Source organism: Nonomuraea sp. NPDC050680, assembly GCF_040654555.1.
Classification (GTDB): Bacteria; Actinomycetota; Actinomycetes; order Streptosporangiales; family Streptosporangiaceae; genus Nonomuraea.
Window position 1 is genome coordinate 56,544 of the sequence record NZ_JBFAIF010000023.1, and the last position, 57,671, is coordinate 114,214.

The window sequence follows — 57,671 nt, forward strand, 5'->3', positions numbered from 1 at the left end:
TCGCTCATGACGGCACTCCTTCGGTTGACCGCCCAGCGGTCCTCTCCCACGACTGACGGCCTCCATGATGGCCCATCCGACGGACCACCGGCGCCCGCCGGGGGCGGTAAGTGGCATTCACCCGGTTATGTCCGGCGCTGTGAGGGCCCTCAGGGCTTCCATAAACCGACGCCCCCACCCAGGTGGGCGGAGGCGTCGTTCGTGCGTGTACGGGCCCGTGTGGGCCAGGCCGGGCTAACCCTTGGCCGTCGCCGCGCTCTTGGCGCCCTTGCCACCCTTGGTGCCGGTGGAGGCCAGTCGCCTGGCGATGGCCTGGTATTTCGGCTCCCGCTCCTTCAGCGTCACCAGCAGCGGCGTGGCCACGCACAGCGAGGAGTAGGTGCCGACGATCATGCCGACGAACAGTGCCAGCGACAGGTCCTTCAGCGTGCCCGCGCCGAGCAGCGTGGTGCCGATGAACAGGATCGCCGCCACCGGCAGGATCGCGACCAGCGAGGTGTTCAGCGACCTGATCAGCGTGTGGTTCAGCGCGTTGTTGGCCGCCATCGAGTACGTCTGCTTCGACGTGGTGCCCAGCTTGCCGGTGACTTCCTTGATCATGTCGAACACCACGACCGCGTCGTAGAGCGAATAACCGAGGATGGTCAGGAAGCCGAGCAGCGTCGCGGGCGTGACCTCGAAGCCCGACCAGGCATAGACGCCCGCCGTGATGACGAGGTCGTGGATGAGCGCGACGATCGCGGCCAACGCCATCTTCGGCTCGAACGCCATCGACAGGTACAGAATGATCGCCAGCATGAAGACGCCCAGGCCGATCCACGCCTTCTTGGACACCTCACCGCCCCAGGACGCGCCGATCGACTGGATGTCGACGTCCTTGACCGGGACGCCGAAGTCCTTCGAGACGGCGTTCTGGACCTTGGTCACCGCGCCCGGGTTGAGGCTCTCGGTGGTGACCCGCCAGCGATCGCCGGCCGTCTGCACGATCGGCTGGTGTACGCCCTCCTCCCGGAAGGAGTCGCGGACCTGCTGGATCGTGGCGGTCTGCGCCTTGAAGGCGAAGACCGACCCGCCCTTGAACTCCACGCCCAGGTTGAGCCCGTTGATCAGCAGCCCGGCGAGGGACACGATCAGCAGGAAGCCGGAAAGGCTGTACCAGAGCTTCCAGCGGCCGACGAAGTCAACGTCGATCTCGCCGCGGTAGAGGCGACGCCCCAGTCCCATCTCAGGCCTCCTGCGGGGTGGTCGTACGGCCGGTGGTGCCAAGATCCTGGCTCATACGCTCGGAGTCGAGGCCGGACAGCGGGTGCCCCTTGGCGAAGAACTTGAGCTTGGCCAGCACCGCGATGAGCGGCTTCGTGAACAGAAAGACCACCACGACGTCGATCAACGTGGTCAGGCCCATCGCGAACGCGAACCCGGCCACACCGCCCACCGCCAGCAGGTAGAGCACGATCGCGGCGATGAACATGACGGCGTCGGCGATCAGGATCGTGCGCCGCGCACGCACCCAGGCCACCTCGACGGCCGCGCGAAGCGTGCGCCGCCCTTCCTTCATCTCATCTCGTATGCGTTCGAAGTAGACGATGAAGGAGTCGGCGGTGATGCCGATCGAGACCACCAGACCGATGATGTGCGGCAGCGACAGCCGGAACCCGGCGTTGTGGCCGAGCACGACCACCGCCGTGTAGGTGATGACCGTGGCGATCCCGAGGCTGAGGACGGCGACGATGCCCAGGCCGCGGTAGTAGAACAGCGAGTAGAGCACCACGAGGCCGAGGCCGATGGCGCCGGAGATCAGGCCGCCCATGAGCTGGTCCTGGCCGAGCGTCGAGGACACGGTGTCGATCGAGCTGGGGTTGAACTTCAGCGGCAGCGCGCCGTACTTCAGCTGGTCGGCCAGATCGGTGGCGGTCTTCTGCGTGAAGCCGCCGGTGATCTCGGCGCGGCCGCCCGGGATCGGGCCGATGATGTTGGGCGCGGTGATCACGACGCCGTCGAGCACGACGGCGACCTTGTTGCGCGGCTCCTGCGAGTTGAACGCGGTCGAGGTGAGCTTGCTCCACTCACTCGCGCCGCTGCTCTTGAAGTCGAGCTGGACGAGCCACTGCGTGCTGCCCTGCTGGACGCCGGCGCTGGCCGAAGAGATGTCGGTGCCGACGACCTTGGCCACGTCGAGGACGTACTTGAGGCTGCCGTCGGACTCACACGCGGCGAACTGCTTGGCCGGGTCGTCCTGGACGCCCTTCCCGCGGTTCTTCGGATCGCTGCAGTCGAGCTTCTTGAACTGCGCGAGCACGGCCGGGTCGATGCCCTGGGTGTTGATCCCCGCGTTGGGGTCCTGGGCGGGCGGCTGGCCGCTCGACGTCGGAGTGGGCGCCGGCGTGGCCTTGGGGTCCTTCTGGCCCTTCTTGGTGTCCTGAGCCTTCGGCGTCTCCTGGGCCTTGGGCGCCCCGGTCGCCGGAGCGCTGGCCGACGGGGTGGCCGACGGCGCGACGAGCGCCGAGGACAGGGCCTTGCCCGTGGGCGACGCGCTGGGCTTGGGGGCCCTCGCCGACGATGACGGCTTGGCCGACGGCGCGGAGGATGCCGTGCTGGACGGGGCGGCGGACGGCGAGGTGCCCGGCTTGGGCGCCTCGGTGGCGAGCTCCTGCGGAGTCTGCGTGGCCGCCATGGCGAGCACCTGGCGGAAGCGGAGCTCCGCCGTGGTGCCGACCAGCTTGATGACCTCCTCCTGACCAGCGCCCGGAACGGAGATGATGATGTTGTCGCCTGACTTGGCGACCTCCGCGTCGGACAGGCCGGTGCCGTTGACCCGGTCGCGGATGATGTTCACCGCGCGGTCCAGGATCTCCTCAGGCGGGGCGGCGCCGTTCAGGGTCACGGGCGACAGAGTCACCGTCGTGCCGCCGGCGAGATCGAGTGCCAGCTTGGGCGTGAACGCCTTCTGCAGGAACATCGTCCCGCCCAGGGCGATGATGAGCGCCAGCAGCACCAGGAGCGTTCGCCCCGGTCGGCTGTGGCGGCTGGTCGGTCGGGCCACTGGTCGTCAGTCTTTCAGATAGGGGTTTGAGGCAGAGCCTAGTCAGGACTGCTTGGTGCTGGAGTCCTTGCCGCCGTTGCGCTCCACGGTCGTCTCGGTCTCCTCACGGGGAGTGTTGTCCTTGTCGTCACCCTTAACGTCATCGCCCTTAACGTTGTCGCCCTTGACGACCTCGTGGCCGGCCGTGTCGTCGGTGACGACGTCGTCCACCACGGGCTCGTCGGCGAGAGGCTCGTCAGCCGGAGCGTCGCCGGGGGTGACGACACGCCCGATGGCGGCCTTCACCCACCGAGTCTCGATCCCGGGCGCGACCTCGAGGATCACGTCCTCATTGTCCACCGCGACCACGGTTCCGAACAGGCCGGTGGTGGTCATGACACGGGCACCCGGACCCAATGAGTTCTGCATGGCGGTCGCTTCTTGCTGGCGCTTGCGCTGGGGACGGATCAGCAAGAAGTAGAACACCACCACCAGAAGGATCAGCGGCAGGATGCTTCCGAGTTGTCCCATGTTCATAAGGGGCGACCTTCCATTGTCGTACAAGAAGTTGACACCGGCCTCGCGCCGGAAATTCCGTGCGTAGCTTCGGGGCCGCGCCGCTCAGCCCGTCAGCCTACACAGCCAGCCAAGCCACGGAGTGTAGGCGCTTGTTGCGAAACGCGGCAACGAAGCAGCGTTTCGGCGCGCGGGGAAGTTCCCATATTGAAACGGTTGCAACCGTTCTGTGATCAGTCGAAAAGTGTCGCTCCGAATGCGTCGGGTGGCGGTGTCATCCCGAGGTGGTGCCACGCCGCGGCGGTGGCGACCCGGCCGCGCGGGGTCCTGGCCAGCAGTCCTTGGCGTACGAGGAAGGGTTCGGCCACCACTTCGACGGTCTCCGGCTCCTCGCCGACGGCCACGGCGAGCGTGGACAGGCCGACGGGGCCGCCGCCGAACTTGCGCAGCAGCACCCCGAGCACCGCACGGTCGAGCCGGTCGAGACCTTCGGGGTCGACTTCGTACAGGTTGAGCGCCGCGGAGGCGATGTCGCGGTCGATGACGCCTTCCGTGCGCACGTCGGCGAAGTCGCGGACCCGGCGCAGCAGGCGGTTGGCGATGCGGGGTGTGCCGCGCGAGCGCCTGGCGATCTCGTGCGCCCCCTCGACCGGCAGCGTCACCTCGAGCAGCCTGGCCGAGCGGTAGAGCACCCGCTCCAACTCCTCGACCTCGTAGAAGTCCATGTGCGCGGTGAAGCCGAACCGGTCGCGTAGCGGCGCGGGCAGCAGACCGGCCCTGGTGGTGGCGCCGACCAGGGTGAACGGCGCGATGTCCAGCGGGATCGCGGTGGCGCCGGGGCCCTTGCCGACGATGATGTCGACGCGGAAGTCCTCCATCGCGAGATAGAGCATCTCCTCCGCGGGCCGGGCCATCCGGTGGATCTCGTCGATGAACAGCACCTCGCCCTCGGCCAGCGTCGACAGGATGGCCGCGAGGTCACCGGCCCGCTCCAGGGCCGGCCCTGAGGTGATGCGGAGCGGAGCGCTCAACTCGGCTGCGATGATCATAGCCAGTGTCGTCTTGCCCAGACCCGGCGAACCGCTCATCAGCACATGATCCGGCGGCCGCTGGCGCCGCATGGCGCTCTCCAGCACCAGCGACAGCTGCTCCCGCACTCGCGCCTGGCCGATGAACTCGCTCAGCCGCTTGGGCCGCAGCGCCGCCTCGATCTGCAGCTCGTCGCCCTCGGCGTCGGGTGAGACGAGATCACGCTCAAGGCTCACGCCTGGACCTCCCCGCTCATCGCGCGCTGCTCAACGATCGCAGGGCGGCCTTCAGCAGGACGGCGACCTGCGGGTCGTCACCCGCCTCCGGCTCGACCGCGGCGATGGCCTCGTCGGCGTCCTTGCCGGAGTAGCCCAGCCCGACCAGCCCCGAGTGGACCTGGTCGCGCCAGGCGGCCGCCCGCCGGTTGCCGTTGAGCGCCGCGTCGAGCGCCTCGTCGGGCGTGCCGAGCCGGTCCTTGAGCTCCAGCACGATGCGCTGGGCGCCTTTCGGGCCGATGCCCGGCACCTTGGTGAGGGCCTTGAGGTCGGCGGAGGCCACGGCGACGCGCAGCGCGTTGGGCGGGTGGACGGCGAGCATGGCCAGCGCCACCTTGGGGCCGACGCCGCTGGCCGTCTGGAGCAGCTCGAAGACGGTGCGCTCGTCGGCGGTGGCGAAGCCGTAGAGGGTGAGCGACTCCTCTCGCACCACCAGCGACGTGGCCAGCCGCGCCTCCTCGCCCACCCTGAGCGCGGCGAGGGTGGCCGGTGTGCAGTGGGTGAGGATGCCGACCCCGCCGACCTCGATCACCGCACCATGGGGGGTGATCGCCGTCACCTGCCCGGCCACGGACGCGATCACAGCGCAACGCCCTTTCCTGTCGTACGGCCCTGGACCGTGCGGCTCTGGGCCGTGCGGCTCTGGGCCGTACGGCTCTGGGCCCTGGCCACGGCCTCGGCCAGCTTGTGCTGGGCGCCGCCGCGCCACACGTGGCAGATGGCCAGGGCGAGCGCGTCGGCGGCGTCGGCGGGCTTGGGCATCTCGCTGAGCCGCAGCAGGCGGGTCACCATGGCGCCGATCTGCTTCTTGTCGGCGGTGCCGCTGCCGGTGATGGCCGCCTTGACCTCGGACGGGGTGTGGAGCGCGACGGGCAGGCCGCGCCTGGCCGCGCAGAGGACCGCGATGCCCGCCGCCTGGGCGGTGCCCATGACCGTGCGGACGTTGTGCTGGCTGAACACTCGCTCGACCGCCACCGCGTCGGGGCGCACGTCGTCGAGCCACTGCTCGATGCCGGCCTCGATGCCGACCAGCCGGGTGCCCAGCTCCTCGTCGGCGCCGGTGCGCACCACGCCGACGGCCACCAGGGACAGCGGCGCGCCCGGCCGCCCCTCGACCGCGCCAAGGCCACACCGGGTCAGCCCCGGATCGACGCCCATCACCCGCACCGGTCTGCCTCCCCGCGCCGCCGAACATCTGTTCGGCACGAGACTCTACCCCGGCTGACGTGCCCGCGCATCGGGAAACGCCCGCGAGCGTGGGCCGGTCGTCGGGAACGCGCGCGAGCGTGGGCCGGTCGTCGGGAACGCGCGCGAGCCTGGGCCAGCCGTCGGGAACGCGCGCGAGCCTGGGCCAGCCGTCCAGAACGCCCGCCACCGTGGGCCCGCCGGGGAACGGATGTGGATGGGGCGGTCAGAAGTAGTCCAGCATGTACGGCTTGGCGGCGAAGACGGTGTCCAGCAACTCGTCGTAGCGCTCGTGCCCGGACATGAGACCGCCGCGCCGCAGCGTGGCCGCCGGGATCCCGGCGTACAGGGCGGAGAGGCCATTGATCGACAGCATCGCCCCGGACTCCCCCGAGCCCCCGAGCGGGGTGGCGGCCCCGGAGCCGCCGGAGAACTCCAGCCGCCAGCGTCCCGTGTTGCCCGCCCGCAGCCGGTCGGTCACCTCGACGACCGCCTCACCCGCGACGGCGGCCGGGTATCCCCTGCGCTCCACGGCCGCCGCCACGTCGAGGACGCGGAACATCCACCGCACCTGCTTGATCTGCTCCGTGGACCGCTCACGCAGCAGCCACAGCACCGGGTCGTCGGGCGCGACGTTGGCGGTGACGTGCTCGGCCATCGACGACGCGGTGCCCACCAGCGACCACAGCGCCCTGGCGCTCTCCTCGGACTCGGCGACGAGGTTGTCGACCTCGATGTCCGGGCCGTCCCAGCGGTAGACGACGTAGCCGTCCGGGGCCAGATAGAGGAAGTCGTCCTCCTCGCCGAGCCGCAGCGCCCAGGTGCGCTCGTCCCATGAGACGGGGCCGGAGGCGCGCGCGGCGCCGTGTGCCCGCCGCAGCACCGAGACCACCTCGGCCGCGTCGCCGGGACCCATCCTGCGCAGCTCGACCCGGCCGCTCGGCGGGATCGTCCGCAGCGACTCGGCCGGGAGCGTGACGCGCTGCTGCGCTCCCGCGTGCTCGTAGCCGGCCGAGCGGTACAGCGGCGTGGTCGCCGGATAGAGCGCGGACACGGCGTCGCCGAAGGCCACGGCCCGCTCCACGGTGGCCCGCATGAGCCGCCCGCCGACGCCCTTGCCCCGATCCTCCGGGCTGACGGTGACGGCCGCGACCCCGGCCATGGGCTGCGGCTTGCCGTGCCACCACTGGGTGAACGGGCTCAGCCGCGAGGTCGCGACCAGCCTGGTCCCGTCGAACATGCCCAGGTAGCGGCCCTCGGCCAGCGCCGGCAGCGCCGCCTTTCGCCAGCGCTCCCGCTCGGCGGCCGGGATCAGGCCGAAGGAGCGCTGGCGGAGGTCAAGAACGGCGTCGAGGTCGTCGGAGGTCACATCACGGATGTCCACGGTCCCACAATTTACGCAGGTGAGAGGTCCGCCCGCGAACGGCCCACGGTGATGGCGAGCCGGTCGAGGTAGAGCAGCTGCGCGGCGACGATCCCGATCAGTGCCACGGCGACCACGGCAAGCGGCGTGGCCAGGCCGACGTCGGGCGGGGCCGCGCTGTAGCCGCTCGACCGGGTGAGCAGCTGGACCGGCGCGGTGGCCAGGCCGGGGTCCTGGGCGACCAGCAGGGGCCACAGGAGGTCCTGGCCGTTCACGAGTGTGATGGCCAGCACGAGGATGCCGGCCATGGGGAGTGAGGGCAGGACCACGCCGCTCAGGAAGTCCTTGCCGGTACGCGCGGCCAGCCCCTTGCACAGCAGCGTCAGGATCAGCAGGGCGGGCACGCTGACCAGCACCGGCTGGACGAGGGCGATGAAGGAGTCGATCAGGCTCATGCCGCGGATGGTGCGCCAATCGGCCAGGCTCAGCGGGCCCATCCCGACGAACAGCCAGGGGGCGAACACGAGCAGCAGCCACTCGCTCCTACGACCCAGCGGCCGCAGCCCGCCGATGCCGAGCGCCCCGAGGTAGGCGACGCCCACCGACACCAGCGCGCCGATCAGGGCGGGCGCCCAGGTGTTGACAACGGTGCCCAGCCCGGACGGGGCCGCGGATCCCGGCTGGGCGGGCGCCAGCAGCGCCGACAGCCACGGCCAGGTCAAGGCGAGCCCGACGGCGGCGACGATGACCAGCGCCACCACGCCGACGACCACCTTGGCCCCGGAGCCGGACCGTGCGGCGGCGCTCTCCGCCCGCGCGGTCGCCTCTCGGGGCTCGACCGTGATGCGCATGCCGCTCGCCGCCGCCACGCAGACCGCGCCGATCCCCAGGACGCCCAGGACCACCCCCATGATGGTCGCCACCGTGGCGCCCAGCCCGACCCTGCCCACCATGAACGCGTAGGTGTACTGGACGAGGCTCAGCGTCTGTGTGGACCCGTTGGGCCCGCCGTGCGTCAGGGTCAGCCCGATCGCGAACGTCTGCAGCCCGGCGGCGACCATCGCCAGGGCGACGAGCCCGCCCACGGCCAGCAGGGCCGGTGAGACGGTGCCGCCGCGCAGCGCGGGCAGGAAGGCCATCGTCGCCAGCGCGCAGACCACGCCGAAGGTGGCGGCGGCCATGATGAGCTGGAGCGTTCCCGGAGCCGTGGCGGGATCGCGCAGGCCCTCGGCCATCGTGGCCAGACCGGACGCGTCGGACATCAGCCCGCGCATCCAGGAGAGCGCCACGGCCACCGGGGAGAAGGCCACCAGGGCGAGGGACAGCACGATCCGCCCGGCCCGCCTCGGCCAGGCGCCCGACCAGTCGAGCGCCAGCGCGAGCAGCGGTCCGACCACCACGGCCACCAGCAGCGGGATGACCGTTATGGACAGCGTGAAGACCAGTGCCTTCCAGAACGCCCCTTGACCCAGCACCTGGCCGTAGTTGGCGAGTCCCACGAAGACGCTCGGGCCGGTGAGCCCGGCCGACTGGAGGCTGAGCAGGATCGTCTGGACGGTGGGCAGGAGCAAGGTGATCAACGTGCCCAGCAGGGCCGGCAGCAGGAGCAGCCAGCCGAGGGCTGGAGACGCGAAGGCGGGCGAGATGTCGGTAGAGGTATGGGGGGAGGTCACGACGCCCGACCCTACAGCGGACTCAGATCAGGCGTGCGCCATCACGCTTCCAGCTTCTCCATGATCTCGTCGGAGACGTCGAAGTTGGCGAAGACGTTCTGCACGTCGTCGCTGTCCTCGAGTGCGTCGATGAGGCGGAACACCTTCTTGGCACCGTCCTCGTCGAGCGGCACGCTCATCGTGGGCAGGAAGCTCGACTCGGCGGAGTCGTAGTCGATGCCCGCCTCCTGGAGCGCCTTGCGCACCGGCACCAGGTCCCCGGCCTCGGAGACGACCTCGAAGGAGTCGCCCAGGTCGTTGACCTCCTCGGCACCCGCCTCCAGCACGGCCGTCAGCACGTCGTCCTCGTCGAGCCCCTGCTTGGGCACGAGCACGACGCCCTTGCGGTGGAACATGTAGGACACCGAGTTGGGGTCGGCCAGCGAGCCACCGTTGCGGGTGAGCGCGACGCGCACCTCGGAGGCCGCGCGGTTGCGGTTGTCGGTGAGGCACTCGATGAGCACCGCGACGCCGCCGGGCGCGTAGCCCTCGTACATGATGGTCTGCCAGTCGGCGCCGCCCGCCTCCAGGCCGCCGCCGCGCTTGCGGGCCCGCTCGATGTTGTCGTTGGGCACCGAGTTCTTCTTGGCCTTGAAGATGGCGTCGAAGAGCGTCGGGTTGGCGTCCGGATCAGGACCGCCGGTCCGGGCCGCCACCTCGATGTTCTTGATGAGCTTCGCGAACAGCTTGCCGCGCTTGGCGTCGAGCGCGGCCTTCTTGTGCTTCGTCGTCGCCCATTTGGAGTGGCCGGACATTACCTAGAGCTCCCTCAGCATGTCTACGAAGTATCGGTGCACGCGCGTGTCACCCGTCAGCTCAGGGTGGAACGAGGTCGCGAGCAGCGGTCCTTGGCGGACCGCGACGATCCTATCCCCAGGCTCGGCGATGCCCAGCACTTCGACGTCCCTGCCGAGCGATTCGACCCACGGGGCGCGGATGAAGATGGCGTGCACCCGCTCGCCGGCGAAGTCCAGATCGGACTCGAAGGAGTCGATCTGGCGGCCGAAGGCGTTGCGCCTGACGACCATGTCGATGCCGCCGATGGTCTGCTGTCCCTCGGCGCCGTCCTCGATCCGGTCGGCCAGCATGATCATGCCGGCGCAGGAGCCGTACGCGGGCATGCCATCCTTGATCCGCATCCGCAGGGGTTCGAGCAGGTCGAAGGTGTCGGCGAGCTTCCACATAGTGGTCGACTCGCCGCCGGGGATGACCAGGCCGTCGACCGTGTCCAGCTCGGCGGGCCGGCGTACGGCGATGGCCGACGCGCCGGCCTCCTGGAGCATGCGCACATGCTCGCGCACGCTTCCCTGGAGAGCGAGTACACCGATCGTGGGCACGGGGATCCTTCCGTCCGGCTTACGGGTTTCCGACAATTCAACACCAGGACGGCCTGGGATCTTCCTAGAGGGCGGCGATCACGCCACCGCGGCGGTCTCCTGGGCCACGACGTCCACGCGGGACAGGGCGCTCAGGTGGTGGCGCCGGGCGTACAGGATGGCCATGCCGATCAGGCAGCAGAGGGCGCCGAGCGCGTACGGGACCGGGGCGCCGAGTTCCTCGCCCAGCTTGGTGGCGATGAAGGGGGCCAGCGCGCCGCCCATCCAGCGGACGAAGTTGTAGCCGGCGGAGGCGACGGGCCGGGGCGCGTCGGAGACCTCCATGGCCGACTCGGTGAAGACGGTGTTGTTCAGGCCGATCGGGATGCCGGACAGGATCGTGCAGACGATGATCCCGGCGTGTCCCGACACGGCGATGCCGACCTGGAGGACGGCCAGCAGGGCCAGCGCCAGGTGCAGGACGTTCACCGAGCCGATCCGGCGCTGCAGCGGCGGCGCGCCGAACACCGAGGCGAGCGCCACGCACACACCCCAGCCGAAGAACACCGCGCCGATGCCGTAGGCGCTCATGTGCAGGATGAACGGGGTGAAGGCGAGGATCGTGAAGAACGCGAAGTTGTAGAACAGCGCGGTGAAGGCCGTGGTGGACAGTCCTCCATGGGTCAGGGCCCGGAGGGGCGCGCTCAGCTTGGTCCTGACGGCGGGCTTGGGCGTCGTCTCCAGCAGTGTGGCGATCAGCACGAATCCGGCGGCCATCAACGTGGCGGTGCCGAAGAAGGGGGCTCGCCAGTTCCAGTCGCCGAGCAGCGCGCCGGCCAGCGGGCCGGCGGAGATGCCCAGGCCGAGCGCGGCCTCGTACAGGATGATGGCCGCAGCGCCGCCGCCGCTGGCCGCGCCGACGATGACGGCGAGCGCGGTGGCCACGAACAGCGCGTTGCCCAGGCCCCAGCCGGCGCGGAAGCCGACGAGTTCGGCGACGCTGGTGGAGGTGCCCGCGAGCGCGGCGAAGACGATGACCAGCGCGAGCCCGGCCAGCAGGGTGCGCTTGCCGCCGATGCGGCTGGAGACCCAGCCGGTCAGCAGCATGGCGACGGCGGTCACCAGGAAGTAGCTGGTGAACAGCAATGACACCTGGCTGGGCGTGGCCTTCAGACCTTGGGCGATGGACGGCAGGATGGGGTCGACGAGACCGATGCCCATGAAGGCGACCACCGCGGCGAAGGCGGTGGCCCAGACGGACATCGGCTGACGAAGGATTCCGCCACCGGACTGCATAGTGCTCCTCTCATGTGCGGCCGAGCTTTGCCAATGCCGGCAAGGCGACCGCCAGGGCGGCTCGCTCGTCATCGCTGAGCGCCGCCAGTTCTCGGCTGAGGTGGGCGATCCTGGCCTGGCGTACGGCCCGCAGCCGGACGCGGCCCTCGTCGGTGAGCTCGACCGCTCTGACGCGGGCGTCGGCCGGGTCGGACCCTCTGGCCACCAGCCCCGCCTCTTCCAGGCGGTTGATCTGCACGGACATGGTGGGCAGTTGTACGGCGTGCTCCTCGGCCAGCTCCGTCATCCGGCGCGGGCCGGGCTCCAGGGAGCCGAGAACGGCGTACTGCTGGCTGGTGACCGGCTGGCCCGCCACCGTGCGCCTGAGCAGCAGCACCAGGTGGCGGAGCACGGCGGAGACCTGTTCGGCCAGTTCGGTGGGATCGTCCCTCATGATACTTAGCCTAACTAACTTAGCCTGGCTAATATTCCGGGCATGGAAAAGGCGGCGCCCTCTCGGACGCCGCCTTACCGGACATGCCGCCTTACCGGAAATTACGGGCGTTCGGTCTCCAGGCGGACGGTCTCGTCCACCGTTACGCGCCGCGCGAGCACGGACGGGTCGAGCGGGCGCAGGTACGTCTGCTGCACGCCGGGGACGCGGTCCTCGACCACGAACGTCGCCCTCGTGTACGCCTCCGCGCCGGGCTCCCGCAGGTGGGGCACCACCTTGAAGTCCGCGGTGAGCGCGTCGCGCTCGATCCTCGTCAGCACGTAGCCGCGCTGGTTGTTGTAGAACTTCAGGTGCGGGTTGATGGCCAGGAACGGGTGCGTGGCCGGGTCGGAGTCCGTGCCGTCGCCGCCGGTGGAGATCGAGCTGGCCACCAGTTCGGAGCCCACGCTCGGGCCGGTCGGGTCGTCGTAGTTCAGCTTCAGGTCGCTGGCCCAGTGCGCGTGCACGTCACCGGTCAGCACGACGGGGTTGCGGATCTTGGCGTCGACCCAGCCCTGCGTGATCCGCTGGCGGGAGGCGACGTACCCGTCCCAGGCGTCCATGCTGGTCACCTTGGCCGGGCCGGCGTTGTTGTCACGCTGGGCGAAGAAGACCTGCTGGCCGATGATGTCCCACTGCGCCCGCGACTTGTGGAAGCCGTCGACCAGCCACTCCTCCTGCGCCGCGCCGGTGATGGACCTGCTCGGGTCCACCGCGGCCGGGCAGTCCTTGTAGCCGTCGCCGCAGCCCTGGTCGTCGCGGTACTGGCGGGTGTCGAGCATGTGGAAACTGGCCATCCGGCCCCAGCGCACGCGCCGGTAGAGCTGCATGTCGATGCCGCGCGGGATGGAGGTACGGCGCAGCGGCATGTTCTCGTAGTAGGCCCGGAAGGCGGCCTCGCGGCGCTGCAGGAAGGTCGGCTGGTCCTCGGCGTGCTCCGGGACCTCGTCGGCCCAGTTGTTGTCCACCTCGTGGTCGTCGAAGACGACGAGCCAGGGGGCGGCGGCGTGGGCTGCCTGAAGATCGGGGTCGGCCTTGTACTGGGCGTGGCGCTGGCGGTAGTTGGCCAGCGTGACGGTCTCGGGACCCTCGTGGTCGCGGACGTTTCCGCCGGGGATGTTGTAGGTGTTCTTGGTGTACTCGTACTGGTAGTCGCCCAGGTGCAGGATGAGGTCCGGGTGCTCCTCGGCCAGCCTGCGGTAGGAGGTGAAGTAGCCGTGCTCGTACTGGGCGCAGGAGACGAAGGCCATCGACAGCGCGCCGCCGTACGACAGCGGGTGCGGGGCGGTCCTGGCCCGGCCGACGGGCGAGACGTACGGGCCGACGCGGAAGCGGTACCAGTACTCACGGTCGGAGCCGAGACTGTCAGCCTCGACGTGCACGCTGTGGCCCCATTCGGGGGCTGCCACGGTGACGCCGCTGCGGACCACGCGGCGGCAGCGCTCGTCGGAGTAGATCTGCCACAGCACGGGGAACGGCCGCTGCGGCATACCACCGAAACCGTCCTCGGCCAGCGGCTGCTGGGCCAGCCGGGTCCACAGCACGAAGCCCTCGTGGTCGGGGTCACCGCTCGCGACGCCGAGCGTGAACGGGTCGGTCGTCAGGCCACGCGAGGCCAGGCTCTGGGCGGTCTCGGCGGCGGGGTCCGGCGTGGGGTCGGCGTGGGCGGCGGTGGCCGGGAGAGCCGCGGCGGCACCCGCGGTTAACCCGGCGACGAGGAAGTGCCGGCGATTGAGCTTGGACACGGGGCGCTCCTGGGACGATCAACGGGGAGGGGGCGTCCCGTAGCCTGACTCAGAATCGTGACGCCCGGGTGAACACCACCTAACACGAAAAAGGCGACATCCTTCACGGATATCGCCCTATTCGGAAATTTCCGTCGTCGTGGCGGTGTGCCCGGCGTACTAGATCATTTCATCCCGAGTCGCGCGTGACCTGCGGCGACACGCCGCACAGCGGCCGGTGTCACCAACCGCGCTCGGCGAGCCGGTGCGGCTGGGGGATGTCGTCGACGTTGATGCCGACCATCGCCTCGCCCAGCCCGCGCGAGACCTTGGCGATGACATCGGGGTCGTCGTAGAACGTGGTGGCCTTGACGATGGCGGCGGCGCGCTTGGCCGGGTCGCCCGACTTGAAGATGCCGGAGCCGACGAACACGCCCTCGGCGCCGAGCTGCATCATCATCGCGGCGTCGGCCGGGGTGGCGATGCCGCCCGCGGTGAACAGCACGACGGGCAGCTTGCCGGTGCGGGCCACCTCGGCGACCAGCTCGTAGGGCGCCTGCAGCTCCTTGGCCGCGACGTAGAGCTCGTCCTCGGGCAGCGAGCTGAGCCGCTTGAGCTCGCCGCGGATCGTCCGCATGTGGGTGACCGCGTTGGAGACGTCGCCGGTGCCGGCCTCACCCTTGGAGCGGATCATGGCCGCGCCCTCGGTGATGCGGCGCAGAGCCTCGCCCAGGTTCGTCGCGCCGCACACGAAGGGCACGGTGAACTGCCACTTGTCGATGTGGTTGGCGTAGTCGGCCGGGGTCAGCACCTCGGACTCGTCGACGTAGTCGACGCCCAGGGCCTGCAGCACGCGGGCCTCGGTGAAGTGGCCGATGCGGGCCTTGGCCATGACCGGGATCGACACGGCGGCGATGATGCCGTCGATCATGTCGGGATCGCTCATCCGGGACACGCCGCCCTGTGCGCGGATGTCGGCGGGCACGCGCTCCAGGGCCATCACGGCAACGGCGCCGGCGTCTTCGGCGATCTTCGCCTGCTCGGGGGTGACGACGTCCATGATGACGCCGCCCTTGAGCATCTCGGCCATGCCACGCTTGACGCGCGCGGTGCCGGTGACGGGGGTGTTTTCGGGCGTGCTGGACACGACGGTCTTCCTCACAAAGGCGAACGGTAAGTTATCAAACCCATGGTAGGTCCTGAGGGCCTCTCCCCTGACACGCCACCGTGTCAGTATTTCTCAGCCCTCTTGTACATCTAGGTGCGCATTTCAGGGGATCACGGGCTTGCGGCTGGCGAGCGCGACCCAGACCTGGCCGGGCGCGAAGTTCATCGGCTCGCCACTCTCCGTGGTGAACGTCGTGCCGCTCTCCTCGGACTTCCGCTCCCACTTCGCCTTGTACGCCTTGCCGTCGCGCAGCACCACCGCCGAGCCCTTGCCGACGCTGTGCACCAGGGGCGTGTAGCTCTGGTTCTTGTCGTGGAACTGGGAGCGCTCGGTCTTGGTGTACTGCACGACGATCGTGGGCGCGCCGAGTTGGCCGCCCTCCGCCGCCATGTCCTTCTTGCCGTCCTGCCAGATCAGCCACTTCTTGTCCGTCTCGGACCAGCCGAAGGTGAAGCGCGCGCCGGGCCACTTGACGCTGTAGGACTTCTTGTCGACGCCGCCGTCGGCCGGGGCGTCGCCGAAGGTGAAGCCGATGTCCTTGGCCTTGTCGGCGCCCGGGGCGTGCGACAGCAGCTTCTTGGTGGTGGCGAACAGGTTGTAGGGGGCGAAGCGGCCCGGCTGGCGGAAGAAGGCGCCCGGGTTGCGGGTGTCGCCGACGTCGTACAGCGACGCCTTGGCCATGAACGGCAGCATCAGCGACTGCACGCCCGAGTAGGCGAAGGCGGGCTTGCCGAACTGCGGCACGATGTGCAGGTCGGAGATGCGGGCACTGCGTACGGGCCCCACCTTGGCGGGCAGCTTGGAGGAGAAGACCGCCATCAGACGGGTCAGACCGGCCTCGACCTGCTCGATGTAGACGATGTCCGCGCTCTTGAGCCCGAGCTGGGGCTTGCCGGCGGCGGTGTTCTCGATCTTCACGGCGAGCACCGGCTTGGCGGCGCCCTCCATCGGCAGTCCGGTGAACGGGTGGGTCTTGCCGGGCTCGGCCGCGGGCTCCTCGGTCGGGGACGCCGTGGCCGCCTGCGGCGCCTTGCCCGCTGCGGGCTCGTTCGACGAGCAGGCCGCGACCGGCAGCAGAACCGCCGCTCCGGCCAGCGTCACGGTAATCATCCGAGGTAGCCGCACCTGTGTACTCCTCCGCATGGGCCAAGAAACGGAAGAAGCCTACCGGCGCTCTGCAAATCGGGTCATTCAGTTGCCATAGTCGCGGGCGGATTGTCATCTATTTCGAAGAATTGGGGGTATTCGGTATGTCCGGCCAGGCGAAGAACTCTGGCGAGCCAGCGCCGCTGGGCCGTACGGGTGACACCCACGGCGCTGTTGTAGAAACGACGCGAATAGACGACCTTGGCCACGGCCGCGCCGAGCTCTTCGAGCAGCGCCTGTCCGCCGGGCGACTCCGACAGTTTCTCGGTGAAGCGCTCCTGGTCGACCACGGCACGCAGCGCGCCCGACAGGTCGCTCTCGGCGTGCTCGCGATCGTCCGGCCCGGCCATCCTGGCTTCGTGCGCCGCCGCGGCCAGCACCAGCGAGGTCGCCGGATCGAGCAGCCGGGAGCCGGCCAGCTCCAGCACCACGGCCCGGCGCCGCATGAGCGCGGCGTCGAGCGCCTCGCGGGCCAGCTCAAGCCGGATGTGCAACCGGTCGAGGCGGCCCGCCCGCCAGGAGATGTAGACGGCCGTGAGCACCACGACGAGGCCCGCGATCAGCACGATCATGGTCGAGGTCACAGATCTTCCTCCACGCCGCCCGCGCCGCTGGCCGTCACCGTCTCGTAGACCCGGACCACGTCACGGGCGACCGTCGACCAGTCGTACTTGCCGACCGCGACCAGCGCCTCCTCGGCCAGCTTCGCGCGGCGCTCCGGGGCGTCGAGCAGCGCGGCCGCCTCGCGGGCCAGCGAGGCCGGGTCGCCGTTGGCGAACAGCGCGCCCGCCTGGCCCTCGCCCAGCACCTTGCGGAAGGCGGGGATGTCGCTGGCCAGCACGGTCGCGCCGGAGGCCATGGCCTCGGCCAGCACGATGCCGAAGCTCTCGCCCCGGGTGTTGGGCGCGCAGAACACGTCGACCGAGTGGTAGGCGCGGATCTTGTCGGCCTCGCTGACCATGCCGAGCACGGTGACCCGGTCGTGCAGTTCCTTGGGCACCCGGTCGTAGACGTCCTTGGCATCGCCCGGCCCGGCGATGAGCAGCTTGAGCTTCGGACGTTCGGCGGCCAGCGGCTTGAAGGCGTCCAGCAGGATCGGCAGGCCCTTGCGCTCCTCGTCCATCCGGCCGAGGAAGCCGATCGTGGCACCGTCGGGCCCCCAGCCGTCGAGCGGCTCGGCGTGGGCGTAGCGGCTGACGGTCACGCCGTTGGGGATCAGCACGGTGTCACCGCCGAACTGCTCGACCAGGCTCTTGCGGGCCGCGTCGGAGACCGCGATACGCCCGCTGAGCTTCTCCAGGGCGCTGCGCAGCACCGGCTCGGCCACCGCGATGGCCCGCGAGCGCGTCCAGGAGGCGTGGAAGGTGGCCACGATCGGCCCCTTGGCCGCCCAGCAGGCCAGCACGCCCAGGCTCGGCACCAGCGGCTCGTGGATGTGCAGCACGTCGAAGTGGCCGTCGCGCACCCAGCGCCGCACCCGGGCCGCCGAGATGAAGCCGAACGACATCCTGGCCACCGACCCGTTGTAGGGCACCGGGATGGCCCGGCCCGCGCCCGTCACGTAAGGAGGCAGTTCCTCGTCGTCGGCGGCCGGCGCGATGACCGAGACCTCGTGCTCCTGCGCGATGAGCGCCTGGGCCAGGTCGTCGATGTGCTGTTTGACCCCGCCGGGCATGTCCCAGGAATAGGGACAGACGATGCCCACCTTCATCTCGCCAGGTCCTCCAGCCAGAGCCGCTGCAGCATGTGCCAGTCCTCCGGGTGCTCGGCGATGCCCTTCTCGAAGACGTCCGTCAGCCGCTGCGCCACGATGGCGACCTTGTCCTGTCTGGTGCCCTCCTCGGGCACGGGGATCTCCTCGTGGATGTCGATCCCCCAGTCGTCACCGTGGAAGTAGACGGTGGCGGGCAGCAGCGCCGCGCCCGTCTGGACGGCCAGCAGCGGCGGGCCGGCGGGCACCTTGGTGGCCGAGCCGAAGAAGCGCACCTCGATGCCGCTCTTGGTCAGGTCGCGCTCGGCGGGCAGGCAGACGACGCCGCCCCGGCGTACGCGCGTGGCCAGGGTCCCGAAGTTGTGGCCGTCACCACCCGTGAGCGGCAGCACCTCCATGCCCAGCCCCTCGCGGAAGGCGACGTAGCGGCGGAACAGCGACTCGGGCTTGAGCCGCTCCGCGACGGTCGCGAACGGGTGGCCCACGCCCACCAGCCACGCGCCGGCCTGGTCCCAGTTGCCCATGTGCGGCAGCGCCAGCACCACCCCGCGCCCGGCGGCCACCGTGTCGTGGATGTGCTCGGCGCCGGTCACGTGCGTGCGGCGGACGATGTCCTCGCGGCGCATCGACGGCAGCCGGAACACCTCGTGGAAGTAGCGGAAGTAGGAGCGCATGCCGGCCCTGCTCAGCTCACGCAGCTCGGCGCTGCCGGGATCGAGCCCGGTCACTCTGGCCAGGTTGGACTCCAGGCGGCGCACCGAGGGGCCGCGCCTGCGCCACACCCGGTCGGCCAGCAGCCGGAACGCCCCCGCGGTCGCGCGCTGGGGCAGCAGCGGGACGAGCTTCCAACCGGCCGCGAAACCCGCGGCTACGACCCGATCGGTAACCGACGTCTTCTGGCTCATCGCTCCCTCGTCTGCCGCGTCTGTGAGTGGACGTGGACCACCCGTTGCACCACCGTGACCGCGCCGGCCAGCGCCAGCAGCCACATCCCCGCGGGCAGGACGTACGGCACGCCGAGCCCGGCGAAGAAGGTGGCCACCAGCGCGACGACCAGCCGCTCCGGCCGCTCGGCCAGCCCCACGTCACAGGTGAGCCCGAGGCCCTCCGCCCTGGCCTTGGCGTAGGACACCAGCGTCCCGGCGACCAGGCCGGCCAGCGTCACCGCGGCCATCAGGGCGTCGTCCTTCGAGATGAAGTAAAGAATCAGCCCGGCAAAGATGGCCGAGTCGGCCACCCGGTCCAGGGTGGAGTCGAGGAAGGCCCCCCAGGTGCTGCCGCCCTTGCCGCCGAGCCGGGCCACCAGGCCGTCGAGCAGGTCGAACAGCACGAACACCGTGATCAGCAGGGCGCCCCAGGACAGCTGGCCCAGGGGGAAGAAGAGCAGGGCGCAGACGACGGTGCCGATCGTGCCGATCGCCGTGACGACGTTCGGCCCGATTCCGCGGGCGGCGAGAGCCCTGCCCAGCGGGGTGAGTATCCGGGTCATGGCCGGGCGCAGGAGTTTCAGCATCGCGGTCTGATCGTAGGCCATTTACGAGCCGACGACTTTCTTTGCCCCACCCCCCTTGTGATATTCGCCACAGGGGTATTTGGTGAACACACCGCGTCCATGCGGTTTCTGTCCCCTCGCTCGGGCGCGGCGTTGGCACGTCAACCGACGACGCGGGAGGCGAATGTGGCAGAGAAGAACCCTGGTCATGCCATGGGAGCCGCGGGCAGGGCACCAGCGGCCGACAGGGCGGATGCGATACGCAATGTCGTGCTGGTCGGCCATTCAGGGGCGGGTAAGACAACCCTCGTGGAGCAGCTCCTGGCCGCGACGGGCACCGTTCAGCGGGCCGGCCGGGTGGAGGACGGCAACACGGTCAGCGACTTCGACGAGGTGGAGGTACGGCAGCAGCGCTCGGTGAACCTGTCACTCGCGCCGCTGGTGCACAACAGCATCAAGATCAATCTACTGGACACCCCCGGTTACGCCGACTTCGTGGGCGATCTGCGCGCCGGACTGCGCGCGGCCGACGCCGCCCTCTTCGTCGTGTCGGCCGCGGAGGGCATCGACGGGCTGACCCAGATGCTGTGGGAGGAGTGCAGCCAGGTCGGCATGCCCAGAGCCGTCGTGATCACCAAGATCGACCACCAGCGGGCCGACTTCGACGAGGTCCTCGCCACCTGCCAGGACGTCTTCGGCGACGGCGTGGCCCCCCTCTACCTGCCGGTGATCACCAACGGACACGTCAACGGCCTGATCGGCCTGCTGTCGCAGAAGTTCTACAACTACGCCACGGGCACGCGCACCGAGAAGGACCCGGGCGCCGAGTACGAGTCGCAGATCGAGGAGCACCGCGGCGTCCTGATCGAGGGCATCATCCAGGAGAGCGAAGACGAGTCGCTCATGGAGCGCTACCTGGAGGGCGAGCCGATCGACACCAAGGTCCTCATCGAGGACCTCGAGAAGGCCGTCGCCCGGGGCAGCTTCTTCCCCGTGCTGTGCAGCGGCATCGGCGTGGGCGCCCAAGAGGTGCTCGAACTCATGACGCAGGGCTTCCCCTCCCCGCTCGAACACCCGATGCCGGAGATCACCTCCCTCGACGGCAAGCCCGTCAAGGGCATCACCTGCGACCCCGACGGCCCGCTGGTCGCCGAGGTCGTCAAGACCACCAGCGACCCGTACGTGGGCCGCATCAGCCTGGTACGCATCTTCTCCGGCTCCCTGCGCCCCGACATGACCGTGCACGTGTCAGGGCACGGCCTGGCCGAGCGCGGGCACGAGGACCACGACGTGGACGAGCGCATCGGGACCCTCACCTGCCCGCTGGGCAAGCAGCAGCGCGGCGCGCCGAAGGGGGTGGCGGGCGACATCATCGCGGTGGCCAAGCTCTCCCGGGCCGAGACGGGCGACACGCTGTCGGAGGTGGACAAGCCCCTGCTCATGACGGCGTGGGAGACGCCCGAGCCGCTGCTCCCCGTCGCCATCCAGGCCAAGTCCAAGGCCGACGAGGACAAGCTGTCGCAGGCGCTGGGCCGCCTGGTGGCCGAGGACCCGACGCTCCGGCTGGAGAACAACGCCGAGACCAGGCAGCTCGTGCTCTGGTGCATGGGCGAGGCCCACACCGACGTGCTGCTCGACCGGCTGTCCAAGCGGCACGGCGTCGAGGTCGAACGCATCGACCTGCGGGTGCCGCTGCGCGAGACGTTCGGCGGCAAGTGCCAGGCGATGGGCCGCAACGTCAAGCAGACGGGCGGTCACGGCCAGTTCGCGATCTGCCATCTGGAAGTGGAGCCCCTGCCGTCCGGCGGCGGGTTCGAGTTCGTGGACAAGATCGTCGGCGGTGTGGTGCCCCGGCAGTTCATCCCGTCGGTCGAGAAGGGCGTACGCGCCCAGATGGAGCGGGGCGTCGTCGCCGGCTACCCGATGGTGGACGTGCGCGTCACGCTGTACGACGGCAAGGCCCACTCGGTCGACTCCTCCGACATGGCCTTCCAGATCGCCGGCCAGCTGGCGCTCAAGGAGGCCGCCTCGAAGGTGTCGACGCTGCTGCTGGAGCCGGTCGACGAGCTGTCGGTGCTGGTGGCCGACGACTACGTGGGCTCGGTGATGTCGGATCTGTCGTCGCGGCGCGGACGGGTGCTCGGCACCGAGCCGGTGGGCACCGGACGCACCCTGGTCAAGGCCGAGGTGCCCGAGCTGGAGATCACCCGCTACGCGATCGACCTGCGCTCCATGTCGCACGGCACCGGGACCTTCCAGCGGGCGTTCCTACGTTACGAGCCGCTGCCGACGCACGTGGCGGAGAAGGTCGCCGTCACGGACTGACATCCGGCTCCAGGCCGGGACCAAAGGCCGGATTCAGGCCGGGAGGGACGCCGTCCCTCCCGGCCCATCCATTACTCTGGCCACTCGAACATCACGAAACGATTTCTTTTTTCCGGCCTGCGCACGTCGGAGGCAATGCCAGACTTGGACATCATGCGAACCGGACGCCCTCTCATCGCCGCTGCCGCCCTCGCCACCGTCACCGTCGGCGCCGCCTACCTCTTCGGACCGGGAGCCAAGCAGACACCCGCGGTGACCGCCTCGGCCACGTCCGCGAAGAAGACGGCGGCCACCCTGCGGGACGGGGACGCCTGCACGGCCGACGTCCGCTACCCCAAACGTCAGCTGCGCGGCGTCTGGATCGCCACGGTCAAGAACATCGACTGGCCCTCGCGCACCGGCCTGTCCCTCGCCAAGCAGCAGGCCGAATACCTCCAGATTCTGGACGCGGCGGTCAAACGCCGCTTCAACGCGGTGTTCGTACAGGTGCGGCCGGCCTCCGACGCGCTCTACAAGTCCTCGATCGAGCCGTGGACGCAATATCTGACCGGTACGGCAGGAAAGGACCCGGGCTGGGACCCGCTGCCGTTCCTCATCGCCGAGGCCCACAAGCGCGGCCTGGAGTTCCACGCCTGGTTCAACCCCTATCGCGCCTCCTACGACGGCGACGTGGCCGATCTGCCCGCTGACCATCCGGCACGGCAGCACCCGAACTGGACCGTCAAGTATGACGGGCGCCTCTACTACAACCCCGGTCTGCCGCAGGTCCGCGAGCACGTCACCAAGGTCGTCACCGACGTGACGCGCCGCTATGACATCGACGGCGTGCACTTCGACGACTACTTCTACCCGTACCCGGGCAGCGGCGGCACGTTCAACGACGCGGCCGCCTTTACGAAGTACGGCAAGGGCAAGAACCTGGCCGACTGGCGACGGGGCAACGTCGACAAGCTGATCGCCCAGGTCGACGAGGCCGTCCACGCGACCAAAAAGTACGTCAAGTTCGGCGTCAGCCCGTTCGGCATCTGGCGCAACAAGTCGGACGATCCGACGGGCTCCAAGACCTCCGGCATGTCGGCCTATGACTCGATTTATGCGGATGCGCGGCACTGGATCAAGGCGGGCACGGTCGACTACGTGATGCCGCAGCTCTACTGGTCGCGCGGCTTCAAGGCGGCCGACTACCGGGCCCTGGCGCCCTGGTGGGCCAACGAGGTCAAGGGCACCGGCGTCGACCTCTACATCGGCCAGGCCCTCTACCGGGTGGGCACCAAGGACGACAAAGCGTGGACCAAGGCGGGCGAGCTGTCGGCCCATCTGACGCTCAACCGCGAATACCAGCAGATCGGCGGCGACGTCTACTTCAGCGCCGCGCAGCTGCTCAGCAACCCGCTGGGCGCCATCGACCGCCTGGCCAAGGAGCACTACAGCCGCCCGGCGCTGCTACCGCTCATCAAGGAGCGCGGCGGCGAGGCCCCGGCCAAACCCGCCGCGGTCAAGGCGGCCGGCTCGGTCATCTCGTGGAACGCGAGCCAGGGCGCCCGCTCGTACGCGGTCTACGAGGTCCCGAAGTCGGGTCAGGACTGCCAGGCCGTGGACGCCCGCAACCTGGTGGCCGTGGTCACCACACCCACGTTCACCACCAGCGCACCGGGCACCTACCTGGTGACCTCCCTCGACCGCCTGCAGAACGAGAGCAAGCCCACCAAGGTGACGGTCGCCCCGGCCTGAGGGCCTGGAGCTGAACGGTCTCGCCACCCATGGCGAGGTGAGACGATGCTGCGGACGGTAGCCGTAGATCGTAGGGGGACATTCCCGTGAGGCGCGTGCTGGTCGTGTTGGCGGTTCTCCTGTTCGTCGGGGGGTTCGCCCAGGCAGGGCAGGCCGAGGACGGCGGTGGGCGGGTGGCGCTCATCGGTGTGCCGGGGCTCCACTGGAACGACATCACCCCGAACGACACGCCCAATCTGTGGCGGCTCGCGGGTGCCAGTGCGATCGGATCGCTGTCCGTACGCACTGTGGGCAGCCTGACCTGCCCCTACGACGGGTGGCTCACCGTGTCGGCGGGCACCAGGTCGGCCTCCGGCTACAGCTGCGGCGAGCCGCCGGCGCCGCAGGCGAGCGGCCAGGGCGCCGTCATCCCCGACTACCGCTACCTCATCGACGTGGCGGGCCAGCGCAACGCGGGCACGCTCGGCGAGGCGCTGAAGGCCGCGGGCCAGTGCTCGGTCGCGGTCGGCCCCGGCGCCGCGCTGGCGCTGGCCGACCGGAGCGGCGCGGTGTCCCGCTACCTCGCCTCCCCCGACCAGGTCACGGCAGCCGACCTGACGCAGTGCCGGATGGTGGCGGCCGAGGTCGACGACCTCATCCGCCCCTACCTGTCCACCGGCAAGCTGCCCCGCGTACCCGAGCAGCTCAGCGCCCCCGAGCGCCGGGCCGCGCTGCGGCAGGCCGACGCGAAGGCGGGCGCGCTGCTGACGGCCCTGCCCGCCGACGCGACCGTCATCCTGGCCGGCCTGTCCGACCACGGCTCCGTGCCGCACCTGCGGGTCGCGATGCTGCGCCAGCCGGACGCGCAGGGTCACCTGCTCGGCGCCGCCTCCACGCACCGCGACGACATCTCGATCCTGCCCGACCTGACCGCCACCGCGCTGACCACGGCCGGCGTACCGGTGCCCGACACGGTCGTGGGCGTTCCGCTCCAGGTGAGCGCGCAGAGCGCGACGATCGACCGGCTGCGCCGCGCCGACGCCACCGCGCAGACGATCCGCTCGATCAAGGGCATCTACTTCACGGTCGTCGCCGTGCTGCAGGTCCTGTTCTACCTGATCGCGTTCCTGCTGCTGCGCCGCCGCAAGGGCCTGCCCGGGGTCCGCCTGGCGGCGGTCGCCCTGGCCGCGCTGCCCGTCTCCAGCTACCTGGTCAACCTGCTGCCATGGTCCACTCTGCCGGGCCTGGTCGGCGGCGCGCTCGGCTGGACGGCGGCCATCACGCTCCTGGCCTGTGCGGGGCCGTGGCGGCGCAGCCCGCTCGGCCCGCTCACGGTCGTGGCGGGCATCACCGCGCTCACGCTCGCCGGCGACCTGCTGACCGGCACGACCCTGCAGCTCAACAGCATCATGGGCTACAGCGCCGAGGTGGGCGCCCGCTACTACGGCCTGGGCAACATCCCGTTCGCGCTGCTGGCCACCGGCACGCTGCTGGCCACCACGACCATCGCCCACCGCTTCCCGGGCAAGGTGGGCGTGGCGGCGGTGGCGGTGCTGGGGGCGTTCGCGATGGTGCTCGGCGGCTCGGGCATGGGCAGCGACTTCGGCGGCGTGATCGCGTTCGTCCCGGGGATCGCGGTGACCGCGCTGCTCGTGGCGGGCAAGCGGGTGTCGATCGTGAAGCTGGGCGCGTTCTGCGTGGCGGGGGCGGTGATCGTGATGACGTTCGCGGTCATCAACTACCTGCAACCGCCGGACAAGCAGACCCACCTGGGCCGCTTCGTCGGCCAGGTGCTCAGCGGCGAGGCGCTCGAGGTCATCCTGCGCAAGCTCAGCGCCATGCTGGCCACGCTGCTCAGCCCCAACCTGATGCCGATCGTGATCGCCGCCGGCGCGTTCCTCGTCTATGCGATCCTGCGGCCCGAGAAGGCCTCGGCCGGAGTGGTGCCCGCCGCCTTCGCCCACTCCCCCGCGCTGCGCGCCGGGCTGATCGGCACGCTCGTGAGCGGCGTCCTCGGGATGCTGGTCAACGACTCCGGCGCGGCCGTGCTGTCGATGGCCCTGGCCCTGGCGATCCCGCTGCTGCTGTCCGTGGGCATCTCCACGCTGCCGCGGCCGTCAGTCCCAAGCGTCGGCGAGCAGCTCGCGCGTGTCACGAAGTAGCTGCGGCAACACCTTGGTCTGCGCGACGACCGGCATGAAGTTGGTGTCGCCGCCCCACCTCGGCACCACATGCTGGTGCAGGTGGGCGGCGATGCCCGCCCCCGCCACCTGACCGAGGTTCATGCCGACGTTGAATCCCTGAGCCCCACTCGCCTTGCGCAACGCGCGCACCGCCCGCTGGGTGAACTCCGCCAGCTCCACCAGTTCGGCACCATCAAGCAGGTCATAGTCGGGTACGTGCCGATAAGGCACGATCATGAGATGACCGGAGTTGTAGGGGTAAAGGTTGAGAACCGCGTACACGACCTCCCCCCTGGCCACGATCAGCCCCTCCTCGTCGCTCATCTTGGGGATGGCGTCGAACGGACACCCGTCGTCGGCGCCCGTCCCGGTCGGCTTACCCTCGCCCTTGATGTAGGCCATCCGATGCGGGGTCCACAGACGCTGGAAGTTGTCTGGCTCCCCGGCCCCTGCCTGATCGTGCATATCTAGCAGCATAGGGCCCCAGGTCTTGGGACAAACGGCACGGGCTTCCGGGACAATCCTCAAGACCGCCCAGAGGAGAACGCGATGACCGACGCATTAGGCGACGACACCACCAACCCGGGCACCACGGGAACGAGCAGCACGGGATACGAACCCCCGGCCTACCTCGCCACAGGACATGGCGATACCGGCACCGGCACCGGTGCCGGCACCACAGAACGGGGCCCTGACCCGTACGGTGGCGGCTCGCTCCGCTCCATCGGCCCTAGCTCCAGCGCCTCCAGCGCCTCCAGTGTCGACGCGGACTCCGGCTCCGGCTGGAGTCCCGGGGTGAGCTCCAGCTCCGGTTCCGGCTTGGGACCCGGCTCCGGCTCGGATTCCGGCTCTGGCTCGGGCTCCTATTCCGGCGCCGGCCTGGAGTCCGGCGACGTTGGAGTCCGCTCTATCGGGCCCAACGCCAGTTTGAACTCCGGTTCCAGCTCCAGCTCGGATGCCGGCTCCGGCTTTGGCTCCCACTCCGGCTCCAGCCTGGACTCCGGCGACGTTGGAGTCCGCGCCGTCGGCTCCGTCTCTGGTGACGGCGGGCTCCGTGGCACCGGGGCCGACTCCAGCGGCGGCAGCGCCCGGAACATCGGCAGTGACCCCAGCGGCGTCGGATCCCGCAGAAGCGGGACCGGTTCCAGCCGCGCCGGAGTCCGCGGCATCGCCCCCGCAACCCCGGAACCCAGCCCGGACGGCCCTGGTTTCTCTGACCCCGGTTTCCCTGGCCCTGGCGTCTCCGAACCTGGCCCCTCCGGACCTGGTACCGCCGAACTTCGCCACACCAGTCCCGGACCCGCCAGTCTTGGACCCGCCAATTCAGGACCCACCGGGCTCGGACCCGCCAATCCTGGATCCACCGGGCTCGGACCCGCCAATCCTGGATCCACCGGGCTCGGACCCGCCAATCCTGGATCCGCCGGGCTTGGATCCGCCACGGCTCCAGCTGCCGCCTCTCCGTACGGCGCCTTGCCGTACGGAGAGGCGGCCGCACCGGCGTTCTCTGGGGACCAGCCGACGGCCACCGCGGCCGTGGTGAAGGGGCGGATCAAGGTCGCCGACGAGGTGGTGGAGAAGGTGGCCTATATCGCGACACTGGAGGTGCCAGGCGTCGCGGACATGGGCGGCGACCTCGCCCGGGGCTTCGAGTCGGTCCGCGACCACACCGGCATCGGCGCCGGGCGCGGCCACCAGGGCGTGAGCGCCGATATCCAGGACCGCCAGGTGGCGGTGAGCCTGACGATCGTGGTCGAGTACGGCCACGTGGTGATGGAGGTCGCCGCCGCCGTCAAGACCAATGTGGCCCGCAGCGTCAGCCGCATGCTCGGCCTGCGTGTGACCGAGGTGAACGTGACAGTCGACGACGTCCGCCTCCCCGGCGACCCCAAACCCACCGGAGAACCCCCGGAACCAGACCCCTTCTGACCAGAACCGAAAGGGACCAGGGCATCGGCTCAACAGGCGACCGTCCCCCGGGATCGGAGCATTGGCCGGAAGTCCGACGGCACGTACCGCCAGGAGGTGGATCAGGCCACCGCGTCGGCCAGGCGGTCGATCTGGTCCGGGTCGGAGGCCCAGCAGTAGAGCATCACCTCGTCGGCGCCGATGCCGGTGAACGCCGTGACCGCGTCCCGGACCGCGGCGGGCGTGGTGAGCAGCCCGGCCAGCATGTGCTCGGGGCGCCCGGTGAAGGCGTAGTAGTCGCCCATCTCCTGTCTGGCTTCCGCCAGCACCGTCTCCGGACCGAGCGCGACGTTGACCTGGGCCACCAGGCGCGGACGGCCCTCACGGCCGGCGAGCTCCCATCGCGGCTCCACGTCGCGGAAGGCCGTGTCCATCCACTGAGGCCCGAGCCCGGCGCCCAGGAAGCCGTCACCCCATCGGGCGACACGCTCGAACACCGCCGCCACGAAGCCGCCGAACGGGCGCGATCAGTACCTCGGTCTGGAGGCGGACGCGCGAGGTGGCAGCGGGGGGCTGTGGGGGGTGCACGCGCGAAGGGGTACGGCGGACTTCCGCCGTACCCCTTCCACCATGCTGGAAAGTCAGACCTGGACGCGACGCTCCACAGCGTTGACGATCTCGGCGATCGCCTCCTCCACGGGCACGCCGTTCTTCTGCTCGCCATTGCGGTAGCGGAACGAGACCGCCCCGTTGGCGATGTCGTCGTCACCGGCCAGCAGCATGAACGGGACCTTGGACTTCTGGGCGTTGCGGATCTTCTTCTGCATCCGGTCGTCGGCCGTGTCGACCTCGACCCTGATCCCGCGCTCGCGCAGCTTCTTGGCCACGTCCTGCAGGTAGGGGATGTGCGCGTCGGCGATCGGGATGCCGGCGACCTGCACGGGGGCCAGCCACGGAGGGAAGGCGCCCGCGTAGTGCTCGACCATCACGCCGAAGAAGCGCTCGATCGACCCGAAGAGCGCCCGGTGGATCATGACGGGCTGCTTGCGGGTGCCGTCGGCCGCCTGGTATTCGAGCTCGAACAGCTCGGGCAGGTTGAAGTCGAGCTGGATCGTCGACATCTGCCAGGTGCGGCCGATCGCGTCACGTACCTGCACGGAGATCTTCGGCCCGTAGAAGGCGGCGCCGCCCGGGTCGAGCACCAGCTCCAGATGCTCGGACTCGGCGACCTCGCGCAGCGTCTGGGTCGCCTCCTCCCACGCGTCGTCGGAGCCGACGAACTTCTCCGGGTCCTTGGTGGACAGCTCCAGGTAGAAGTCGTCGAGCCCGTAGTCGCGCAGCAGGTCGAGGATGAAGCGCAGCAGCGAGGCCAGCTCGTCGCGCATCTCCTCGCGGGTGCAGTAGATGTGGGCGTCGTCCTGCGTCAAGCCGCGCACCCGGGTCAGGCCGTGGACGACCCCCGACTTCTCGTAGCGGTAGACGGTGCCGAACTCGAACAGTCGCAGCGGCAGCTCACGGTAGGAGCGCCCGCGCGCCCGGAAGATCAGGTTGTGCATCGGGCAGTTCATCGGCTTGAGGTAGTAGCGCGCGCCCTCGAGCTCCATGGGCGGGAACATCCCGTCGCGATACCAGTCGAGGTGCCCCGAGACCTGGTACAGCTTCTCCTTGGTGATGTGCGGCGTGTTGACGAACTCGTAGCCCGCCTCCTCGTGCTTGCGCCGCGAGTAGTCCTCCATCACCCGGCGGATCACGCCGCCCTTGGGGTGGAAGACCGCCAGCCCGGAGCCCAGCTCGTCGGGGAAGGAGAACAGGTCGAGCTCGGCGCCCAGCTTGCGGTGGTCGCGCTTCTCGGCCTCCTCCAGCATCTTGAGGTAGTCGTCCTGCTTGTCGCGCGACTCCCACGCGGTGCCGTAGATGCGCTGGAGCTGCGGGTTCTTCTCGCTGCCCCGCCAGTAGGCGCCGCCGGAGCGCATGAGCTTGAAGGCCGTGATGGACCTGGTGGAGGGCACGTGCGGGCCGCGGCAGAGGTCCTTCCAGCACAGCTCGCCGGTCTTCGGGTCGAGGTTGTCGTAGATGGTCAGCTGGCCCGCGCCGACCTCGACGCTCTCCTCCTCGAGTGAGCCGCCCTTGAGCCCGATGAGCTCGAGTTTGTACGGCTCCCCGGCCAGCTCCTCGCGGGCCTCGTCGTCGGAGACGGCCCGGCGGGAGAACAGCTGCCCCTGCTTGACGATCTCGCGCATGCGCTTCTCCACGCGCTTGAGATCGTCGGGGTGGAACGCCTGCTCGACGTCGAAGTCGTAGTAGAAGCCGTTGTCGACGGGCGGCCCGATGCCCAGCTTGGCCCCCGGGAACAGCTCCTGCACCGCCTGCGCCATGACGTGGGCGGTGGAGTGGCGGACGATGGCCCGGCCCTCGTCGCTGGAGACCTCGATCGGCTCGACGACGTCGCCCTCGGCGACCTCGTGGAACAGGTCACGGGCCTCGCCGTTGACCCTGGCGGCGATGACGGTGCGGCCGTCCGCCTCCAGCGCGTCACCGGCCGTCGTGCCGGCCGCGACCACACGCTCGGCTCCGGCGAGGGTGATGCGTAGCTCGGCTGACACGGTGACTCCCTTGGATAGCACTGTTGGTGGTAAGCATCGATGCTATCGCGGGTGAAACCCCAGCCTTGTCAGGTCTTCCCGGCTCCCGCGGAAGACGTTGCGGTCCAGCGGGCTGTTCGCATATTGGTGAATCGTCCACTCGCCCCATGGGCCGGGCACCAGCGGCTCGCCGCAGGGTTTCTCCGGGTTGGCGATCCACAGCGGATAGTCGCCGAGGCCCGCGCAGTTACCCGCGCGGGCGAACCACGGGAAGGTGTAGACGAACGGGCGCACGCCGCCGTGCCGCTCGACGTAGCGGCACCAGCGGCGGGCGAAGCGGGCGACCTGCTCGGGCCGGATCCCGTCGTTGCTCTCCAGGTCGAGCGCGACCAGGTCGCCGCGGCGAAACCCGCCCGCCGCCCCGACCGCGCCCAGGAAGTGGCGGGCCTGCTCGTTGGGGTCACCCTTCGGACGGGCGTAGTGATAGGCGCCGCAGACGACCCAGCTCTCCCGCATGCCCTGCCAGTTGCGGGCGAAGTACGTGTCGGTGTAGTCGCCGCCCTCGCTGGCCTTGGCGAAGGCGAACGCTACCCCGGCTCCCGCGTGGTCGGTCCAGTCGACGGACCCTTGCCAGTTGGACACGTCTATGCCATGCAGCAAGCGCTTCACCTTGCGGGAGTTTATTCGGATGCCTCCCGGTCCCCCCACCGACGCGCCGATCAGAGCCAGTCCGAGCCAGTCCGAGCCAGTCCGAGCCAGTCCGAGCCGATCAGAGGAGTGTCTTGAGAAATGCCCTGGTGCGTTCCCGATGGGCGAACTCGGAGGCCACGAACTCCGTCACCCCGGCCTTGGCCAGCCCGTCGAGCTGGGCGCGCACGCTGTCCTCGTCGCCGACGATCGCCACGTCGCCGGGACCGGCCGCGCCCTCCCGGTCGAGCATCGCCCGGTAGGAGGGCAACTGGCCGTAGATGGAGAAGATCTCGTTGGCGCGGGCCCTGGTGGCGTCGACGTCGTCGGTGACGCTGATCGGCAGCGAGCAGACCACGCGCGGCGCGGGCCGCCCGGCTTCGCTCGCGGCGGCGGTGATCGTGGGCGCGACGTGCTCGGCGACGGTCCTGGGGCCGGTCATCCAGAGCACGGTGCCGTCGGCGACGGTGCCGGCCAGCTTGAGCATGCGCGGGCCCAGGGCCGCGATCAGCACCCGCAGCCCCGCTCCCGGCGTGGTGAGCCGGGCGTGGGCCTTGAGGGTCTCGCCGTCGTAGTCGACCTGCTCGCCGCGCGTGGCCGGCATGAGGATCTCCAGGTACTCCTTCATGTGCCGGCCCGGCCGCTCGAAGCTGTAGCCGAACATGTTCTCGATGACCATCTGGTGCGACAGGCCGATGCCGAGCGACAGCCGCCCGCGGACCGCCGCGTTGACCGTCATGGCCTGCTGGGCGAGAGCGAGGGGATGACGCGGGAAGGTCGGCACCACGGCGGTGCCGAGCTCGATGCCCGGCACCTGGCTGCCCGCCACGGCCAGCGTGGTGAGGGCGTCGAGGCCGAAGATGTGGGAAAGCCAGGCGGAGGCGAAGCCGTCGTCGGCCGCCATGGCGAGCTTGTCGCGGAGCCCGCCCAGCGGGTCCGGATCCTGAGATTCGTTCAGGAGTAGTCCGATACGCATGGCAACCGAACTCCATTCTAGTGACTGACGCGAGTCTAGCCGAGCCTCGCCGGGCGGCCACTCGTAAAGTGGCCTCATGACCCACGAACGCGCCGGACAGCCCGCCCAGCCCGCCGACCTGGTCGACGTGGCCAAGCTGGTCACCGCCTACTACGCCCTCCACCCCGATCCCGACGAGGTGGCGCAGCGGGTGGCTTTCGGGACCTCCGGGCATCGTGGCTCGTCGCTGAACACGGCGTTCAACGAGGATCACATCCTCGCCACCAGCCAGGCGATCTGCGAGTACCGCCACGCCCAGGGCACGGACGGGCCGCTGTTCCTCGGCCTCGACAGCCACGCGCTCTCGGAGCCCGCGCGGGTGTCTGCGCTGGAGGTGTTCGCGGCCAACGGGGTGCGGGTGCTCATCGACAGCCGCGACGGCTACACGCCGACGCCCGCCGTCTCGCACGCGATCCTCACCTACAACCGCGGCCGGTCCACCGGATTGGCGGACGGGGTGGTGATCACGCCGTCGCACAACCCGCCGCCCGACGGCGGCTTCAAGTACAACCCGCCGCACGGCGGCCCGGCCGACACCGACGCCACGACCTGGATCCAGGACCGGGCCAACCGCCTGCTGGCCGGGGGCATGAAGAACATCCTCCGCGTTCCCTACACGAAGGCTCTGCGGGCGGACACGACCGGACGCTACGACTTCGTCGGCGCCTACGTCGGCGACCTGCCCTCGGTCCTCGACCTCGACGCGATCAGGTCGGCGGGGGTACGCATCGGCGCGGACCCCCTCGGCGGGGCCAGCGTCGCCTACTGGGGGGAGATCGCCGAGCGGCACCGGCTGGACCTGACCGTGGTCAACCCGCTGGTGGACCCGACCTGGCGGTTCATGACACTCGACTGGGACGGCAAGATCCGGATGGACTGCTCCTCGCCGTACGCCATGGCCTCGCTCATCGCCAGCAGCGGCCAGTACCAGATCTCCACCGGCAACGACGCCGACGCCGACCGGCACGGCGTCGTCACGCCCGACGGCGGGCTGATGAACCCCAACCACTACCTGGCCGTGGCGATCTCCTACCTCTACGCGCACCGCGACGGGTGGCCGGCGGGCGCCGGGGTGGGCAAGACGATGGTCAGCAGCAGCGTCATCGACCGCGTGGCCGATTCGCTCGGGCGGCGGCTCTATGAAGTTCCGGTGGGCTTCAAGTGGTTCGTGCCGGGGCTGCTGGACGGCTCGCTCGGGTTCGGCGGCGAGGAGAGCGCGGGGGCCTCGTTCCTGCGCCGCGACGGGTCGGTGTGGACGACGGACAAGGACGGCCTGATCATGGCGCTGCTGGCGTCGGAGATCCTCGCGGTCACGGGACGCTCGCCGAGCGAGCACTACAAGGAGCTCACCTCCCGGTACGGCGAGCCGGCGTACGCCCGGGTCGACGCGCCCGCGACCAGGGAGGAGAAGGCGGTGCTGGGCAAGCTGTCGGCCGACCAGGTCACGGCGACGTCGCTGGCCGGCGAGCCCATCACCTCGGTGCTGACGGCGGCGCCCGGCAACGGGGCGGCGCTGGGCGGGGTGAAGGTGTCGACCGAGAGCGCCTGGTTCGCGGCCCGGCCGTCGGGGACCGAGGACGTGTACAAGATCTACGCCGAGTCCTTCAAGGGGCCCGAGCACCTGGCCGAGGTCCAGAAGGAGGCCCGCTCCCTCGTCTCGGCCACCCTGGGCTGAGGTCAGGTCAGTTGGCGGCCGGGCTGGGTGTCCACGCGGGTGCGGCCCAGGTCGGCGCGGCGGCCCGCCTCAACGCCGGCGCGGTAGCCGGTGCCGCTGGTGCGCGGCACGCTGAGCCGGATGCGCGGGTAGTGCGCCGCCACCGCCCGCTCCACCTCCGCCCGCCGGTCGGCCAGCACGAGCGCGGTGCTCGCGGCAGGAGCCCGTTCCTCGGCCCGCGTCTCGGCCTCGCGCAGCAGCCGGTACACCTCGTCGGTGAACCCGAGCAGCCACGATCGCCGGTAGGCGCGGATCGCGGTGTCGGGCGGCCGTACCCGGGCCAGTCCCGTGGCCATCTGCAGCAGCAGCGAGGTGGCCAGTACGTCGGCCCGTTCGAGGTCGGCGGCGAAGCCGAAGACGTGCACCCGCTGCCCGCCGTCGCCGCGCCCGATGAGCAGCGGCCGGCAGCGCAGCGCCTGCGCGACCAGGCTGACGAGCCGCGCCTTCTCCCGAGCCCACGGGTTGGGCAGGGTGACGATCCGGTCACCCGGCGCCTGGCGGGTGTCGGCCGGATCCAGGGAGTCGATGCCGTACTTGGCCATGAGCGACGCCGCCGCCGCCATGAAGGTGGCCCGCTCGTGCTCGTTGTCGGTGCGTTCGGCCTTGGCCAGGAGCTTTCTGACCCGTTCGAGCGTGCGCTCCCTCAACCGGCCCCCCGGGCTCAGGACTTGGTGGTCAGCATCCGCCCGTCGTCGGCGATGGCCGGGAAGGCGCCGGTGTCCACGATGCCATGCTGTTGGTACAGAGCCTCGATGAGCGCGTGCGCCTCGGGCTCCAGCTTCCACAGAGCACGATACTGGCGGGCGGCGGGCAGTGAGAGGCCGATCTCCTGCGCGATGTCGATCGTGCGCGGCACGATGCCCTTGGCGATCTGCCTGTCCCAGTAGTCGCGGGCGGAGCGCATCAGCGCGGCACGCTGCGCGGTGTCGACGACCTGCGGCGTGGTGTCGAACACCTGGATGTCCTCGTCATCGTCCTGGACGAGCTCGACCAGCGCGGGCGGCAGGGCGGGGCGGGCCGGCACGGGGTGGTGGTCGGCCTCCGGCTCCCAGGGCACGCGCGGGTCGGCGTCGATGAGGGCGGAGGTGTTGTACAGAGCCGCGATCTGGGCGAGCAGCGCCTCCTGGCGGCCCTGGTCGACGGCCAGCCCGGTGTGCTCGACGGCCTGGTCCATGGCCTTGTCGAGCTTGGCCAGCGCGCCGCGCAGCTTGCGCTCGGACGCGCCGCCCTCGCGCAGCGACCTGGCCCGCTTGGCGGCCAGGGCGACGCGGGTGAGCCTGCGGTGGGCGTCGACCTCACTCGCGGTGCGGTCGCTCACCTCGGCCAGGCCCACCCTGACCAGCAGGCGTTCGGGGGTGAGGCGCCAGTTGATGCGGCCGGTGCCCCTGATGCGGTGCCGCTCGATGGCCATGCCGCGCTCCCACAGCCAGGCGGCCACCAGCGGCGCGGCGAGCCGGAAGACGGCCTCGGGCAGGCTGCGCGCGTCCATGCTGGACAGTACGGCGGTCAGGCAGGTCAGCGCCCACACGGCGATGCCGTCGATCCCGGCGGAGAAGTTCTCGCGCATGTTGCGGCGCGCCCGTACAGCCGAGGTGATGATCGCGACCTCGATGAACGCGAACAGCAGCAGCCGCAGCGGCCCGTCGAGGCCGAGCACGTCACCGGAGAAGCGCCACATGCCCTGGGCGGAGACACCGGTGGCGATGGAGGCGGCCACGACGGTCAGGACGTCCTCGATGGGACGTGGGGCGATATAGCGCGAGACGACCCAGGCGAGGGCCCGCCAGGCGACCCTGAGTATCAGGTAGGCGAGCACCAGCCCGGCCAGGCCCAGCAGCGCTATGACCGCGGTCGCGAACGGCTTTTCGGCGACGAAGGCAGCTATTTCCTCGAATGTGGTGGGCATCAGTCACTATCCGTGAGGCTCAAACTCCGCTTATAGCGAGATCATCGCAGAATGTGGCGATACCTGTACGCCAAACGGCCTCTGCCGCCCCGCTTTGCCCACGTTTACCACAATCATCCCCCGACACAGGAGACCTCGCGTTCATGAAGGTGGTGACGCACAATGGAGCCGGTTGGCCATGGAGGCCCGCGCACGAGCCACGCCGGCCCAAACCGGCGCCGCCGTCGCTGATGGCGCAGGCCCTGTTGCCCGAGCCTCCGGTGCGGGCGCGCGACCGGTCGATCCCATCTCCGGACGAGGTCACGAGGATGCCGGCGCTCGGCTGAGGCTGGCCAGATCGCGTCCTGCGGGTGGGACCATCTATGTAGGGATTTATCCCAACAAAGTGTGATGTATCCCAGCAGGACGGATTCCGATGTCAGACTCAGAGTTCCCGCTCGTCCAGTTCATGCGCGAGGGCTTCGACCCGGTGGCCGAGCTCGGCCGCATCCGCACCGAGCAGCCGGTGTTCCCGATGTCGATCCCGGGAGACCAGACGGTCTATCTGGTCACCCGCTACGACGACGTGCGCAGCGTGCTCGCCGACCATGAGCGGTTCAGCAACGACTTCGGCAACGTGATCGGTCTGGGCACCAACCAGGAGGATCCGGGCGGCCTCGGCTTCCGCGATCCGCCTGAGCACACCAGACTGCGCAAGTACCTGACGCCGGAGTTCACCATGCACCGCCTGCGCAGGCTGGTGCCGCGCATCGAGGCCCTGGTGGAGGAGTGCCTGGACCGGATGGCGGCCAACGGGTCGGCGGCCGATCTGGTGGAGTCGTTCGCGCTGCCGATCCCCTCTCTGGTCGTGTGCGAACTGCTGGGTGTGCCGTACGAGGAACGGTCCGAATTCCTGAAGATCAGCACGAACCGTTTCGACCTCACCGCCGGGCCCGAGGCTTCCCTTCAATCGATCAACGACGCGATGGCGTACCTGACGGACCTGGTCGCCCGCGAACGGCTGAACCCCGGCGACGGCCTGCTCGGGGAGCTGCTGCGCGAGCACGGCGACGACCTCGACGACCGGACGCTGGCCAGCATGGCCGACGGCCTGCTCACCGGCGGCCACGACACCAGCACGAGCATGCTCGCGCTGGGCACGCTCTGGCTGCTGGAGAACCCCGAGCAGGCCGCCCGGGTGCGCGAGGACGACCGTTACGCCGAGCAGATGGTCGAGGAGCTGCTGCGCTACATGACCGTGGTGCAGGTGGCCTTCCCCCGCTTCGCCCGCGAGGACATGGACCTGTTCGGCCGGCCGATCAAGAAGGGCGAGATGGTGCTCTGCTCGCTCACGGCGGCCAACCGCGACCCTCATCTCGGCGAGGGGATCGAGGAGGTCCGACCGGAGCGCCCGACGGCGGGCTCGCACCTGGCGTTCGGCCACGGCATCCACCGCTGCGTCGGGGCGCCCCTGGCCCAGATGGAGATGCGGATCGCCTTCCCCGCGCTGCTGCGGCGTTTCCCGGGGCTCCAGGTGGCGGGTGAGGTGCCGTTCAGAAAGCTCGCCATCGTCTATGGCGTGGAGAAGCTACCCGTAGCGTGGTAGACCGGTTACGTTCACAGAGTGAACGAGCCCGTCATCGACCTGACCGCGATCAGCGCCGTCGTGTTCGACACCGACGGCGTGGTCACCGACACCGCTCGAGGGCACGCGGCCGCCTGGAAGCACGTCTTCGACGCGTTCCTACGCGGCCGCTCGGCGCCTTTCGACATCCGCGACGACTACCTGCGGCATGTCGACGGCCGTCCGCGTCTGGACGGCGTCCGTACCTTCCTCGCCTCACGCGGCATCACGCTGCCGGAGGGCGCCCCCGACGACGAGGCGGGGGCGCCCACCGTGCACGGCCTGGGCCTGGCCAAGGACCGGCTGTTCCTGTCGCAGGTGGACAAGTACGGAGTGGCCGCCTTCCCCTCGACCGTGGCGCTGCTGCACGAGCTGCGCCAGCGGGGCGCGCGCACGGCGGCCGTCTCCGCCAGCCTGCACGGCCGCAGGCTGGTCGGCTCGGCGGGCGTGCTGCACCTGTTCGACGTGCTGGTCGACGGCAACGACGCGGCCCTGATGAACCTGCCGGGCAAGCCGGACCCCGCGCTGTTCCTGGAGGCGGTGCGCCGCCTGGCGCTGCCCGCGCCCAAGGCGGCCCTGGTGGAGGCCACCCTGCCGGGGATCGAGGCGGGCCGCAAGGGCGGCTTCGGGCTCGTCGTCGCGGTAGACCGGCATGCCGACCGGCACGGAGAGACCACCGAGGAGACCACCGAGCTGTGCGCGCAGGGCGCCGACGTGGTGGTGAATGACCTCGGCGAGCTGGCCGTGCGCGGGAGGGTTCTCCCCTTCACGTCCTAACCTTCACGTCCTAACCTTAACGTCCTGACCTTGACGTCCTATACCTTGACGTCGTGACGGTCCTCATCGATCCCCCAGCCTGGCCGGGGCCGCGTGGCCTCATGTGGTCGCACCTGGTCAGCGACAGTTCCCTGGACGAGCTGCACGCCTTCGCGCTACGGCTCGGCGTGCCGGAGCGGGCCTTCGACCGGGATCACTACGACGTGCCGGAGACCGTGCACGCCCGTGCCGTGGAGCTGGGCGCGGAGGCGGTCAGCTCGCGCGAGCTACTGCGCCGCCTCATCGCCGGCGGCCTGCGCCGCCGCAAGCGCCACTAGCTCGGCGCTCATGTTGGCCCGTGCGCGCTCCTCCCACAGCGCGTACGCCTCGTCCGTGCGATAGAGCCGTGGCACGGCCAGGAGCCTGCGCAGCACCCCGGCCCGGCCCTGGCGGAAGAGCTCGTCGGGCACGTGCGCGTACTCCTGGCGGATCTGCCCCCTATAGGCCTCGTAGTCCGGACCGCCCAGGACCGCCAGGTCGGCGTCGCACAGGACGGCGCCGTCGCGGTCGCCCTCGGCCAGCGTGTCGTGCGCGGCCGTCAGCCGTACCAGCCTGGCCACCTCGGCGACCCGGTCGGCGGGCACGCCGCAGCGGGGCAGCCGCGCCTGGGCCAGCTGGGCGCTGCGCTCCTCGTCCCAGCCCGGCCGCCCGTCGTAGACGGCGTCGTGGAACCAGGCGGCCAGCCGTACCGCGACGGGGTCGGCGGCGGCGTCGGCGAGCCGGTCGATGGCGGCGAGCACGGCGGCGAGATGGGCGAGCGTGTGGTAGCGGCGGTGCGGCTCGGCCCAGCGGGCGACCAGCTCCGCGCCGGTGGCCCTGGCCGCCGGGGAGTCCACCACCAGGGTGAGCCAGTCCTCGCGCATGGAGACCACCGTAGATCACGCCACCCGGCGATCCGCGAGCGCGGTGCCGAGCGGATGCCGCGAGCGGGCCGGCGCACCCCCCGGGGCGCGTACTCGTCGGGCGCACGTATGTGCGGGCTGTATAGCGGGATTTACCGACTTGATAGCGTTCTGGACATGGAGCCGACGGCAAGGGATCCCCGGCGCCTGCCCCGTTGGCAGGAGTTGCGTGCCGTACTGCCGCCCCGGCCGCGGCCCTTCCCGTCGAGGGCGCGGCGGCTGGCCGCGGTGGCCGATCTGGCGGACATGCGGCGGCTGGCGTGGCGGCGCGCGCCTCGGGTGGTGTTCGACTACGTCGACGGCGCGGCCGAGGCAGAGCGGTCGCTGGCCCGGTCGGTGGCGGCGTTCGCGCGGGCCGAGCTGCGGCCGCGGGTGCTGCGGGACGTCTCCGAGGCGCCCACGGCGGTGGAGGTGCTCGGCAAGCGGATCGCGATGCCCGTCGTGCTCGCCCCCACCGGGTTCACCCGGATGATGCACCGCGACGGCGAGCGCGCCGTGGCCAGGGCGGCGGCGCGGGCATCGGTGCCCTACACGCTGTCCACGATGGGGACCACGACCGCCGAGGACGTGGTGGCGGCGGCGCCGGACGGCTGGAACTGGTTCCAGCTCTACGTCGTGCGCGACCGGGGGCGCAGCCAGGAGACGCTCGACCGGGCCCGTGAAGCGGGCATGGACGTGCTGGTCGTCACCGTGGACGTGCCGGTGGCGGGGGCGCGGCTGCGTGACGTGCGGCACGGCATGACGATGCCGCCCGCCCTGCGCTGGCGCGGCGTCCTGCAGGCGCTGAGCCGTCCGGCCTGGTGGTTCGACTTCCTCACCAGCGAGCCGCTCCGCTTCGCCACGGTCGACGGCGCGCCGGACGACCTGGCGGGGATCACGAACCTGATGTTCGATCCGACGGTGACGCTGCGGGACCTGGAGTGGATCCGGTCGGTCTGGCCGGGCCGGCTGCTGGTCAAGGGCGTGCAGCGGGTGGACGACGCGAAGGACCTGACGGCCGTGGGGGTGGACGGGCTGGTCGTCTCCAACCACGGCGGGCGCCAGCTGGACCGCGCCCCCACCCCGCTGGAGCTGCTGCCCGAGGTGGTGGCCGCGGTCGGCGACCGCACGGAGGTGTTCCTGGACGGCGGGGTGCGCAGCGGCGCGGACATCGCCATCGCGGTGGCGCTGGGCGCCCGGGCCTGCTTCGTCGGCCGGGCCTACCTGTACGGGCTGATGGCGGGCGGTGAGCTCGGCGTGGACCGGGTGCTGGCCCTGCTGCGCGCCGAGCTGGTCCGCACGCTGCAACTCCTCGGCGTGAGCGGGGTCGAGGGCCTCGACCCCGACTGCGTGCGCCTGCGGTAGCAACGCGGCCCGCCGACCTGGGATGGATCGCGGGGCCACGTCCAAAAATGACCGTTTCCTGGTTTACGGTCTGGTTACGGCGGATGAATTCCTCGCCGTAGCCCTTGGCAGTGCACCCGCCAGACACCTATCGTTCAGTGCAATGCCACACATTACTGATGAAGAGCTGGTGTCCGAGCACGTCAAGCCGGTCGCCGTCCGCATCGTGGGCGGCCTGCTGCATGCCTGGCAGCTCAGGAACAGCGCGGCCACGGTCCCCCACGCCATCGAGCGGCTGCGCGCCGCCGGGAACGTGGACAACCTCAGCCGCCTCCTGGTGGACGACCCTCCCCCGTACCGGGGCCGCTACCCGTTCCTCGACACCGACCTGTACAAGACGCTCGAAGGGCTGGCGTACGAGCTGGCCACGGGCACCGCGGCCGAGCCCGTACGGGAGTTCTACGAGGAGGTCGTCGGGCTGCTGGAGCGGGTGCAGGCGGACGACGGCTACCTGAACTCCTTCTTCCAGGACCCGGCCGCCACCAAGAAGCCGTGGGAGGACCTGGCCTGGGGGCACGAGCTGTACAACCTGGGCCACCTCATCCAGGCCGCCGTCGCCGCCGCCCGGCACCTGGGCGACAGGCGGTTGCTCGCGGTCGCGGTCAAGTTCGCCGACCTGGTCGTGGCCCGCTACGGCGAGGGCCGCCAGGAGGCCGTCTGCGGTCACCCGGAAGTGGAGATGGCGCTGGTCGAGCTGTTCAGGGAGACGGGCGAGCGCGCCTATCTCACCCAGGCCCGGCTGTTCGTCGACCGGCGCGGCCACGGGCACCTGAAGCACAGCATCTTCCCCGCCGAGTACTTCCAGGACCACCTGCCCTTCCGCGAACTGCCCTCGGTGACCGGCCACGCCGTGCGCATGGCCTACCTGGCCGCCGGCGCGGCCGACGTGTATCTCGAGACGGGAGACCGCTCCCTGTTCGAGGCGCTGGAGCGGCTGTGGGACGACATGGTGGCCACCAAGCTCTATGTCACCGGCGGGCTGGGCAGCCGCCACTCCGACGAGGCCATCGGCGACCGCTACGAACTGCCGTCCGAACGCGCCTACAGCGAGACCTGCGCGGCCATCGGCACCATGCAGTGGGCGTGGCGGATGTTCCTGGCCACCGGCGGCGCCAAGTACCTCGACGTGTTCGAGCGGATCCAGTACAACGCCTACGCCGTCGGACTGTCGGCCGAGGGCACCGCCTTCTTCTACGACAACCCGCTCCAGCGCCGCCCCGACCACGAGCAGCGCAGCGGCGCGGAGGCCGGCGGCGACCCGCTGCGCCGGCCGTGGTTCGGCTGCCCCTGCTGCCCGCCGAACATCGTGCGCTGGATGACCCAGCTCGGCGACCACATGGCCGCCGAACGCGACGGCGCGCTGCTGATCGCCGCCTACGCCGCGGCCAGGATCGACACCGAGGCGCTCGGGCTGACGATGGAGAGCGACTATCCGTGGGACGGCGACGTGCGCCTGGTCCTGGACCGGGCGCCCGACGGGCCGTACACGATCATGCTGCGCGTGCCGGGCTGGGCGAAGGACGTGACGGTCACCGTCAACGGCGCGCCGGCCGACGCCGCCGCGCGTGACGGGTGGCTGAGCGTCGAGCGGGTCTGGCGGGCGGGCGACGAGATACGCCTGAGCCTGCCGATGCCGGTCAGGGCGCACGGCTCCCATCCCTACCTCGACGCGACCCGGGGCGCGGCCAGCCTGGCGCGCGGCCCGCTGGTGTACTGCGTCGAACAGCAGGACTGCCCTGTGGACGTCGACGACCTGGTGCTACCACGGATTGTTAACGCCCACATCGCCACGTCCACCGCCGACATCGCCACGTCGGAAGGCGCGGTCGTCCTCCAGGTGGAGGCGGCCACGGCACCGCCGCCGTCCGCGGAGCTCTACCCCGAGCTGCCGCGGGAGCGGGCGTTCCCGGAGACGACGGTCACCACGACCTTCGTCCCGTACTTCATGTGGGGCAACCGTAGCCCCGAGGCCATGCGGGTGTGGGTCCGCAATGCGTGATCCCCACCCAACGGATTCATTCAGAAAGAAGGCGACATGAGGAGATCGGCTGCGCTTTCGAGCGTCGCGGTGAGCGCCGTGCTGGCGCTCGCGGCCTGCGGGGGCGGCGGCGCCGCCCCCTCCACCTCCACCGGATCCGGCTCGTCCGCGAAGCCCGCCACCGGTGGCACCGTGCACTTCCTGCTAAAGGCGGACTTCTCCCACCTGGATCCGGCACGCGGCTGGGACGGCGGCGTCAACAACTTCTACCGGCTCATCTACCGGAACCTGACCACCTTCAACGCGGCCCCCGGCGCGGAGAGCACGAAGATCGTGCCCGACCTCGCCACCGACACGGGCAAGCCGTCCGACGGTGCCAAGACCTGGACCTTCACCCTCAAGGACAACCTGTTCTTCGAGGACGGCACGCCGATCAACAGCGAGGCGGTGAAGTTCGGCGTCACGCGCGGCTTCGACCCCGAGGCCGGAATCGGCTCACCGTACGCCAAGCTGCTCCTCGACGCGCCCAAGGACTACAAGGGCCCGTACGTCTCCGGCGACCTCGACACGATCGAGACCCCTGACGCCAAGACCATCGTCTTCCACCTCAAGAAGCCCTTCGCCGACTTCCCCAGCGCCCTGGCCATGGCCAACTTCATCCCCTTCCCCAAGGGCACCGGCGCCGGGGCCTCGTTCGACACCAAGCCGATCGCGTCGGGGCCGTACAAGGTGGCCAGCTACAACCGCGGTTCCTCGCTCAAGCTGGTGCGCAACCCGCAGTGGAAGGCCGAGACCGACACCGTCAGATCGGCCAAGCCGGACGCCTGGGAGTGGACGTTCGGGCTGGACGCGGCCACCATCGACGAGCGCATGCTGGCCGGACAGGGCACCGACGCCGACGCCGTCGGGAGCACGATCCAGGCGGCGACCGTGGCCCGGGTGCAGACTCCGCAGCTCAAGGCGCGCTCGCTGAGCGGGCTCAACGGCTGCACCACCTACATGGGCCTGAACACCACCAAGAAGCCGCTCGACGACGTGCGGGTGCGCCAGGCGATCAACTACGCCATCAACAAGGACACCGTGGTGGCCGGGATGGGCGGGTCGAGCCTGGCGGCCAAGGGCACCTCCATCCAGCCGCCGACGGTCGCCGGCCGGGTCGACTACGACCTCTATCCCACCGACGTCGAGGCCGCCCGCAAGCTGCTCGCCGAGGCGGGCCAGGCCAACGGCTTCAGCCTCACCCTCGACACCCGGCCGGACCCGAAGATGGCGGCGGTCGCCGTGGCCATCCAGGAGGCGCTCAAGGCGGTGAAGATCGACGTCAAGATCAACAACATCGACACCTCCACCTTCTACGAGGTGATCGGCACACCCGCGCAGCAGCACGACGCCGCCGTCACCGGCTGGTGTCCCGACTGGGCGTCCGGCGCGACGTTCCTTCCGCCGCTGTTCGACGGCCGGAACATCACCGCCAAGGGCAACGCGAACCTCGCCCAGATCAACGACAAGGCGATCAACAAGCGCATCGACGAGATCGCCGCGATGCCCGACGTCACGGCCGCGAACGCCGCCTACGGCGAGCTGGACAAGGAGATCATGAAGCTGGCGCCGATCGTGCCGCTGGCCTATGAGAAGTACGTCATCGTCTCTGGCGCCAACATCGCCGGCGCATACCAGTCCTACGCCTTCTCCGGGGGCATCGACCTGGTATCCGTCGGGCTGGCCAAGCCGGGCAAGTAGCCGAAGATGACCACCACCACCGTCCTCCCACCGGCGGGTGCCCCCGTGGCGCCCGCCACCTCGGCCCGGCGGGTCGCCGGCGCGCTGCTGCACGACTGGGCGGCCGTGCTCGGCACCGCCTTCCTCGTGCTGGTCCTGCTGATGGCGATCTGCGCGCCGCTGATCTCCGCGATCACGGGTCACGGGCCGAACGACTTCGACAGCGCGGCCATCGACACCGACCTCGGCGGGCTGCCGCGCGGCTCGCTGGGCGGGATCAGCGCCGACCACCTGCTCGGCGTCGAGCCGCAGAACGGCCGCGACATCCTGGCCCGCATCGCGTACGGCGCGCGCGTCTCGCTGCTGATCGCGACCGCGGCCACCGTGCTCACCACCCTGCTCGGGGTGGTGCTCGGCATGCTGGCCGGCTTCTACCAGGGCTGGGTCGACCAGGTGATCTGCCGGATCATGGACTTCCTGATGGCCTTCCCCGCCCTCATCTTCATGATCGCGATCCTGTCCTCGCTGCCGTCGGGCAACCGGTCGGTGCTGCTGGTGGTGGTGATCAGCGTCTTCGGCTGGCCGTACCTCGCCCGCGTGGTGCGCGGCCAGACGCTGACGCTGGTGAACAGGGAGTTCGTCGATGCCGCCCGGGTGTCGGGCGCCTCGACGGGCGTCCTGGTGTTCAGGGAGATCCTGCCGAACCTGCGCAGCTCGCTGATCGTGATGACCACGCTGGCCGTGCCCGGCTACGTCGGCACCGAGGCGGGGCTGTCGTTCCTGGGCGTCGGCGTGGCCCCGCCGACACCGTCCTGGGGGCAGATGATCTCCAGCTCGGTGGGCTGGTACGCCGTGGACCCGATGTACTTCGCGGTGCCCGGCGCCTTCCTGTTCTGCACCGTGCTGTCCCTGACCGTGCTCGGGGACCGCCTGCGTGCCGCCTTCGACGCCGGGGAGGCCTCCTGATGGCGCGTTATGTCGCCGGGCGGTTCGCCGGCATCGTGGTGATCCTGTTCCTGGTCTGCCTGTTCACCTTCATCATCTTCTTCACGCTGTCGCCGGATCCGGCGTTGATGATCTGCGGGAAGACGTGCACGCCCGAGCGGATCGACCAGATTCGCGGGGTGCTCGGGCTCGACCAGCCGTTCTTCACCCAGTTCTGGACGTTCCTGACGGCCATCTTCGTCGGGCGGGACTACGGCTCGGGGGCCAACCTGATCCACTGTGCGGCCCCGTGCCTGGGCTACAGCTTCCAGACCAGTCAGTCGGTCTGGGAGATGGTCGTGGACCGGCTGCCGGTCAGCGCCACCGTCGCCATCGGCGCCGCGGTGCTCTGGCTGCTGATCGGCATCCTGGCCGGGCTGCTCAGCGCGGTGAAGGAGGGCACCTGGTGGGACCGTACCGCGATGGGGCTGGCCCTCGGCGGGTCGAGCATCCCCAACTACGTGCTGGCCTTGGCTCTGCAGTACGTGCTGGTGGTGTGGCTGCAGATCCTGCCCTTCCCGGCGGCGGTCTCCTTCTCCGACGGCCCGGTGCTGTGGTTCCAGTCGTACCTGATGCCCTGGGTCGTGCTGGCCACCGGCTACGCCTGCCTCTACGCGCGGCTGACCAGGGCCAACGTGATCGACACGCTGGCGGAGAACTTCATGCGCACGGCGCGGGCCAAGGGCCTGCCGCCCATGCTCACCATGCGGCGGCACGCGCTGCGGCCCGCGCTCACCCCCATCGCCACCATCTTCGGGATGGACTTCGCGGCCCTGCTGGGCGGCGCGCTCATCACCGAGACGGTCTTCGGCCTCAACGGGGTGGGCAAGATGGCCGCCGACTCGATCGCCAAGAACGACCAGCCGGTGATCATGGCGGTGACACTGCTCGCCGCGTTCTTCGTGGTGGTGGGGAACCTGGTGGTCGATCTCGTCTACACCACGCTGGACCCGAGAGTGAGGATCACCGCGAAATGAGTGACCTGCTTGTCGTGGAGGACCTCACCGTCACCTTCCCCACCACGCGGGGGCCGGTGGACGTCGTCAAGGACGTCTGCTTCACCGTCGGGAGCGACGAGACCGTCGGCATCGTCGGCGAGTCCGGTTCGGGCAAGTCGATGACCAGCCTCGCGATCATGGGGCTGCTGCCCCGGGGGGCGGTGACCCGGGGCAGCATCCGGCTGGACGGCACCGAGCTGCTCGGCCGCAGCGACAAGGACATGCGCCGGATCAGGGGGGACCAGGTCTCGATGGTCTTCCAGGACCCGCTGTCGTCGCTGAACCCGTACTACACCGTGGGCCTGCAGATCGAGGAGGTCTACCGGGCCCATAAGGGCCGCTCGCGCAAGGCCGCGCGCAAGGTAGCGATCGAGGCGCTGGAGCAGGTGGGCCTGCCCGACCCGGAGCGGCGGGTGGACTACTACCCGCACCAGTTCTCCGGTGGGCAGCGCCAGCGCGTCATGATCGCGATGGCGCTGGTCTGCTCCCCGGCCCTGCTCATCGCCGACGAGCCGACCACCGCGCTCGACGTGACCGTCCAGGCGCAGATCCTGCGCCTGCTCGCCGACCTGCGGCGGCAGAGCGGCACCGGGATGGTGTTCATCACCCACGACCTCGCGGTGATCAGCTCGATCGCCACCCGCGTGCTGGTGATGTGCCGGGGCGAGCAGGTCGAGTACGGCACCGCCGAGCAGGTCTTCTCCGAGCCGCGGCACGACTACACCCGCATGCTGCTGGACAGCGTCCCGCGCATCGACGACTCCCCCATCGACGAGGTGATGTCATGAGTGAGCCCCTGCTGAGGGCGAACGAGCTGACCAAGCGGTTCGTCACCCGCGGGCCGCTGGGCAGCAAGGCCGAGTTCGTCGCGGTCGACGGCGTCAGCTTCGACGTCCGGGCGGGCGAGACGCTGGCCGTGGTGGGCGAGTCGGGCAGCGGCAAGTCGACGACCGCCCGCATGGTGGCCAGGCTGACGGAGCCGAGCGCGGGCACCCTGGAGTTCGAGGGCGAGGACATCACCGCCGCCAAGGGGTCCGCGCTGGCCCGCTACCGCGCCAACGTACAGGTCGTCTTCCAGGACCCGTTCTCCTCGCTCAACCCCCGCCACACGGTCGAGCGCATCCTGATGGCGCCCCTGGTGTACCAGGGGATCCCTCCGACGGGCGGCAAGCGGGCGCACGCCAGGGAGCTGATGGAGCGGGTCGGGCTGGACCCGGACCACTCCCAGCGCTATCCCGCGCAGTTCTCCGGTGGCCAGGCGCAGCGGATCGGCATCGCCCGTGCGCTGGCCGTGCGCCCCAAGCTGGTCATCTGCGACGAGGCGGTGTCCGCCCTGGACGTCTCGGTGCAGGCGCAGGTCATCGAGCTGCTGCGGCGGCTGCAGGCGGAGAGCGGCTTCAGCTACATCTTCATCGCCCACGACCTGGCCGTCGTCCGGCAGATCGCCCATCGGGTGGCGGTCATGAGCAAGGGCAAGATCGTCGAGCAGGGCCCGGTCGACCAGGTCTTCGGCGACCCTCAGGACCCGTACACCCGCACGCTGCTGGCCGCCATCCCCCGCATCAACCCCGAATGGGACCGCAGGCGCCGTGAAGGGAGCCCCCGTTGACCACGTACACGATTCCCGGGATGCGCGTGCGCGACCACGTGGTGGAGGTGCCGCTCGACTGGTCCGCGCCCGGCGGGGACACCATCACGGTGTTCGCCCGGGAGCTGGTCGATCCGGTGCGGGCGGCCGAGGACCTGCCGTGCCTGCTCTACCTCCAGGGCGGTCCCGGCGGCAAGGGCCCGCGCCCGGTCGGCACGAACGGCTGGCTCGGCCAGGCGCTCAAGACACACCGGGTGGTCCTGCTCGACCAGCGCGGCACCGGGCGCAGCTCGCGGATCGACGGGCGGGTCATGAGCGCGTTCGGGAGCGCGCGGGAGGCCGCCGACTATCTGACCCACTTCCGCGCCGACTCGATCGTCGCCGACGCCGAGCACCTGCGCACGACCGTCTTCGGCGGCCGTCGCTGGGAGACGTTGGGCCAGAGCTACGGCGGGTTCCTCACGCTGACGTACCTGTCGCGGGCCCCGCAGGGGCTGAGCGCCTGCTACGTCACCGGAGGGCTGCCCGGCCTGGACCCGGACGCGGCGGAGGTCTACCGCCGCACCTATCCCCGCGTCGCGGCCAAGAACGCCGAGTTCTACCGCCGCTATCCGCACCACGTGGAGACCGTGGGCCGCCTGGCCGACCGGCTGGCCGCGCAGGACGTCCGGCTGCCCGACGGCGACGTGCTCACGGTACGGCGGCTGCAGTCGCTCGGCATCGACTTCGGCATGAAGCCGGGCTACGAGCGCATGCACTGGCTGCTCGACGAGGCGCTCGACGGCGAGCACGTGACGGACACCTTCCTGCACCAGGTGCTGGCCCGCTCCTCCTACAGCGACAACCCGCTGTTCGCCGCGCTTCAGGAGAGCATCTACGGCTCGGGCCCCGGAGCCACCGGCTGGGCCGCCGAGCGCGAGCGGGCCCGCCACCCGGCCTTCGCCGAGTCGGCCCGGCCGCTGCTGTTCACCGGGGAGATGATGTACCCCTGGATGTTCGCGGAGATCCGGGCGTTGCGCCCATTCCGCGCGGCCGTGGAGCTGCTGGCCGAGCGGGCGGACTGGCCGCCCCTCTACGACCCGGCACGGCTGGCCGCCAACGAGGTGCCGCTGGCTGCCGCCGTGTATTACGACGATATGTACGTAGATTCCGGCCTGCAACTGGACACCGCCGCTCGAATCGGCAACGCCCAGGCGTGGGTCACCAACGAGTACGAGCACGACGGCCTGGGCGAGGACCGTGTCTTCGCCCGCCTGACCGGGCTGGTACGCGACATCGGAGGAGGCATCACAGGTGACTGACGGCAGGCCCCCCAAACTTCTGGACATCCCCGCGTTCACTGACTACATCGGCAAGGGCTGGGACATCCCCGACCGCACCCCCGTCGTCGTCCCCGGCGCCGCCGAGGCCGCCGCCGCCCATCGGGCCAGGCTCGGCGCCGCGCTCCCCGACCGGACCGTCGTGGTGGCGGCCGGCCAGGCGCCGGTGCGCAGCAACGACACCTCCTACGACTTCCGTCCAGGCAGCGACTTCTACTGGCTGACCGGCTGCGTGGCCGAGGACGCCGTGGCGGAGATCAGGGACGGCGACGCGGTCGTCTACCTGCCCGTCCCCGCCTATCCCGGCGAGCCGGGGTTCTTCGCCGACGCCGCCCACGGGGAGCTGTGGGTGGGCGCCGCCCCTGGACTGGCCGAGTGGTCGGCGGCGCTGGGCGTTCCGGTCAGGCCGCTGACCGACTTCGACGGCACGATCTCCACCGATGACGAAGTCGCCCGGGTGCTGGCCGAGCTGCGCATGATCAAGGATGACTGGGAGATCGGCCAGCTGAGGGAGGCCGTGGACCGGACGGTCGAGGGGTTCGCCGCCGTGCTCGCCGAGATCCCCACCGCCGTGGCCGGGCCGGGTGAGCGCTGGCTGCAGGGCACCTTCGACCGGTACGCCAGGGCGTACGGCAACGGCCCCGGCTACGCGACGATCGTGGGCAGCGGCCCGCACGCCCCGACCCTGCACTGGGTGCGCTGCGACGGCCCGGTGCTGCCGGACGAGCTGCTGCTGCTCGACATGGGCGTGGAGGCACGCAGCCACTACACCGCGGACGTCACCCGCACCTTCCCCGCCTCCGGCACCTTCTCCCCCGCCCAGCGCCAGGTGCACGACCTGGTGGAGCGGGCACACCGGGCGGCGCTGGCGCAGGTCGCTCCCGGCCGCCGGTTCACCGACTTCCACCACGCCGCGATGGAGGTCATCGCGCGCGGGCTGGACGACTGGGGGATGCTGCCCGTCTCGGTGGACGAGGCGCTGTCGGAGCGCGGCCAGCACCACCGCCGCTACCTGATCTGCGGCATCGGCCACCACCTCGGCCTGGACGTGCACGACTGCGCCAAGGCAGCGCCCGAGGCCTACCAAGGGGCGCTCATCGAGCCGGGCATGGTGTTCACCGTGGAGCCCGGCCTGTACTTCCACGCCCACGACCTGACCGTGCCGCCCGAACTGCGCGGGATCGGCGCCCGCATCGAGGACGACCTGCTGGTGACGACGGCCGGCATCGACGTGCTCTCGGCCGAGCTGCCCCTTTCGGCGAGCGGCCTGGAGGACTGGATGAAGTGACCCGGGCCTACGCGTCGTCCGCGTGGCGCAGGACGCCCTCCACGGCGGCCAGGGCGAGTGTCTTGTAGCCCACCGAGTCGAACAGGACCGTGATCCGGTCCGGCTCGCGGCGCATGACCGTGCCCCGTCCCCATGCCTGGTGCTCGACCTTGGCGTGCAGCGGGTACGGTCCGTCGCCGGTCGCGATGGGCTCCTGGCCGTCCTGGCAGGTGTCGCAGGTCCGGCAGGCCGTGTCGTACGGCTCGCCGAAGTACTCCAGCAGGAAGCGGCGGCGGCACCCGGTCGTCTCCGCGTAGCCGCGCATCATGTCGATGCGCGAGTCGTCGACGCGGTGCCGGATCTCGTCGAGCTCCACCGCCCGCGCGGCGGCCTGCTCCGGCGGCGGCCCGCCCGGCGCGTATCGCAGGTCGCCGGAGTCGGTGACGGTCACCGCCTCGGCCTGCTCCAGCAGGTTGACCAGGCTCGTCAGCTGGGAGGCGCCCACCTCCAGCAGGGCGCGCAGCTCGGTGACGGGCACGGTCCCGCCGTGCTCCTTCACCAGGGTCGCCACCCGCAGCAGCGCGTCGGCGTCCGCCCGGCCACTGGCGAAGAAGCGGCGCAGGCCGAGATCCTCCGAGCGGTAGAACAGCACGGCCGAGGCGGGCTTTCCGTCCCGGCCCGCCCGGCCGATCTCCTGGTAGTAGGCGTCGGGCGACTCGGGCGGGGACGCGTGCAGCACGTAGCGGACGTCGGGCCGGTCGATCCCCATCCCGAACGCCGAGGTGGCCACCACAGTGTCCACCTCGCCCGCCGTGAAGAGCGAGTGCACGCGCGTCCGCTCGGCCGCCCGCATCCCGGCGTGGTACGGCTCCGCGTGGCGGCCCATCCCGGTCAGCAGCGCGGCGTACTCCTCGGCCTCACGCCGGGTGGCGACGTAGACCAGGCCGAGCCCGTCGAGGGAGGCGGCGTGCTCGGCCAGGGCGCGGCTCTTGTCGTCGTCGCCGACGAACCGGCGTACCTCCAGCCGGATGTTGGGCCGGTCGAACCCGCGCACGATCTGCACCGGGTCCTTCAGCCCGAGGGAGCGGACGATCTCCTCACGGACGTTCGGCGCCGCCGTGGCGGTCATCGCCACCACCGGCGGGTGCCCCAGGCGCGCGATGACCTTGCCCAGCCGCAGGTAGTCGGGGCGGAAGTCATGCCCCCATGAGGAGACGCAGTGGGCCTCGTCGACCGCGATGAGCGACGGCTTGGCCTTGGCCAGCCGGGCGACGACGTCGGGCTTGGCGAGTTGCTCGGGCGACAGGAAGACGAATTCCGCCTCCCCCGCCGTGACCTTCTCCAGCCCGGCCTTGACGGAGGAGGTGGAGTTGACCGCCACGGCCCCGCCCGCGTCGGCCTTCTCCAGGCCCATCACCTGGTCGCGCTGCAGCGCGATGAGCGGCGAGACGACCACGGTGGGACCGTCGCGCAGCTGCGCGGGCACCTGGTAGACCGCCGACTTGCCGGCGCCGGTCGGCATGACCAGCAGCACGTCACGCCCGTCGAGCAGGTGTTCCATCGCCTCCTGCTGGCCCGGCCGCAGGTCCTGCCAGTCGAAGGTCTGCCGGGCCGTGGCCCGCAACCGCCGTCCCCGCCGCCCGAACCGGCTGTTGAGCCTCGCCCGTAATCCCATGTATCCCTCCTGGTAGTGGGCGGCCAGTACCCGCAGCCGCGCTCACCGAACGCCGGTCGTCGAACTCAGCGTGGCGCCCACTCGGGTAGCCAGCCGGGACGATGGCGGTAGCCGTAGGCGAGGAGCCGCAGCGTGTCGCAGGGACCATCGTCTGTGTGTCCGTCTCCGTCCCCGGCTTCGGCTCCGTCCCCGGTTTCGTGTCCGTGCGCGGCGATCAGGCGCAGCTCGGCAGCGCAGCGGGCCGTCACGTCACGGGGATCATGGCGGGCGATGTGCACGGCGTCCCTCATGGACGGGGCGTGACCGGCGTCGCCGGTGATGCAGACCGCGCCCCGGAAGGCCGACGGGTCGCCGAAGCCGACGAACTCCTGCCCGTTGGTCATGGTGACGAAGTCGTCGCCGTCGTACCACTCCCTGGTGGGGTCGTAGGACCACGGCCCGGGAGTCGCCGCCTCGGCCGCCGCGTTGTCGCCCTCGATCGTGGCGCGCAGCCAGGACAACAGGTCGTAGGTCAACGCTCTCCCTCAGTCGGCCCCGGCATAGGTCCATCCGCCCTCGTGCCGGACGAAGCGGCTGTGCTCTTCCATGCATCCCGCCTCGCCGTTGTCGGTGTAGTGGGCCCGGAAGCGGACGGTGCCTTCGGTATGGACGACGCTGCCCCCGGTGGTCTCGAGGATCTCCAGCCGGGTCCAGCGCGTCCCCCGGTCCAGGTCGAGCCGGGCCGGGCGGGCCACCGGATGCCAGGTGCGCAGCAGATATCCGGCGTCGCCGACGCTGAAGGCGCTGAACCGGGACCGCATGAGCGCCTCGGCCGTGGGCGCGGCGACCAGGCCGCGATGCAGCCGCCCGCAGCACTCCCGGTAGGTCGCCGGCAGCCCGCACGGGCACGGGGCTGAGGCGGATTTCGAGTCACGTCGCGGCACGCCTCTCATTCTGCCCGGTGCCGGGGACCGTCAGCGCCCGCGCAGGATCGGGCACAGCTGCCTGCCGGCACCGGCACCGTCAGCGCCCGCGCAGGATCAGGCGCAGCTGCTTGCCGGTCCGCTTGCGCCGGAACGCCTCCCGTTCGTTGGCCTGGGGGAAGGGCTCGTCCGGGACGGGCGTCCCGAGGAAGGCGCACAGCGGCTCCCATCCCTCCCGGACGTCGAAGACCAGCAGCCGCGCGTCCGGGATCGCCGCCTGGACCTCGCCGAGGTGCCGTTCGAAGACCTTCATGATGTACGCGGGATCGTCGATGCGGCCGTCGAAGACCCGGTCCATGACGGTCGCCCTGGCCATGCGCGGGTAGAGGGCGAAGTCCGGCGCCCGGCGCGCCACCAGCCACCGGATGATCCGGCGGCGTGGTAGCAGGGGCCGTACCCCAGCAGTTCCAGGGCCGCCTTCAGCGACATCGTGCCCGTCCTGCCGAACCCCGCGCCGATCACCTTCATCTGGCGCTCCCTCCCGCCTCTGATCGGCCTCTGATCCGCGGTGCCTAATGTCACGGTGGACGACACCCGGGTTATATGACCAGATACATGTCGCAGCCGACCGCCGCAATGGTGAGGAGCCGACCATGCTGTTCCCGCATCCCCTTCTCGACGCGCTGCGGGACTCGCCCGGCGGCGTGGCGTTCGAGCACGGGTCCCGCGCCGTCTCACGGGGTGAGCTGCTGGAGATGATCCGGCGGCTGGCCGGCGCGTTGGCCGATGCCGGGCTCGGGCCCGGCCGGGGCGTCGCCGTCCGCACCGCCGTGTCGCCAGAGGCGTTCGCCGCGCACATGGCCGCGCATGCGCTGGGCTGCCGCGTCGTGGGCGTCCGGCCCGGCTACCCGGCCGGGCAGCTCGCCCACGTGCTCGGGACGGGGGTCGACGTCCTGCTGGTCGACCGGCCGAACGCGACACCCGAAGGGCCGCTTCCCGTGCTGGTCGACCGGCCGAACGCGACACCCGAAGGGCCGCTTCCCGTGCTGGTTGACCGGCCGAACGCGACACCTGAGGGGCCGCTTCCCGTGCTGGTCGACCGGCCGAGCGCGACACCCGAGGAACCGCTCCCCGTGCTGTCCTTGGCGGAGTTGCTGGCCCGCGCCGATGACGGCCGCCCCCTCACCGTCAGGGCGCGTCCGGACGACGTGGCCGCCCTGACCTTCACCAGCGGCAGCACCGGGCGGCCCAAGGGCTGTGCGATCACCTACCGCGCGCTGAGCGATCACTGGGCGTGGCAGCCCCGCGTGTGGGGCCCGGTCGCGGCGGCGCTCGCCGACTCTTTCGGGCGCTACCTGCTGTTCGGCACTCTGGCCAGCATGGTCGTCATGGAGTTCCTGGCGCCGTGCCTGCTGGGCGGTGGGACGGCGGTGATCCCGGAGGACGACGGGCGGCCGCTCTTCCCGTACGCGATCGAGCGACACCGGATCACCGGCTCCATCATCACCGTGCCCCGGCTGTACCAGATGCTCCATCTGCTCAAGGACGACCCGGTCGACGTCGGCAGCCTGCGCGCGCTGATGGTCTCCGGCTCCCCGATCAGCCCGTCCCGGCTGGCGGCGGCGGTAGAACGGCTCGGCCCGGTCGTCTACCAGGGCTACGGCCAGACCGAGGCGGGCAACATCGCGATGCTCACGCCCGCCGACATCGCCCGAGGCCACGTGGACTCGGTGGGCCGCCCGCATCCGGGGGTCGAGATCAGCGTCTTGGACGAGGAGGCCCGGCAGGTGGCCACGGGACGGACCGGCGAGATCCACGTACGCGGCCCGTACCTGATGTCCGGCTACTGGGGACAGCCGGAGGAGACCCGCGACACGCTGCGCGACGGGCGGCTGCGCACCCGCGACCTGGGCTACGTGGACGAGGAGGGCTTCCTGCACCTGGTCGGGCGGAGCCGGGATGTGATCATGGTGAACGCGATGGTGGTGTACGCGGGCCCGATCGAGCGGGTGCTGGCCGGTCATCCCGACGTGGACGAGGCGTACGTGGCCGGGGCGCCGGACGAACTGACCGGGGAGGCCGTACACGCGTTCGTGGTGCCCGCCGCCGGGCGGACGCCGGATCGCGACACGCTGACCGCCCTGGTACGCGCCGAGCTCGGCGACGACAGCGTGCCCCGGACGATCACGATGGTGTCGGCCGTCCCGGTGGCCGCCAGCGGCAAACCGGACAAGCGCGCCCTGCTGGACCGGCCCGGCGGGCGGATGCTCTGAGCATTCTCTGAGAATCACCCGCCAACACTGATGTCGTGCTTTCCCCGACAGTCCTCTCCCAGACGGTCCTCTCCCAGACGGTCCTCTCCCAGACGGCCCTCTCCCAGACGGTCCGTTCCATGACGGCCCGTTCCATGACATCGCTGTGACGGAGGCCTACGTGCCGGACAACGCCCTCGACTACCTGGTGATCGGCGCCGGCCCGGCGGGGCTGCAACTGGGCTATTTCCTGGAAAAGGCGGGCCGGTCGTACCTGATCTTGGAAGCCGGTCCAACGCCGGGCACGTTCTTCCGCACCTTCCCGCGCCATCGCACGCTCATCTCGATCAACAAGAAGTACAACGGAACCTCCGACCCGGAGCTCAACCTCCGGATGGACTGGAACTCCCTGCTCTCGGACGACCCGGACCTGCTGTTCACCCGCTACAGCGACCGCTACTTCCCCGCCGCCGACGACATGGTCCGCTACCTCGCCGACTACGCCGCCGCGTGCGGCCTGCGGATCGTCCACGACGCCCGCGCCGTCCACGTCACCCGCGCGCCCGGCATGGGCCCCTTCCGGGTGGCCGACGAGCGCGGCCGGACGTACGAGGCGAAGCGCCTGATCGTGGCGACCGGGGTCACCCAGCCCAACATCCCTGAGATACCGGGCATCGAGACCGCCGAGCCCTACGGCACGGCCGCCACCGACCCGTCCGGCTACCTGAACCAGCGGGTGCTCGTCATCGGCAAGGGCAACTCGGCCTTCGAGACGGCGGACAACCTGGTCGAGACCGCCGCGGTGATCCACGTCGCGGGCCCGAACTCCGTACGGATGGCGTGGCGCACCCACTTCGTCGGGCACCTGCGCGCGGTCAACAACAACTTCCTCGACACCTACCAGCTCAAGTCCCAGAACGCGGTGCTGGACGGCTCGGTCAAGCGGATCGAGCAACAAGCCGACGGCACGTACCTGGTGACGGTGAGCTTCGCCCGCGCCGACGAGGTCACCAAGGACATCCCGTACGACCGGGTGATCGTCTGCACCGGCTTCCGGTTCGACGCCTCGATCTTCGACGACGGGTGCCGTCCGGAGCTGATGATCCAGGACCGGTTCCCGGCGCTCACCCCCGCCTACGAGTCGGTCAGCGTGCCCGGCCTCCACTTCGCCGGCACGCTGACGCAGTCCCGCGACTTCAAGCGCGGCACCAGCGGGTTCATCCACGGCTTCAGGTACGGCACGCGCGCGCTGCACCGCATCCTGGAGCACAGGTACCACGGCGTCCCGTGGCCCGGCCGCGAGCTCGCGGCCGAGCCGGAGGCCATGGCGGCGGCGGTGCTCGAACGGGTCAACCGCTCCTCGGCGCTGTGGCAGCAGTTCGAGCTGCTGGCCGACGTCATCGTCCCCGACGGCCGGGACGGGGCCCGCTACCTGGAGGAGCTTCCGGTCGATCTGGCGGGCCCGCCGATCGGCGACGCCGGCCACTTCGCGATCACCCTGGAGTACGGGCCGGAGCACGACAAGGTCGACCCCTTCGACATCGCGGTCGGCCGGATCCGGCAGGGCGACTCCGCGCGCGCCCACGAGGGCCATTACCTGCATCCGGTGGTGCGGCATCACCGGCCCGGCGCGCCGGCCGCCGTGCACCACATCACCGAGAACCTGGAGAACGACTGGACCTCCCCGGAGGTGCATCTCGCGCCGCTACGGGCCTTCTTCGCCCGCCAGGCCGCCTCGGTGCCGGCGTGATGGAGACGCCGGGCGAGTTCGAGGCCGGCGAGATGGACACGCTCGGTGAGCTCGAGGCCGGCAAGACGGACACGCTCGGCGAGTTCGAGGCCGCGGCCCGCGCGCGTCTCGACCCCGCGCACTACGACTACTTCGCCGGCGGGGCCGGTGACGAGGTCACGCTGCGGGCCAACGAGGCGGCGTTCGACCGGCTGGCGCTGGTGCCGCGGGTGCTGCGCGGCGCCGGGAAGCTCCAGCTCGGCGTCACCCTGCTCGGCAGCCGCGCGGCCATGCCCGTGCTGGTGGCGCCGACCGCCTTCCACCGGCTGGCCGACCCCGAGGGCGAGCGGGCCACGGCGCGCGCCGCCGCCACCGCCGAGACGATCATGATCGTCTCCATGGCGTCCACGGTCGCCGTCGAGGACGTGGCCGCGGCGGCGCCCGAGGCCATGCTCTGGTTCCAGCTCTACATCCAGCCGGACCTGGCCTTCACCGAGACCCTCGTCCGGCGCGCCGAGGCGGCCGGCTGCACGGCGCTGGTCGTCACGGTGGACTCCCCCACCCTGGGGGCGCGGCCCCGGGACCGGCGCAACGGCTTCCACGACCTGCCCGAGGGCCTGTGCTGCGAGAACCTGCGCGACGGCGCGCGGGTGCGGCCGATCGTCATGTCACCGGAGATCTCCTGGGCGCACATTGACCGGCTCAGGGAGATGACGGGGCTGCCGATCGCGCTCAAGGGCGTCGCCCATCCCGCCGACGTACGCCTCGCGCTCGAGCACGGCGTCTCGGCGCTCCTGGTCTCCAACCACGGCGGCCGGCAACTCGACACTGTCCCGGCCGCCGTGGACCTGCTGCCGGACATCGTCGCCGCCGTGGGCGGAACCGTCCCGGTGCTGCTGGACGGGGGTGTGCGGCGCGGCACCGACGTGCTCAAGGCGCTGGCGCTGGGCGCCACCGCGGTCGCGGTGGGCCGCCCAGTGATCTGGGGGCTGGCGGCGGACGGCGAGCGGGGCGCGGGCCGGGTGCTCAGCCTGCTGCGTACGGAGGTCGAGCGGGCGCTCACCCTGTGCGGCTGCGCGTCGATCGACGAGCTCGAGCC

The 57,671-nt window shown here is 70.6% G+C and carries 53 protein-coding genes (2 of these 53 cut by a window edge); 20 read left to right on the forward strand and 33 right to left on the reverse strand.

Features of this window, described 5'->3' with window-relative positions:
* The 20 genes from AB0H88_RS43770 to pgsA form a co-directional block, all read right to left on the reverse strand.
* Window positions 1–8: the beginning of an adenine phosphoribosyltransferase gene (locus tag AB0H88_RS43770; RefSeq protein WP_357654728.1), read on the reverse strand. The gene continues 511 nt to the left of window position 1, outside the view; only the first 8 of its 519 coding nucleotides appear in the window; it begins with the start codon at window positions 6–8; the stop codon falls past the left edge of the window.
* A gap of 226 nt (window positions 9–234) precedes the next feature.
* Window positions 235–1,224, reverse strand: coding sequence for a protein translocase subunit SecF (secF, locus tag AB0H88_RS43775; protein WP_357654730.1), 990 nt, complete (start codon window positions 1,222–1,224; stop codon window positions 235–237).
* 1 nt (window position 1,225) lies between these two features.
* Window positions 1,226–3,043: a protein translocase subunit SecD gene (gene secD / locus AB0H88_RS43780; RefSeq protein WP_357654732.1), complete on the reverse strand. Its 1,818-nt coding sequence runs from the start codon at window positions 3,041–3,043 to the stop codon at window positions 1,226–1,228.
* Window positions 3,044–3,085: 42 nt separating this feature from the next.
* Window positions 3,086–3,553: a preprotein translocase subunit YajC gene (yajC, locus tag AB0H88_RS43785; protein WP_357654733.1), complete on the reverse strand. Its 468-nt coding sequence runs from the start codon at window positions 3,551–3,553 to the stop codon at window positions 3,086–3,088.
* Between the two features lie 218 nt (window positions 3,554–3,771).
* The gene (gene ruvB, locus AB0H88_RS43790; RefSeq protein ID WP_357654735.1) at window positions 3,772–4,803 is read right to left on the reverse strand and encodes a Holliday junction branch migration DNA helicase RuvB; all 1,032 of its coding nucleotides are present in this window, start codon (window positions 4,801–4,803) and stop codon (window positions 3,772–3,774) included.
* A gap of 16 nt (window positions 4,804–4,819) precedes the next feature.
* The gene (gene ruvA, locus AB0H88_RS43795; protein ID WP_357654736.1) at window positions 4,820–5,425 is read right to left on the reverse strand and encodes a Holliday junction branch migration protein RuvA; all 606 of its coding nucleotides are present in this window, start codon (window positions 5,423–5,425) and stop codon (window positions 4,820–4,822) included.
* On the reverse strand, window positions 5,422–6,009 hold the full coding sequence (ruvC, locus tag AB0H88_RS43800; RefSeq protein WP_357654738.1) for a crossover junction endodeoxyribonuclease RuvC: 588 nt from the start codon (window positions 6,007–6,009) through the stop codon (window positions 5,422–5,424). The genes ruvA and ruvC overlap by 4 nt, the downstream gene beginning before the upstream one ends.
* A gap of 244 nt (window positions 6,010–6,253) precedes the next feature.
* Complete coding sequence (locus tag AB0H88_RS43805) at window positions 6,254–7,411, reverse strand: GNAT family N-acetyltransferase (protein WP_357654740.1); 1,158 nt, start codon at window positions 7,409–7,411, stop codon at window positions 6,254–6,256.
* A gap of 11 nt (window positions 7,412–7,422) precedes the next feature.
* Window positions 7,423–9,063 (reverse strand): hypothetical protein, encoded by a 1,641-nt coding sequence (locus AB0H88_RS43810; protein WP_357654742.1) that lies wholly within the window; start codon window positions 9,061–9,063, stop codon window positions 7,423–7,425.
* 41 nt (window positions 9,064–9,104) lie between these two features.
* Window positions 9,105–9,857, reverse strand: coding sequence for a YebC/PmpR family DNA-binding transcriptional regulator (locus AB0H88_RS43815; protein WP_357654744.1), 753 nt, complete (start codon window positions 9,855–9,857; stop codon window positions 9,105–9,107).
* Window positions 9,858–9,860: 3 nt separating this feature from the next.
* Window positions 9,861–10,439 (reverse strand): pyridoxal 5'-phosphate synthase glutaminase subunit PdxT, encoded by a 579-nt coding sequence (gene pdxT / locus AB0H88_RS43820; protein WP_357654746.1) that lies wholly within the window; start codon window positions 10,437–10,439, stop codon window positions 9,861–9,863.
* Between the two features lie 78 nt (window positions 10,440–10,517).
* Window positions 10,518–11,681 (reverse strand): MFS transporter, encoded by a 1,164-nt coding sequence (locus AB0H88_RS43825; RefSeq protein WP_357654748.1) that lies wholly within the window; start codon window positions 11,679–11,681, stop codon window positions 10,518–10,520.
* Window positions 11,682–11,724: 43 nt separating this feature from the next.
* Window positions 11,725–12,147, reverse strand: coding sequence for a MarR family transcriptional regulator (locus AB0H88_RS43830; RefSeq protein WP_225298175.1), 423 nt, complete (start codon window positions 12,145–12,147; stop codon window positions 11,725–11,727).
* Between the two features lie 101 nt (window positions 12,148–12,248).
* The gene (locus AB0H88_RS43835; RefSeq protein ID WP_357654751.1) at window positions 12,249–13,931 is read right to left on the reverse strand and encodes an alkaline phosphatase D family protein; all 1,683 of its coding nucleotides are present in this window, start codon (window positions 13,929–13,931) and stop codon (window positions 12,249–12,251) included.
* A 220-nt stretch (window positions 13,932–14,151) separates the two neighbouring features.
* On the reverse strand, window positions 14,152–15,072 hold the full coding sequence (pdxS, locus tag AB0H88_RS43840; RefSeq protein ID WP_357654753.1) for a pyridoxal 5'-phosphate synthase lyase subunit PdxS: 921 nt from the start codon (window positions 15,070–15,072) through the stop codon (window positions 14,152–14,154).
* Window positions 15,073–15,180: 108 nt separating this feature from the next.
* On the reverse strand, window positions 15,181–16,188 hold the full coding sequence (locus AB0H88_RS43845) for a DUF3048 domain-containing protein (protein ID WP_357654754.1): 1,008 nt from the start codon (window positions 16,186–16,188) through the stop codon (window positions 15,181–15,183).
* 77 nt (window positions 16,189–16,265) lie between these two features.
* Entirely contained in the window at window positions 16,266–16,808 is a 543-nt protein-coding gene (locus AB0H88_RS43850; protein ID WP_357654756.1) for a hypothetical protein, read from the reverse strand.
* Window positions 16,805–17,935, reverse strand: coding sequence for a glycosyltransferase family 4 protein (locus AB0H88_RS43855; RefSeq protein WP_357654758.1), 1,131 nt, complete (start codon window positions 17,933–17,935; stop codon window positions 16,805–16,807). Before AB0H88_RS43855 ends, AB0H88_RS43850 begins: the two co-directional genes overlap by 4 nt.
* Window positions 17,932–18,840: a phosphatidylinositol mannoside acyltransferase gene (locus tag AB0H88_RS43860; RefSeq protein WP_357654760.1), complete on the reverse strand. Its 909-nt coding sequence runs from the start codon at window positions 18,838–18,840 to the stop codon at window positions 17,932–17,934. Before AB0H88_RS43860 ends, AB0H88_RS43855 begins: the two co-directional genes overlap by 4 nt.
* Window positions 18,837–19,448: a phosphatidylinositol phosphate synthase gene (gene pgsA, locus AB0H88_RS43865; RefSeq protein ID WP_357654761.1), complete on the reverse strand. Its 612-nt coding sequence runs from the start codon at window positions 19,446–19,448 to the stop codon at window positions 18,837–18,839. The genes AB0H88_RS43860 and pgsA overlap by 4 nt, the downstream gene beginning before the upstream one ends.
* 165 nt (window positions 19,449–19,613) lie before the next feature.
* Between pgsA and AB0H88_RS43870 the strand changes: the two genes are divergently transcribed.
* The 3 genes from AB0H88_RS43870 (at window position 19,614) to AB0H88_RS43880 (ending at window position 25,624) form a co-directional block, all read left to right on the forward strand.
* Window positions 19,614–21,752, forward strand: coding sequence for an elongation factor G-like protein EF-G2 (locus AB0H88_RS43870; protein ID WP_357654762.1), 2,139 nt, complete (start codon window positions 19,614–19,616; stop codon window positions 21,750–21,752).
* A gap of 153 nt (window positions 21,753–21,905) precedes the next feature.
* Window positions 21,906–23,483: a family 10 glycosylhydrolase gene (locus AB0H88_RS43875; RefSeq protein WP_357654764.1), complete on the forward strand. Its 1,578-nt coding sequence runs from the start codon at window positions 21,906–21,908 to the stop codon at window positions 23,481–23,483.
* Between the two features lie 95 nt (window positions 23,484–23,578).
* Entirely contained in the window at window positions 23,579–25,624 is a 2,046-nt protein-coding gene (locus AB0H88_RS43880; protein ID WP_357654765.1) for a hypothetical protein, read from the forward strand.
* On the opposite strand, the gene AB0H88_RS43885 is transcribed toward AB0H88_RS43880, so the two are convergent.
* Window positions 25,580–26,110 (reverse strand): HIT domain-containing protein, encoded by a 531-nt coding sequence (locus AB0H88_RS43885; RefSeq protein ID WP_357654767.1) that lies wholly within the window; start codon window positions 26,108–26,110, stop codon window positions 25,580–25,582. The genes AB0H88_RS43880 and AB0H88_RS43885 overlap by 45 nt on opposite strands.
* A gap of 1,008 nt (window positions 26,111–27,118) precedes the next feature.
* Between AB0H88_RS43885 and AB0H88_RS43890 the strand changes: the two genes are divergently transcribed.
* A complete protein-coding gene (locus AB0H88_RS43890) occupies window positions 27,119–27,574 on the forward strand; it encodes an Asp23/Gls24 family envelope stress response protein (RefSeq protein ID WP_357654768.1) in 456 nt (151 codons plus the stop codon).
* A gap of 101 nt (window positions 27,575–27,675) precedes the next feature.
* On the opposite strand, the gene AB0H88_RS43895 is transcribed toward AB0H88_RS43890, so the two are convergent.
* The 4 genes from AB0H88_RS43895 to AB0H88_RS43910 all read right to left on the reverse strand — a co-directional run bounded on the left by AB0H88_RS43895 (window position 27,676) and on the right by AB0H88_RS43910 (window position 31,798).
* Window positions 27,676–28,050 (reverse strand): hypothetical protein, encoded by a 375-nt coding sequence (locus AB0H88_RS43895; protein WP_357654770.1) that lies wholly within the window; start codon window positions 28,048–28,050, stop codon window positions 27,676–27,678.
* Between the two features lie 144 nt (window positions 28,051–28,194).
* A complete protein-coding gene (gene thrS / locus AB0H88_RS43900; RefSeq protein WP_357654772.1) occupies window positions 28,195–30,177 on the reverse strand; it encodes a threonine--tRNA ligase in 1,983 nt (660 codons plus the stop codon).
* A gap of 21 nt (window positions 30,178–30,198) precedes the next feature.
* Complete coding sequence (locus AB0H88_RS43905; protein ID WP_357654774.1) at window positions 30,199–30,795, reverse strand: glycoside hydrolase family 25 protein; 597 nt, start codon at window positions 30,793–30,795, stop codon at window positions 30,199–30,201.
* A 109-nt stretch (window positions 30,796–30,904) separates the two neighbouring features.
* A complete protein-coding gene (locus AB0H88_RS43910) occupies window positions 30,905–31,798 on the reverse strand; it encodes an LLM class F420-dependent oxidoreductase (RefSeq protein ID WP_357654775.1) in 894 nt (297 codons plus the stop codon).
* Between the two features lie 76 nt (window positions 31,799–31,874).
* Here AB0H88_RS43910 and pgm point away from each other — a divergent pair, with 76 nt between their 5' ends.
* The gene (gene pgm / locus AB0H88_RS43915) at window positions 31,875–33,512 is read left to right on the forward strand and encodes a phosphoglucomutase (alpha-D-glucose-1,6-bisphosphate-dependent) (RefSeq protein ID WP_357654777.1); all 1,638 of its coding nucleotides are present in this window, start codon (window positions 31,875–31,877) and stop codon (window positions 33,510–33,512) included.
* Window positions 33,513–33,514: 2 nt separating this feature from the next.
* On the opposite strand, the gene AB0H88_RS43920 is transcribed toward pgm, so the two are convergent.
* Window positions 33,515–34,198, reverse strand: a complete 684-nt coding sequence (locus AB0H88_RS43920; protein WP_357654779.1) for a DUF2786 domain-containing protein — start codon at window positions 34,196–34,198, stop codon at window positions 33,515–33,517.
* Window positions 34,199–34,212: 14 nt separating this feature from the next.
* Window positions 34,213–35,457, reverse strand: coding sequence for a hypothetical protein (locus AB0H88_RS43925; protein WP_357654781.1), 1,245 nt, complete (start codon window positions 35,455–35,457; stop codon window positions 34,213–34,215).
* Window positions 35,458–35,872: 415 nt separating this feature from the next.
* On the opposite strand from AB0H88_RS43925, the gene AB0H88_RS43930 reads away from it, so the two are divergent.
* From AB0H88_RS43930 to AB0H88_RS43940, 3 genes are read left to right on the forward strand one after another with little or no spacing between them, the layout of a single operon-like run.
* Window positions 35,873–37,042 (forward strand): cytochrome P450, encoded by a 1,170-nt coding sequence (locus AB0H88_RS43930; RefSeq protein WP_357654783.1) that lies wholly within the window; start codon window positions 35,873–35,875, stop codon window positions 37,040–37,042.
* An 18-nt stretch (window positions 37,043–37,060) separates the two neighbouring features.
* Entirely contained in the window at window positions 37,061–37,837 is a 777-nt protein-coding gene (locus AB0H88_RS43935; RefSeq protein WP_357654785.1) for an HAD family hydrolase, read from the forward strand.
* Between the two features lie 53 nt (window positions 37,838–37,890).
* On the forward strand, window positions 37,891–38,154 hold the full coding sequence (locus tag AB0H88_RS43940) for a DUF4031 domain-containing protein (RefSeq protein ID WP_225298128.1): 264 nt from the start codon (window positions 37,891–37,893) through the stop codon (window positions 38,152–38,154).
* Here AB0H88_RS43940 and AB0H88_RS43945 read toward each other — a convergent pair.
* Window positions 38,104–38,739 carry a metal-dependent phosphohydrolase gene (locus AB0H88_RS43945; RefSeq protein ID WP_357654787.1) on the reverse strand — a complete coding sequence of 212 codons (636 nt, stop codon included), beginning with the start codon at window positions 38,737–38,739 and terminating at the stop codon, window positions 38,104–38,106. The two genes, AB0H88_RS43940 and AB0H88_RS43945, sit on opposite strands and share 51 nt — an antisense overlap.
* Window positions 38,740–38,895: 156 nt before the next feature.
* On the opposite strand from AB0H88_RS43945, the gene AB0H88_RS43950 reads away from it, so the two are divergent.
* The 9 genes from AB0H88_RS43950 (at window position 38,896) to AB0H88_RS43990 (ending at window position 50,035) form a co-directional block, all read left to right on the forward strand.
* Entirely contained in the window at window positions 38,896–40,122 is a 1,227-nt protein-coding gene (locus AB0H88_RS43950) for an alpha-hydroxy acid oxidase (protein WP_357654789.1), read from the forward strand.
* Between the two features lie 142 nt (window positions 40,123–40,264).
* The gene (locus AB0H88_RS43955) at window positions 40,265–42,160 is read left to right on the forward strand and encodes a beta-L-arabinofuranosidase domain-containing protein (RefSeq protein WP_357654791.1); all 1,896 of its coding nucleotides are present in this window, start codon (window positions 40,265–40,267) and stop codon (window positions 42,158–42,160) included.
* A gap of 36 nt (window positions 42,161–42,196) precedes the next feature.
* On the forward strand, window positions 42,197–43,879 hold the full coding sequence (locus tag AB0H88_RS43960) for an ABC transporter substrate-binding protein (RefSeq protein WP_357654792.1): 1,683 nt from the start codon (window positions 42,197–42,199) through the stop codon (window positions 43,877–43,879).
* Between the two features lie 6 nt (window positions 43,880–43,885).
* Window positions 43,886–44,824, forward strand: a complete 939-nt coding sequence (locus AB0H88_RS43965; RefSeq protein WP_357654793.1) for an ABC transporter permease — start codon at window positions 43,886–43,888, stop codon at window positions 44,822–44,824.
* A complete protein-coding gene (locus tag AB0H88_RS43970) occupies window positions 44,824–45,819 on the forward strand; it encodes an ABC transporter permease (protein WP_357654795.1) in 996 nt (331 codons plus the stop codon). The genes AB0H88_RS43965 and AB0H88_RS43970 overlap by 1 nt, the downstream gene beginning before the upstream one ends.
* On the forward strand, window positions 45,816–46,628 hold the full coding sequence (locus AB0H88_RS43975; protein WP_357654796.1) for an ABC transporter ATP-binding protein: 813 nt from the start codon (window positions 45,816–45,818) through the stop codon (window positions 46,626–46,628). Before AB0H88_RS43970 ends, AB0H88_RS43975 begins: the two co-directional genes overlap by 4 nt.
* Window positions 46,625–47,449, forward strand: a complete 825-nt coding sequence (locus tag AB0H88_RS43980; RefSeq protein ID WP_357654798.1) for an ATP-binding cassette domain-containing protein — start codon at window positions 46,625–46,627, stop codon at window positions 47,447–47,449. The genes AB0H88_RS43975 and AB0H88_RS43980 overlap by 4 nt, the downstream gene beginning before the upstream one ends.
* Window positions 47,446–48,729, forward strand: coding sequence for an alpha/beta fold hydrolase (locus tag AB0H88_RS43985; RefSeq protein ID WP_357654800.1), 1,284 nt, complete (start codon window positions 47,446–47,448; stop codon window positions 48,727–48,729). Before AB0H88_RS43980 ends, AB0H88_RS43985 begins: the two co-directional genes overlap by 4 nt.
* Window positions 48,722–50,035 (forward strand): aminopeptidase P family protein, encoded by a 1,314-nt coding sequence (locus AB0H88_RS43990; protein WP_357654802.1) that lies wholly within the window; start codon window positions 48,722–48,724, stop codon window positions 50,033–50,035. Before AB0H88_RS43985 ends, AB0H88_RS43990 begins: the two co-directional genes overlap by 8 nt.
* Before the next feature lie 7 nt (window positions 50,036–50,042).
* Here the strand turns inward: AB0H88_RS43990 and AB0H88_RS43995 are convergent, their stop codons facing one another.
* From AB0H88_RS43995 to AB0H88_RS44015, 5 genes are all read right to left on the reverse strand, one after another.
* Complete coding sequence (locus tag AB0H88_RS43995) at window positions 50,043–51,689, reverse strand: RecQ family ATP-dependent DNA helicase (protein WP_357654804.1); 1,647 nt, start codon at window positions 51,687–51,689, stop codon at window positions 50,043–50,045.
* Window positions 51,690–51,754: 65 nt separating this feature from the next.
* The gene (locus AB0H88_RS44000; RefSeq protein WP_357654805.1) at window positions 51,755–52,204 is read right to left on the reverse strand and encodes a DUF6221 family protein; all 450 of its coding nucleotides are present in this window, start codon (window positions 52,202–52,204) and stop codon (window positions 51,755–51,757) included.
* A 9-nt stretch (window positions 52,205–52,213) separates the two neighbouring features.
* Window positions 52,214–52,612 carry a YchJ family metal-binding protein gene (locus AB0H88_RS44005; protein WP_357654807.1) on the reverse strand — a complete coding sequence of 133 codons (399 nt, stop codon included), beginning with the start codon at window positions 52,610–52,612 and terminating at the stop codon, window positions 52,214–52,216.
* A gap of 79 nt (window positions 52,613–52,691) precedes the next feature.
* The gene (locus AB0H88_RS44010) at window positions 52,692–53,006 is read right to left on the reverse strand and encodes a sulfotransferase (protein ID WP_357654809.1); all 315 of its coding nucleotides are present in this window, start codon (window positions 53,004–53,006) and stop codon (window positions 52,692–52,694) included.
* Window positions 52,901–53,119 (reverse strand): sulfotransferase, encoded by a 219-nt coding sequence (locus tag AB0H88_RS44015; RefSeq protein ID WP_357654811.1) that lies wholly within the window; start codon window positions 53,117–53,119, stop codon window positions 52,901–52,903. Before AB0H88_RS44015 ends, AB0H88_RS44010 begins: the two co-directional genes overlap by 106 nt.
* 125 nt (window positions 53,120–53,244) lie before the next feature.
* Between AB0H88_RS44015 and AB0H88_RS44020 the strand changes: the two genes are divergently transcribed.
* The 3 genes from AB0H88_RS44020 to AB0H88_RS44030 all read left to right on the forward strand — a co-directional run.
* A complete protein-coding gene (locus tag AB0H88_RS44020) occupies window positions 53,245–54,864 on the forward strand; it encodes a fatty acid--CoA ligase family protein (protein ID WP_357654813.1) in 1,620 nt (539 codons plus the stop codon).
* 145 nt (window positions 54,865–55,009) lie between these two features.
* Window positions 55,010–56,593, forward strand: coding sequence for an NAD(P)-binding domain-containing protein (locus AB0H88_RS44025; RefSeq protein ID WP_357654815.1), 1,584 nt, complete (start codon window positions 55,010–55,012; stop codon window positions 56,591–56,593).
* Window positions 56,593–57,671: the 5' portion of an alpha-hydroxy acid oxidase gene (locus tag AB0H88_RS44030; protein ID WP_357654885.1), read on the forward strand. The gene runs 25 nt beyond the window's last position; 1,079 of the gene's 1,104 nt are visible here — the first part of the coding sequence; its start codon is at window positions 56,593–56,595; its stop codon lies off the right edge, out of view. The genes AB0H88_RS44025 and AB0H88_RS44030 overlap by 1 nt, the downstream gene beginning before the upstream one ends.

Coding starts and splice junctions, on each gene's coding strand:
- AB0H88_RS43925 (WP_357654781.1), bottom strand. CDS start 35,457: ATGCCCACCACATTCGAGGAAATAGCTGCCTTCGTCGCCGAAAAGCCG.
- AB0H88_RS43860 (WP_357654760.1), bottom strand. CDS start 18,840: ATGAGCCAGAAGACGTCGGTTACCGATCGGGTCGTAGCCGCGGGTTTC.
- AB0H88_RS43950 (WP_357654789.1), top strand. CDS start 38,896: ATGGAGCCGACGGCAAGGGATCCCCGGCGCCTGCCCCGTTGGCAGGAG.
- AB0H88_RS43930 (WP_357654783.1), top strand. CDS start 35,873: ATGTCAGACTCAGAGTTCCCGCTCGTCCAGTTCATGCGCGAGGGCTTC.
- AB0H88_RS44020 (WP_357654813.1), top strand. CDS start 53,245: ATGCTGTTCCCGCATCCCCTTCTCGACGCGCTGCGGGACTCGCCCGGC.
- pgsA (WP_357654761.1), bottom strand. CDS start 19,448: ATGCTGAAACTCCTGCGCCCGGCCATGACCCGGATACTCACCCCGCTG.
- secF (WP_357654730.1), bottom strand. CDS start 1,224: ATGGGACTGGGGCGTCGCCTCTACCGCGGCGAGATCGACGTTGACTTC.
- AB0H88_RS43965 (WP_357654793.1), top strand. CDS start 43,886: ATGACCACCACCACCGTCCTCCCACCGGCGGGTGCCCCCGTGGCGCCC.
- AB0H88_RS43855 (WP_357654758.1), bottom strand. CDS start 17,935: ATGAAGGTGGGCATCGTCTGTCCCTATTCCTGGGACATGCCCGGCGGG.
- AB0H88_RS43960 (WP_357654792.1), top strand. CDS start 42,197: ATGAGGAGATCGGCTGCGCTTTCGAGCGTCGCGGTGAGCGCCGTGCTG.
- AB0H88_RS43910 (WP_357654775.1), bottom strand. CDS start 31,798: ATGCGTATCGGACTACTCCTGAACGAATCTCAGGATCCGGACCCGCTG.
- AB0H88_RS43815 (WP_357654744.1), bottom strand. CDS start 9,857: ATGTCCGGCCACTCCAAATGGGCGACGACGAAGCACAAGAAGGCCGCG.
- AB0H88_RS43970 (WP_357654795.1), top strand. CDS start 44,824: ATGGCGCGTTATGTCGCCGGGCGGTTCGCCGGCATCGTGGTGATCCTG.
- AB0H88_RS43995 (WP_357654804.1), bottom strand. CDS start 51,689: ATGGGATTACGGGCGAGGCTCAACAGCCGGTTCGGGCGGCGGGGACGG.
- yajC (WP_357654733.1), bottom strand. CDS start 3,553: ATGGGACAACTCGGAAGCATCCTGCCGCTGATCCTTCTGGTGGTGGTG.
- AB0H88_RS43845 (WP_357654754.1), bottom strand. CDS start 16,188: ATGATTACCGTGACGCTGGCCGGAGCGGCGGTTCTGCTGCCGGTCGCG.
- AB0H88_RS43980 (WP_357654798.1), top strand. CDS start 46,625: ATGAGTGAGCCCCTGCTGAGGGCGAACGAGCTGACCAAGCGGTTCGTC.
- AB0H88_RS43975 (WP_357654796.1), top strand. CDS start 45,816: ATGAGTGACCTGCTTGTCGTGGAGGACCTCACCGTCACCTTCCCCACC.
- AB0H88_RS43825 (WP_357654748.1), bottom strand. CDS start 11,681: ATGTCCGTCTGGGCCACCGCCTTCGCCGCGGTGGTCGCCTTCATGGGC.
- AB0H88_RS43945 (WP_357654787.1), bottom strand. CDS start 38,739: ATGCGCGAGGACTGGCTCACCCTGGTGGTGGACTCCCCGGCGGCCAGG.
- AB0H88_RS43955 (WP_357654791.1), top strand. CDS start 40,265: ATGCCACACATTACTGATGAAGAGCTGGTGTCCGAGCACGTCAAGCCG.
- pgm (WP_357654777.1), top strand. CDS start 31,875: ATGACCCACGAACGCGCCGGACAGCCCGCCCAGCCCGCCGACCTGGTC.
- AB0H88_RS43830 (WP_225298175.1), bottom strand. CDS start 12,147: ATGAGGGACGATCCCACCGAACTGGCCGAACAGGTCTCCGCCGTGCTC.
- AB0H88_RS44015 (WP_357654811.1), bottom strand. CDS start 53,119: ATGAAGGTGATCGGCGCGGGGTTCGGCAGGACGGGCACGATGTCGCTG.
- AB0H88_RS43885 (WP_357654767.1), bottom strand. CDS start 26,110: ATGCACGATCAGGCAGGGGCCGGGGAGCCAGACAACTTCCAGCGTCTG.
- AB0H88_RS43875 (WP_357654764.1), top strand. CDS start 21,906: ATGCGAACCGGACGCCCTCTCATCGCCGCTGCCGCCCTCGCCACCGTC.